The organism is Pseudomonas marginalis (assembly GCF_008692035.1).
In the GTDB taxonomy this organism is placed as follows: Bacteria; Pseudomonadota; Gammaproteobacteria; order Pseudomonadales; family Pseudomonadaceae; genus Aquipseudomonas; species Aquipseudomonas marginalis.
On record NZ_VTFG01000002.1, the window covers coordinates 1,422,736 to 1,478,993 of the forward strand.

The 56,258-nt window shown below is 61.3% G+C and carries 54 protein-coding genes, 5 tRNA genes and 1 pseudogene (2 of these 60 only partly in view); 19 read left to right on the forward strand and 41 right to left on the reverse strand.

Going from position 1 to position 56,258, the window contains the following annotated elements; translation table 11 throughout:
- The 4 genes in view from FX984_RS26760 to ptsP are tightly spaced (at most 44 nt apart) and all read right to left on the reverse strand, a layout consistent with a single transcriptional unit that may run on beyond the window.
- Positions 1–468, reverse strand: the 5' portion of a protein-coding gene (locus FX984_RS26760) for an alkaline phosphatase D family protein (protein WP_146478172.1). It extends 1,074 nt beyond the left edge of the window; only the first 468 of its 1,542 coding nucleotides appear in the window; its start codon is at positions 466–468; its stop codon lies off the left edge, out of view.
- Positions 469–512: 44 nt separating this feature from the next.
- The gene (locus FX984_RS26765; protein ID WP_027604871.1) at positions 513–2,228 is read right to left on the reverse strand and encodes a PTS fructose-like transporter subunit IIB; all 1,716 of its coding nucleotides are present in this window, start codon (positions 2,226–2,228) and stop codon (positions 513–515) included.
- Between the two features lie 11 nt (positions 2,229–2,239).
- Positions 2,240–3,160 carry a 1-phosphofructokinase gene (gene pfkB / locus FX984_RS26770; protein ID WP_027604872.1) on the reverse strand — a complete coding sequence of 307 codons (921 nt, stop codon included), beginning with the start codon at positions 3,158–3,160 and terminating at the stop codon, positions 2,240–2,242.
- Positions 3,161–6,019 carry a phosphoenolpyruvate--protein phosphotransferase gene (ptsP, locus tag FX984_RS26775; RefSeq protein WP_154905405.1) on the reverse strand — a complete coding sequence of 953 codons (2,859 nt, stop codon included), beginning with the start codon at positions 6,017–6,019 and terminating at the stop codon, positions 3,161–3,163.
- 294 nt (positions 6,020–6,313) lie between these two features.
- Here ptsP and cra point away from each other — a divergent pair, with 294 nt between their 5' ends.
- Both cra and FX984_RS26785 read left to right on the forward strand, forming a co-directional pair.
- Positions 6,314–7,309 (forward strand): catabolite repressor/activator, encoded by a 996-nt coding sequence (cra, locus tag FX984_RS26780; protein ID WP_146478169.1) that lies wholly within the window; start codon positions 6,314–6,316, stop codon positions 7,307–7,309.
- Between the two features lie 2 nt (positions 7,310–7,311).
- Positions 7,312–8,088, forward strand: a complete 777-nt coding sequence (locus FX984_RS26785) for a TatD family hydrolase (protein WP_146478167.1) — start codon at positions 7,312–7,314, stop codon at positions 8,086–8,088.
- On the opposite strand, the gene FX984_RS26790 is transcribed toward FX984_RS26785, so the two are convergent.
- The 6 genes and pseudogenes from FX984_RS26790 to FX984_RS26810 all read right to left on the reverse strand — a co-directional run bounded on the left by FX984_RS26790 (position 8,035) and on the right by FX984_RS26810 (position 14,428).
- Positions 8,035–8,466: a hypothetical protein gene (locus FX984_RS26790; RefSeq protein WP_092358798.1), complete on the reverse strand. Its 432-nt coding sequence runs from the start codon at positions 8,464–8,466 to the stop codon at positions 8,035–8,037. The two genes, FX984_RS26785 and FX984_RS26790, sit on opposite strands and share 54 nt — an antisense overlap.
- Before the next feature lie 126 nt (positions 8,467–8,592).
- The gene (locus FX984_RS33285; protein WP_370737678.1) at positions 8,593–9,333 is read right to left on the reverse strand and encodes a methyl-accepting chemotaxis protein; all 741 of its coding nucleotides are present in this window, start codon (positions 9,331–9,333) and stop codon (positions 8,593–8,595) included.
- 117 nt (positions 9,334–9,450) lie between these two features.
- Positions 9,451–10,590, reverse strand: a pseudogene (locus FX984_RS33290) (HAMP domain-containing protein); the annotation flags it as partial.
- Between the two features lie 229 nt (positions 10,591–10,819).
- The gene (ampE, locus tag FX984_RS26800; protein WP_027604878.1) at positions 10,820–11,656 is read right to left on the reverse strand and encodes a regulatory signaling modulator protein AmpE; all 837 of its coding nucleotides are present in this window, start codon (positions 11,654–11,656) and stop codon (positions 10,820–10,822) included.
- Positions 11,653–12,216: a 1,6-anhydro-N-acetylmuramyl-L-alanine amidase AmpD gene (gene ampD / locus FX984_RS26805; protein ID WP_027604879.1), complete on the reverse strand. Its 564-nt coding sequence runs from the start codon at positions 12,214–12,216 to the stop codon at positions 11,653–11,655. Before ampD ends, ampE begins: the two co-directional genes overlap by 4 nt.
- Before the next feature lie 61 nt (positions 12,217–12,277).
- Positions 12,278–14,428 (reverse strand): DUF1631 domain-containing protein, encoded by a 2,151-nt coding sequence (locus FX984_RS26810; RefSeq protein ID WP_092358804.1) that lies wholly within the window; start codon positions 14,426–14,428, stop codon positions 12,278–12,280.
- A 244-nt stretch (positions 14,429–14,672) separates the two neighbouring features.
- Between FX984_RS26810 and nadC the strand changes: the two genes are divergently transcribed.
- Positions 14,673–15,521, forward strand: a complete 849-nt coding sequence (nadC, locus tag FX984_RS26815; protein WP_146478164.1) for a carboxylating nicotinate-nucleotide diphosphorylase — start codon at positions 14,673–14,675, stop codon at positions 15,519–15,521.
- Positions 15,522–15,603: 82 nt separating this feature from the next.
- On the opposite strand, the gene FX984_RS26820 is transcribed toward nadC, so the two are convergent.
- From FX984_RS26820 to FX984_RS26835, 4 genes are all read right to left on the reverse strand, one after another.
- Positions 15,604–15,909 (reverse strand): DUF6388 family protein, encoded by a 306-nt coding sequence (locus FX984_RS26820; RefSeq protein ID WP_027604882.1) that lies wholly within the window; start codon positions 15,907–15,909, stop codon positions 15,604–15,606.
- Between the two features lie 150 nt (positions 15,910–16,059).
- Positions 16,060–16,132, reverse strand: a tRNA-Thr gene (locus FX984_RS26825).
- 48 nt (positions 16,133–16,180) lie between these two features.
- The gene (locus FX984_RS26830; RefSeq protein ID WP_027604883.1) at positions 16,181–17,581 is read right to left on the reverse strand and encodes an O-antigen ligase family protein; all 1,401 of its coding nucleotides are present in this window, start codon (positions 17,579–17,581) and stop codon (positions 16,181–16,183) included.
- A 35-nt stretch (positions 17,582–17,616) separates the two neighbouring features.
- Entirely contained in the window at positions 17,617–18,027 is a 411-nt protein-coding gene (locus FX984_RS26835; RefSeq protein WP_027604884.1) for a pilin, read from the reverse strand.
- A 202-nt stretch (positions 18,028–18,229) separates the two neighbouring features.
- Here FX984_RS26835 and FX984_RS26840 point away from each other — a divergent pair, with 202 nt between their 5' ends.
- Genes FX984_RS26840 through yacG form a run of 4 tightly spaced genes read left to right on the forward strand, consistent with a single transcriptional unit; the run spans position 18,230 to position 21,118 of the window.
- Positions 18,230–19,438 carry a type II secretion system F family protein gene (locus tag FX984_RS26840; RefSeq protein ID WP_027604885.1) on the forward strand — a complete coding sequence of 403 codons (1,209 nt, stop codon included), beginning with the start codon at positions 18,230–18,232 and terminating at the stop codon, positions 19,436–19,438.
- Complete coding sequence (locus FX984_RS26845; protein ID WP_092358808.1) at positions 19,435–20,301, forward strand: prepilin peptidase; 867 nt, start codon at positions 19,435–19,437, stop codon at positions 20,299–20,301. Before FX984_RS26840 ends, FX984_RS26845 begins: the two co-directional genes overlap by 4 nt.
- A complete protein-coding gene (gene coaE, locus FX984_RS26850; protein WP_027604887.1) occupies positions 20,298–20,921 on the forward strand; it encodes a dephospho-CoA kinase in 624 nt (207 codons plus the stop codon). The genes FX984_RS26845 and coaE overlap by 4 nt, the downstream gene beginning before the upstream one ends.
- On the forward strand, positions 20,918–21,118 hold the full coding sequence (gene yacG, locus FX984_RS26855) for a DNA gyrase inhibitor YacG (RefSeq protein WP_027604888.1): 201 nt from the start codon (positions 20,918–20,920) through the stop codon (positions 21,116–21,118). The genes coaE and yacG overlap by 4 nt, the downstream gene beginning before the upstream one ends.
- On the opposite strand, the gene FX984_RS26860 is transcribed toward yacG, so the two are convergent.
- The 3 genes from FX984_RS26860 to FX984_RS26870 form a co-directional block, all read right to left on the reverse strand.
- A complete protein-coding gene (locus tag FX984_RS26860; RefSeq protein WP_003171680.1) occupies positions 21,115–21,330 on the reverse strand; it encodes a hypothetical protein in 216 nt (71 codons plus the stop codon). The two genes, yacG and FX984_RS26860, sit on opposite strands and share 4 nt — an antisense overlap.
- A gap of 75 nt (positions 21,331–21,405) precedes the next feature.
- A complete protein-coding gene (locus tag FX984_RS26865) occupies positions 21,406–22,095 on the reverse strand; it encodes an energy-coupling factor ABC transporter permease (RefSeq protein ID WP_146478162.1) in 690 nt (229 codons plus the stop codon).
- The gene (locus FX984_RS26870; RefSeq protein ID WP_027604890.1) at positions 22,092–22,559 is read right to left on the reverse strand and encodes a hypothetical protein; all 468 of its coding nucleotides are present in this window, start codon (positions 22,557–22,559) and stop codon (positions 22,092–22,094) included. The genes FX984_RS26865 and FX984_RS26870 overlap by 4 nt, the downstream gene beginning before the upstream one ends.
- Positions 22,560–22,664: 105 nt before the next feature.
- On the opposite strand from FX984_RS26870, the gene FX984_RS26875 reads away from it, so the two are divergent.
- The 3 genes from FX984_RS26875 to FX984_RS26885 are packed head-to-tail and all read left to right on the forward strand — an operon-like array spanning position 22,665 to position 24,880.
- Complete coding sequence (locus FX984_RS26875; protein WP_027604891.1) at positions 22,665–23,294, forward strand: DUF1780 domain-containing protein; 630 nt, start codon at positions 22,665–22,667, stop codon at positions 23,292–23,294.
- Between the two features lie 53 nt (positions 23,295–23,347).
- Entirely contained in the window at positions 23,348–23,521 is a 174-nt protein-coding gene (locus tag FX984_RS26880) for a DUF3094 family protein (RefSeq protein ID WP_043293437.1), read from the forward strand.
- A gap of 60 nt (positions 23,522–23,581) precedes the next feature.
- Positions 23,582–24,880, forward strand: a complete 1,299-nt coding sequence (locus FX984_RS26885) for an NAD(P)/FAD-dependent oxidoreductase (protein WP_098480392.1) — start codon at positions 23,582–23,584, stop codon at positions 24,878–24,880.
- Between the two features lie 128 nt (positions 24,881–25,008).
- Here the strand turns inward: FX984_RS26885 and FX984_RS26890 are convergent.
- The 7 genes from FX984_RS26890 to rluD form a co-directional block, all read right to left on the reverse strand.
- A tRNA-Pro gene (locus tag FX984_RS26890) sits at positions 25,009–25,085 on the reverse strand.
- Positions 25,086–25,179: 94 nt separating this feature from the next.
- Positions 25,180–25,255 (reverse strand) — tRNA-Lys (locus tag FX984_RS26895).
- A 5-nt stretch (positions 25,256–25,260) separates the two neighbouring features.
- Positions 25,261–25,337 (reverse strand) — tRNA-Pro (locus FX984_RS26900).
- 9 nt (positions 25,338–25,346) lie between these two features.
- Positions 25,347–25,422, reverse strand: a tRNA-Asn gene (locus FX984_RS26905).
- Positions 25,423–25,725: 303 nt separating this feature from the next.
- On the reverse strand, positions 25,726–28,290 hold the full coding sequence (clpB, locus tag FX984_RS26910; RefSeq protein ID WP_027606841.1) for an ATP-dependent chaperone ClpB: 2,565 nt from the start codon (positions 28,288–28,290) through the stop codon (positions 25,726–25,728).
- Between the two features lie 146 nt (positions 28,291–28,436).
- Positions 28,437–29,162: a peptidoglycan editing factor PgeF gene (pgeF, locus tag FX984_RS26915; protein WP_146478161.1), complete on the reverse strand. Its 726-nt coding sequence runs from the start codon at positions 29,160–29,162 to the stop codon at positions 28,437–28,439.
- Positions 29,159–30,121 carry a 23S rRNA pseudouridine(1911/1915/1917) synthase RluD gene (gene rluD / locus FX984_RS26920; RefSeq protein WP_027606843.1) on the reverse strand — a complete coding sequence of 321 codons (963 nt, stop codon included), beginning with the start codon at positions 30,119–30,121 and terminating at the stop codon, positions 29,159–29,161. The genes pgeF and rluD overlap by 4 nt, the downstream gene beginning before the upstream one ends.
- A gap of 149 nt (positions 30,122–30,270) precedes the next feature.
- Between rluD and FX984_RS26925 the strand changes: the two genes are divergently transcribed.
- The gene (locus tag FX984_RS26925) at positions 30,271–31,296 is read left to right on the forward strand and encodes an outer membrane protein assembly factor BamD (RefSeq protein WP_027606844.1); all 1,026 of its coding nucleotides are present in this window, start codon (positions 30,271–30,273) and stop codon (positions 31,294–31,296) included.
- Positions 31,297–31,421: 125 nt separating this feature from the next.
- Entirely contained in the window at positions 31,422–31,655 is a 234-nt protein-coding gene (locus FX984_RS26930; RefSeq protein WP_146478159.1) for a PP0621 family protein, read from the forward strand.
- On the opposite strand, the gene thiO is transcribed toward FX984_RS26930, so the two are convergent.
- From thiO to pilV, 5 genes are all read right to left on the reverse strand, one after another.
- Positions 31,642–32,751: a glycine oxidase ThiO gene (gene thiO, locus FX984_RS26935; RefSeq protein WP_092358883.1), complete on the reverse strand. Its 1,110-nt coding sequence runs from the start codon at positions 32,749–32,751 to the stop codon at positions 31,642–31,644. The genes FX984_RS26930 and thiO overlap by 14 nt on opposite strands.
- 62 nt (positions 32,752–32,813) lie before the next feature.
- The gene (locus tag FX984_RS26940; protein ID WP_092358820.1) at positions 32,814–33,215 is read right to left on the reverse strand and encodes a type IV pilin protein; all 402 of its coding nucleotides are present in this window, start codon (positions 33,213–33,215) and stop codon (positions 32,814–32,816) included.
- Positions 33,216–33,226: 11 nt separating this feature from the next.
- The gene (locus FX984_RS26945) at positions 33,227–33,757 is read right to left on the reverse strand and encodes a PilX N-terminal domain-containing pilus assembly protein (RefSeq protein WP_092358885.1); all 531 of its coding nucleotides are present in this window, start codon (positions 33,755–33,757) and stop codon (positions 33,227–33,229) included.
- A gap of 7 nt (positions 33,758–33,764) precedes the next feature.
- Entirely contained in the window at positions 33,765–34,466 is a 702-nt protein-coding gene (locus tag FX984_RS26950) for a prepilin-type N-terminal cleavage/methylation domain-containing protein (RefSeq protein WP_027606849.1), read from the reverse strand.
- Positions 34,463–34,948, reverse strand: coding sequence for a type IV pilus modification protein PilV (pilV, locus tag FX984_RS26955; protein WP_092358824.1), 486 nt, complete (start codon positions 34,946–34,948; stop codon positions 34,463–34,465). Before pilV ends, FX984_RS26950 begins: the two co-directional genes overlap by 4 nt.
- Positions 34,949–35,151: 203 nt before the next feature.
- Between pilV and FX984_RS26960 the strand changes: the two genes are divergently transcribed.
- Entirely contained in the window at positions 35,152–35,733 is a 582-nt protein-coding gene (locus FX984_RS26960) for a GspH/FimT family pseudopilin (RefSeq protein ID WP_146478157.1), read from the forward strand.
- Here the strand turns inward: FX984_RS26960 and ispH are convergent.
- The 6 genes from ispH to murJ form a co-directional block, all read right to left on the reverse strand.
- On the reverse strand, positions 35,687–36,634 hold the full coding sequence (gene ispH / locus FX984_RS26965) for a 4-hydroxy-3-methylbut-2-enyl diphosphate reductase (protein ID WP_027606852.1): 948 nt from the start codon (positions 36,632–36,634) through the stop codon (positions 35,687–35,689). The two genes, FX984_RS26960 and ispH, sit on opposite strands and share 47 nt — an antisense overlap.
- 111 nt (positions 36,635–36,745) lie before the next feature.
- Positions 36,746–37,183 carry an FKBP-type peptidyl-prolyl cis-trans isomerase gene (gene fkpB, locus FX984_RS26970; RefSeq protein WP_175472328.1) on the reverse strand — a complete coding sequence of 146 codons (438 nt, stop codon included), beginning with the start codon at positions 37,181–37,183 and terminating at the stop codon, positions 36,746–36,748.
- Between the two features lie 7 nt (positions 37,184–37,190).
- Entirely contained in the window at positions 37,191–37,703 is a 513-nt protein-coding gene (lspA, locus tag FX984_RS26975; RefSeq protein WP_027606854.1) for a signal peptidase II, read from the reverse strand.
- Complete coding sequence (gene ileS / locus FX984_RS26980; RefSeq protein ID WP_027606855.1) at positions 37,696–40,527, reverse strand: isoleucine--tRNA ligase; 2,832 nt, start codon at positions 40,525–40,527, stop codon at positions 37,696–37,698. The genes lspA and ileS overlap by 8 nt, the downstream gene beginning before the upstream one ends.
- Positions 40,528–40,541: 14 nt before the next feature.
- The gene (gene ribF, locus FX984_RS26985; protein WP_186511920.1) at positions 40,542–41,480 is read right to left on the reverse strand and encodes a bifunctional riboflavin kinase/FAD synthetase; all 939 of its coding nucleotides are present in this window, start codon (positions 41,478–41,480) and stop codon (positions 40,542–40,544) included.
- A 119-nt stretch (positions 41,481–41,599) separates the two neighbouring features.
- Entirely contained in the window at positions 41,600–43,138 is a 1,539-nt protein-coding gene (murJ, locus tag FX984_RS26990; protein WP_092358832.1) for a murein biosynthesis integral membrane protein MurJ, read from the reverse strand.
- Positions 43,139–43,391: 253 nt separating this feature from the next.
- Here murJ and rpsT point away from each other — a divergent pair, with 253 nt between their 5' ends.
- A complete protein-coding gene (gene rpsT / locus FX984_RS26995; RefSeq protein ID WP_003188401.1) occupies positions 43,392–43,670 on the forward strand; it encodes a 30S ribosomal protein S20 in 279 nt (92 codons plus the stop codon).
- A 202-nt stretch (positions 43,671–43,872) separates the two neighbouring features.
- Here the strand turns inward: rpsT and FX984_RS27000 are convergent, their stop codons facing one another.
- On the reverse strand, positions 43,873–44,358 hold the full coding sequence (locus FX984_RS27000) for an FKBP-type peptidyl-prolyl cis-trans isomerase (protein WP_027606858.1): 486 nt from the start codon (positions 44,356–44,358) through the stop codon (positions 43,873–43,875).
- Here FX984_RS27000 and FX984_RS27005 point away from each other — a divergent pair.
- From FX984_RS27005 to yihG, 3 genes are all read left to right on the forward strand, one after another.
- Positions 44,357–44,647, forward strand: a complete 291-nt coding sequence (locus FX984_RS27005) for a DUF3565 domain-containing protein (RefSeq protein ID WP_065948463.1) — start codon at positions 44,357–44,359, stop codon at positions 44,645–44,647. The genes FX984_RS27000 and FX984_RS27005 overlap by 2 nt on opposite strands.
- Before the next feature lie 79 nt (positions 44,648–44,726).
- Positions 44,727–46,826, forward strand: coding sequence for a phosphate acetyltransferase (gene pta, locus FX984_RS27010; protein ID WP_027606860.1), 2,100 nt, complete (start codon positions 44,727–44,729; stop codon positions 46,824–46,826).
- Positions 46,827–47,726 carry a 1-acylglycerol-3-phosphate O-acyltransferase, YihG family gene (gene yihG, locus FX984_RS27015; protein ID WP_027606861.1) on the forward strand — a complete coding sequence of 300 codons (900 nt, stop codon included), beginning with the start codon at positions 46,827–46,829 and terminating at the stop codon, positions 47,724–47,726. It abuts the gene before it with no gap.
- A gap of 111 nt (positions 47,727–47,837) precedes the next feature.
- Here the strand turns inward: yihG and cysN are convergent, their stop codons facing one another.
- The 3 genes from cysN to FX984_RS27035 all read right to left on the reverse strand — a co-directional run bounded on the left by cysN (position 47,838) and on the right by FX984_RS27035 (position 51,558).
- On the reverse strand, positions 47,838–49,736 hold the full coding sequence (cysN, locus tag FX984_RS27020) for a sulfate adenylyltransferase subunit CysN (RefSeq protein ID WP_027606862.1): 1,899 nt from the start codon (positions 49,734–49,736) through the stop codon (positions 47,838–47,840).
- Between the two features lie 9 nt (positions 49,737–49,745).
- Positions 49,746–50,663 carry a sulfate adenylyltransferase subunit CysD gene (cysD, locus tag FX984_RS27025; protein ID WP_017137614.1) on the reverse strand — a complete coding sequence of 306 codons (918 nt, stop codon included), beginning with the start codon at positions 50,661–50,663 and terminating at the stop codon, positions 49,746–49,748.
- Between the two features lie 136 nt (positions 50,664–50,799).
- Positions 50,800–51,558: a Nif3-like dinuclear metal center hexameric protein gene (locus FX984_RS27035; RefSeq protein WP_146478153.1), complete on the reverse strand. Its 759-nt coding sequence runs from the start codon at positions 51,556–51,558 to the stop codon at positions 50,800–50,802.
- A 102-nt stretch (positions 51,559–51,660) separates the two neighbouring features.
- Here FX984_RS27035 and algW point away from each other — a divergent pair, with 102 nt between their 5' ends.
- Both algW and FX984_RS27045 read left to right on the forward strand, forming a co-directional pair.
- Positions 51,661–52,815 (forward strand): Do family serine endopeptidase AlgW, encoded by a 1,155-nt coding sequence (gene algW / locus FX984_RS27040; protein ID WP_027606864.1) that lies wholly within the window; start codon positions 51,661–51,663, stop codon positions 52,813–52,815.
- Positions 52,816–52,927: 112 nt separating this feature from the next.
- Positions 52,928–55,024 carry a TonB-dependent siderophore receptor gene (locus tag FX984_RS27045; RefSeq protein WP_146478152.1) on the forward strand — a complete coding sequence of 699 codons (2,097 nt, stop codon included), beginning with the start codon at positions 52,928–52,930 and terminating at the stop codon, positions 55,022–55,024.
- Positions 55,025–55,075: 51 nt separating this feature from the next.
- Here FX984_RS27045 and hemH read toward each other — a convergent pair whose 3' ends face one another.
- Together hemH and FX984_RS27055 are read right to left on the reverse strand one after the other, a co-directional pair.
- Complete coding sequence (gene hemH, locus FX984_RS27050; protein WP_092358840.1) at positions 55,076–56,101, reverse strand: ferrochelatase; 1,026 nt, start codon at positions 56,099–56,101, stop codon at positions 55,076–55,078.
- Positions 56,102–56,116: 15 nt separating this feature from the next.
- Positions 56,117–56,258: the final stretch of a TIGR01777 family oxidoreductase gene (locus FX984_RS27055; RefSeq protein ID WP_027606867.1), read on the reverse strand. 758 nt of this gene lie beyond the right edge of the window; the window shows 142 of its 900 coding nt (coding positions 759–900); the start codon falls outside the window, past its right edge; its stop codon occupies positions 56,117–56,119.

The window sequence follows — 56,258 nt, forward strand, 5'->3', positions numbered from 1 at the left end:
GTCAGGGTTGATGCCAAAGCCTTGGCCGACGGTGTCGCCGCTCCACACAAAACGGATGTCGCGGCGTTGGTACGGCACGCTGCGCAGGTGGCCGAACCACGGCTCGCTGGCGACGCCGGTCTGGGCGTCTTCAAAGTGCACGCGGTAGAAAATCGCCTGGTCGGCGGGCAGTCCGGTGAGTTCGACGCGGGCGGTAAAGTCGGTGCGGTTGTCGGCCAGGGGCGAAACAAATCGACGCGGGTTGCTGAATACGCTGCGGGTGTCCCACTCCACCACCATCTTCGCCGGGCGGTCGCTGCGGCTCCAGATCATCGCGCGATCACCGAGCAGGTCGCCGGACTGCACGCCGTCGGTGAGTTGCGGCCGGTCCTTGACCGACGCGATCACCGCCGGGGCCAGGCCCGGCAGCAACAGACCGGCGCCGACGACTTGCATCACGCGGCGACGGCCGAGATCGAAGTGACTCATGCAGGTGCCCTCTTGAGTATCAAAAGGGCCACTAAAGCATGCGCTTATGACACCGGTGCGACAGCCAGCTCCACCGCTTCCGGACGCTTGATCAGCGCATACACCAAACCGGTCAGCAGGCTGCCGGCAACGATTGCCAGCAGGTACAGCAGCGCATGGTTCATCGCATTCGGGATCACCAGCACAAACAGGCCGCCGTGGGGCGCCGCCAGTTTGCAGCCGAAGTACATCGACAGCGCCCCGGTCAATGCGCCACCGGCGATGCTGGCCGGGATCACGCGCAACGGGTCCTTGGCGGCAAACGGGATCGCGCCTTCGGAGATAAAGCACATGCCCAGAATCATCGCGGCCTTGCCGGCCTCGCGTTCGGTCTGGGCGAACTTGCGTCGCGCCAGAAACGTGGCGATGCCCATGCCGATTGGCGGCACCATGCCGGCGGCCATGGTCGCGGCCATCGGTGCACCGCTCTGTGCCGCCAGCAAGCCGACGGAAAACGCATACGCCGCCTTGTTGATCGGCCCGCCCAGGTCGACACACATCATGCCGCCCAACAGGATGCCCAGCAGCACCGCATTGGTGGTGCCCATGGTCGCGAGAAAATCGGTCAGGCCCGTGAGCATGCGCGCCACCGGCGGCCCCACCAGGTAGATCATCGCCAGGCCCGTGAACAGGCTCGCCAGCAACGGGATGATCAGGATCGGCTTGAGTGCTTCCAGGCTCTGCGGCAACTTCACCGCACGGGTGATCAGCTTGACGCAATAACCGGCGAGAAACCCGGCGAAAATCCCGCCGATAAAACCGGCTCCCAAAGTGCCCGCCAACAGGCCACCGATCATGCCGGGGGCAATGCCCGGGCGGTCGGCAATCGAGTAGGCGATGTAACCCGCCAGCAGCGGCACCATCAGCATAAAGGCGCGGTCGCCGACGGTTTTCAGCGCGGCCGCCAACGTGCCTTCCTGCTCAAACGCATGGATGCCGAACACGAATGACAAGGCGATCAGCAAACCGCCCGCCACCACCATCGGCAACATGAACGACACACCGGTCAGCAGGTGTTTGTAGACGCCGGTTTTTTCTTTCTTGGCCACAGTACCGCTGGCGGCACTTTCCACCGCGCCTTCGGCCAGGGCTTTGTTGAGGGTCGCCTCGGATTGCTTGAGCGCAATACCGGTGCCGCAACGGTAGATCTTCTTGCCGGCGAAACGCTCGGTGGCCACTTCAATGTCGGCCGCCAGCAGCACTACGTCGGCATTCGCGATGGCCTCGGGGCTCAACGGCGTACGGGCACCGACCGAGCCCTGGGTCTCGACCTGCAAGTCATAGCCCAGGCGCTTGGCCGTCTGCTGCAAGGCTTCGGCGGCCATGAAGGTATGCGCCACGCCGGTCGGGCAGGCGGTAATCGCGACGATACGCGGCGCATGCTTCGACGCAGCCGCTGCCTGGCTGACGACATACTCCTGGGCTTCTTCAGCGCCCCGGCGCAACACCGCCTCGACATCCGCCAGCGCCTGGGCCGGTGTGCTCTGGAACACCCGCTTGCCGACAAACCGCTGCATATCCACCGCCGCGCTGCTGACCAGCAACACCCATTCGGCGGCGTCGATGGTGGCCTGCGACAACTGGCGCTCCGGGCGCTGTACATCCACCACCTCGACGCTGGTGCTCCAGCCCTGGCGTTGCGCGGCGGCGTCCAACAAGCGGGCGCACAGCACACTGGTGACCATGCCGTTGGGGCAGGCAGTAACAATGGCTAACTTCATGACAATCCCTCTTATTGTTCTGTCAGCGGGCGTACAGCGACGCCGCTTTCAAGACGCGCCAGCTGCGCGGCGTCGCGGATGCCGAAACCGATCTGTGTCACCGCCATGGCGGCAATTGCCGTGGCGCGACGCAGGGTTTGTTCAGGCGCTTCAGACTCAAGCAAACCATGGAGCATCCCGGCCAGCAGCGAATCGCCGGCACCTACCGTACTGGCCACCGTCACCTTGGGCGGCGTGGCATGCAGGGTGGTGGCCCGGCTGTACCAGCTCACGCCCGCGGCACCGTCGGAGACGACCACATGCTCAACACCCTGCTGATGCAGTTGGCTGATGACGTTGGTGGCATCGCCCAGGGCATCGGCGAGCTCTTCGGTATTGGGTTTGATCAACCACGGGGCCGCCTTGAGACCGGCACGCAGCGCCTCGCCGCTGGTGTCCAGGGCGACTTTCAAGCCCAGACGCTTCAGGTGTTCCAACAGCCCCTGCAACCACTGCGGGCTGACGCCACACGGCAAGCTGCCGGCGACGACCACCGCATCATGGCCCGGCGCAATGCGCGTCAATTGGTCGAGCAACGCCTGCTGCGCCTGCTCACTGACCAACGGCCCCGGCGCATTGATATCGGTGACCCGGCCGTCCTGCTCGGCAATCTTGATATTGCTGCGGGTTTCGCCGGGCACGCGGATAAACGCGTCGGCAAAACCACGTTGTGCAATCAGCGCCTCGAAGGCTTGGGGGTTGTCCTCGCCGAGAAAACCGCCCACGGTCACTTGATGGCCCAGGTCGGCCAGGACTTGCGCCACATTCACGCCCTTGCCGGCGGCATGGGTGAGCAGGGTTTCGCTGCGGTTGACTTCACCCGGCTCCAGGTGCGCCAGGCGTACCGTCAGGTCCAACGCCGGGTTCAGCGTCAGGGTCAGAATCCTTGCCATCTACACGGCCTCCACAAGGGCACGCACCTCGGCGGGCGAACCCACCGCCAGTGCTTTTTGCGCCAGGCCCTGGGCCTCGCTCAGACTGAATTCACGCACCCGCGCCTTCACTTCGGGAATGCTGCGGGCCGACACGCTCAACTCATCCACACCCAGGCCGACCAGCACCGGCACCGCCAGCGGGTCCGCCGCCAGTTCGCCGCACACCCCGACCCATTTGCCATGGGCATGGGCCGCACGCACGGTGATGTCGATCAGTTGCAGCACCGCCGGGTGCAGGCCATCGGCCTGGGCCGACAAGGTCGGGTGGCCACGGTCGATGGCGAGGGTGTACTGGGTCAGGTCGTTCGTGCCGACACTGAAGAAGTCCACTTCCTTGGCCAGCACCGGCGCCAACAGCGCGGCGGACGGGATTTCGATCATGATCCCCAGTTGCAGGTCGGCCACCGGGATTTCCAGGCGCAGGCGTTCGGTCATGTCGCGGGCCGCACGCCATTCATCCACGCTGCCGACCATGGGGAACATGATGCGCAACGGGCGGTTATCCGCCGAGCGCAGCAGTGCGCGTAATTGCGCTTCCATGATCTGCGGGCGTTGCAGGGTCAGGCGAATACCGCGTACGCCGAGGAAGGGGTTTTCTTCCTCGGCAATCGGCCAATACGGCAGCGGTTTGTCGCCGCCCACATCGAGGGTGCGCACCACCAGCGGGCGGCCACCGAGGCCGTCGAGCACACGGCGGTACTCGGCTTCCTGGGTGGCTTCGTCCGGGGCTTGGGGGTGGGCCATGAAAATCAGTTCGGTGCGCAGCAAACCAATGCCTTCGGCGCCCTGCTCCACGGCGCTGGCCACACCGGCGCTTTCGCCGATATTGGCGAACACCTCCACGGCGTGACCATCGCGGGTCAGCGCCGGCTCGTGGCGCTGGGCCGAGGCGGCCTGCAAGCGTTGCTCACGGGTATCGCGCTCGACGGTGGCACGTTGCAGGGTGGCTGCATCGGGGTCTACATGCAGGCGACCGCGCTGGCCATCCAGCAACAACGGCGTGCCGGCGGCCAGCAGCAATACCGCCGGGCCGGCACCGACCAACGCGGGAATACCGAGGGCCCGCGCGACAATGGCGCTGTGGGCGGTTGCGCCGCCACGGGCGGTGAGGATGCCGGCGACACGGGCCGGGTCCAGGCGTGCGACGTCGGAAGGGCCGACTTCGTCCATTACCAGGATGTAGGGTTCGCTCGGCTCCTGGGCGGTTTCAACGCCGCACAATTGCGCCAGCACCCGGCGACCGATGTCGCGCAGGTCGGCGGCGCGCTCGGCAAGCAACGCGTCCTGCAACGATTCCTGCTGCCTGGCGGCGGCTTCGATCACGCTCATCCACGCCGCTTGTGCGCTTTCACCTTGCTTGAGACGGGTGTCGACTTCGTCGGTGAGTTCCGGGTCGTCGAGCATTTCCTGGTGGGTGATGAAAATCTCGCGGATGGCTTTGGCCTGGCTGCGTTCGATCAGGCCCTGGATATCCCGGCGCACATCGGCCAGGGCATCCTGCAGGCGCTGGCGCTCAATGGCCGAGGACTCACCGCGCAAGGGGTAATCGAACACCTGTTGAATCTGGATATGTGCAGGACCAATGGCAATGCCCGGCGCCGCAGCGATGGCCTGGAGCTGGCTGCCGGCCTGTGGCGCGCTGATCACTGGCGCAATATCAAGGGCTTCAGGCTGTGCGCTCACGGTCGGCAGTGGCTCGACCTCTTCGCCCAGGCCCTCTTCGACAGCGGCCAGCAGCGCGGGCAACGCATCGCTGGCAATCGTCGGTTCAGCAACAAATTCCAGCACCTGGCCACGCCGGGCGCCAAGGCTCAGCAGCTTGCTCAGGCTCTTCACCGACACGGCGCCTACCGGGCCGTCAACGATGCGCACGCGGATGTCGCCTTCAAAACTTTTGGCCAATTGCGCGAGGATCTTCGCCGGCCGTGCGTGCAGGCCGTGGGCGTTAGCCAGGGTGATGCGGGCGCTGGGCCAGTCAGCTGGCAGCTCGCCGCCGAGTACTTCGAGCACCGCGCGACTGCTGGTGGCGCGGCCCAATTCCTGGCCACGGCCTTCGATCAACAAGGCGCACAAGCGTTCAAGCAAGGCCTGATGGGCTTCACCCAGGCTGGCCAGGCAGAACAGACCGTTTAGGGGCTGGCCGAGATAGCGCATGGGCTTGTCGGGCGTAACAAACGCCAGGCCCGGGCGCTTGACCGTCTGCTCGCTGTGCAGCCACCACAGGCCATCACCCAGGGGCAGCGCATCGACCTGCTGCAGCACTGCGGCAAACCCATTGCTGACGCAATCGGCCTGGCGCAGCAGGCGTGCGCCTCTCCAGACAAGCTCTTCGAAGTCATCGGCAGACACGCCCAGGCTGATCATCTGCGCGTCCAGCGCCAGCTCCTGGGGTGCGCCCTGCAGCAGTTTCAGCAAGGCTTCAGCCGTGCCGGCGCGGCGCAACGCCTGGCCCAGGTCGGTTTCACCGAGGGCGCGGGTGAGCAGTTGCAGCAGGCGCAGGTGTTCGTCGGATTTGGCGGCAATACCAATGGCCAGGTACACAATCTGCCCATCGCCCCAGTCCACCCCTTCGGGGAACTGCAACAGGCGCACGCCGGTGGAAAACACCTGGTCGCGGGTTTCGGGGGTGCCATGGGGGATGGCAATACCTTGGCCAAGAAAGGTCGAGCCTTGGGCTTCACGGGCTTGCAAGCCGCTGAGATATCCCTCGGCGACCAGGCCATCGGCCACCAGTTTGTCAGCGAGCAGGTGCAGGGCAGCAGATTTATCCACAGCCACCTGGCCCATGGAAATCTGCTCTACAGTGAGCTCAAGCATGCCGTTCTCCTAGTTAGTGCGATGGACGCACTAGGTATTGTTTTGAATAAAACAGTGTAATGGTGTTCCGGGACAGCTGACCGAGTAGTCAATTGGCAGTAGGCACTCAGTGGCTAACGTCGTAAAAATACGCTGGCTGAAACGTTTAATCTAGAATTTATGGCAGGTTACGCGTTAATTGCGCATCCTTGAAGGACCACTCGGCACTTGAGCTGAGACATTAGTCGTGTGCAGGAATCGGTTACGATTGGACAAAATGTCGGGGCGAGCTCCAAAAAACAAGGAAATCCCGGTTTGAAACTCAGTGATATCGCACGTCTGGCCGGTGTGTCCGTGACCACCGCCAGCTATGTCATCAATGGCAAAGCCGCACAGCAACGCATCAGCAGCGCGACCGTCGAGCGCGTGCGTGCCGTGGTTGAAGCCCATGGCTTTACGCCCAACCCCCAGGCCGCCGGGCTGCGCAGCCGGCATACCCGTACCCTGGGGTTCATCCTCCCGGATCTGGAAAACCCCAGTTACGCACGTATCGCCAAGCTGCTGGAGCAAGGTGCACGGGCCCGCGGCTATCAGTTGCTGATCGCCAGCTCAGACGATGAAGCCGACAGCGAGCGCCAACTGCTGCAACTGTTCCGCGCCCGCCGTTGCGACGCGCTGTTCGTCGCCAGCTGCCTGCCGGCCAGCGATGACAGTTACCGCGAGCTGCAAGCCAAGGGTTTGCCGGTGATTGCCATCGACCGAGTGATGGGGGCGGACCACTTCTGCTCGGTGGTCAGCGACGACCGCCAGGCCTGCCAGCAATTGACCAGCAGCTTGCTGCAACCGCTGCCCAAGCAGATCGTGCTGATTGGCGCGCGGCCCGAGCTGAGCATCAGCCAGGAGCGTGCGGCCGGTTTCCGTGAAGCGCTCGGCGGTTTCACCGGCGAGGTCATCGTCGAACACGGCGAAGCCTTCAGCCGCGACTGTGGCCGACAGCTGATGGAGCAACTTCTGCATCAACTGGGGCACTTGCCTGACGCCTTGGTGACCACGTCCTACGTGCTGCTGCAAGGCGTGTTCGACGCACTGCATGACTTCCCGCTCAAGTCACGCCCGCTGCGCCTGGGCACGTTTGGTGACACCCAGTTGCTGGACTTCCTGCCGCTGCCGGTCAACGCCATGGCCCAGCAACATCAGCTGATTGCCGACACCGCCCTGCGCCTGGCCCTGGCCGCCATTGAAGAAGAACAATACCAACCGGGCGTGCACGCCATCGGCCGGACCTTCAAGCAGCGTATCCACGAGGCCTGAGCGTGGAGCTGATCGACACCCACACCCACCTGGACTTCCCGGACTTCGACAGCGATCGCCGGGAAGTCCTCGCCCACAGCCGTGAGTTGGGCGTGCGGCGCATGGTGGTGCTGGGGGTGTATCAGCAGAACTGGCAGCGGCTGTGGGATCTGGTGCAGGCGGATGCCGGTTTGTTCGCGGCCTTTGGCCTGCATCCGGTGTACCTCGATGAGCACAAGCCCGCCGACCTGACGGAGTTGGGCGACTGGTTGACCCGCCTGCACGGCCATCGACAGCTCTGCGCGGTAGGTGAGATCGGCCTGGATTACTTTGTTGAACAGCTGGATCGCGAGGGCCAGCAAGACCTGTTCGAAGCCCAGCTCAAACTGGCGGTGGACTTCCAGCTGCCGGCGCTGCTCCACGTACGCCGCAGCCACGCGGCCGTGATCGCCACGCTCAAGCGCATCCGCCTGCCACGGGGCGGCATCATCCACGCGTTTGCCGGCAGCCGGGAAGAAGCCCATGAATACATCAAGCTCGGGTTCAAGCTCGGCCTGGGCGGCGCAGCCACATGGCCCCAGGCCCTGCGCATGCATAAGGTGCTGGCACAGCTGCCGCTGAACGCGGTCGTACTGGAAACCGACGCCCCCGACATGGCGCCGGCCATGTACCCGGGCCAGCGCAACAGCCCGCAGCACCTGCCGGCGATCTGCACCGCCCTGGCCGAGCGTATGGGCACCAGCCCCCTAGCGCTGGCCGAGGCGAGCACACGCAATGCGTGCGAGCTGTTCAATTGGTAATACCGGGGTCACCGCTTGCAGGTTCAAGGTCATTCGCTGCCGATGACGGACATAGCGCAGCACCAGGAAGTGCACCAGCAGCACCATCAATGACACGTTGAGCTGCCCGACCACACTGATCAGGCCAATCCACTCCGTCACCAGCGCCACTATCAGCACCACGCACGTCAGCACGGCCATGCTCGGGCATACCAGCGCCCAATGGTCCAGCGCCTTGAAATGTCGCAACTGCCGGGGGCAGTTCAGCTCCAGGACGCGCTGGCAATACGGGCAATCAAAGGGTTCTTCAATGGCGATGGCGTTCAACTGCCAAGGCTTGAGTTCAAACGTGATGTCGCAATGGGCGCAGTGCCCCTTGACGCCGACTGCAGTGGTCATTGTCATGCCTCCCTTGGACCTTGATTGAGTGACACAAATCTTCACTCATTCACCCGCGCAAAAAAGGCACTCCAGGAAATCAGGACAGGCACTACACCAACCAAAGACCAATCCTACGCCACCGCCTTACACACGAAAGGCCCCGATCAGTTGCTTCAACTCGATCACCTGTATCGACAGCTGCCGGCTCGCCGCTTCAGTCTGATGCGCGCCTTGGGCTGCATGCTCGCCGGCACGATTGATTTCGACGATATTCTGGTCGATGTCATGGGCGACGGCGGTCTGCTGCTCCACCGCTGCGGCGATCTGCTGATTCTGATCGACGATCATGCCCACGGCACCGAGGATATTTTCCAGGGCTTGCTGGACCTTGTCCGACTGTTCCACGGTGCCGCTGGCCATTTCATGGCTGGTGCCCATGGCCTTCACGGCCGCTGCCACACCGCTGTGCAGGCGGCTGATCATTTGCTCGATTTCTTCGGTGGAATGCTGGGTACGCCGGGCCAGGGTTCGCACCTCGTCGGCCACCACGGCAAAGCCGCGTCCCTGCTCACCGGCCCGTGCGGCCTCGATGGCCGCATTGAGTGCCAGCAGGTTGGTTTGCTCGGCGATGCTCTTGATCACCTCCAGGACGCTGCTGATGGACTGGCTGTCGGTGGCCAACTGGTTGATCACCCTAACCGACTGGTCGATCTCCGAGGCCAGCCGCGCAATGCTGCCCTGCTGGGATTGCACCAGGCCGCGGCCATTGACGGTTTCATCGTTGACGCTGTGGGCACTGCTGACCGCCGCCGCGGCACTGCGCGCCACTTCCTGGGCGGTGGAAGACATTTGGTTCATGGCCGTCGCCACCTGCTCAATCTGCATGCGCTGGCCAGAGACCGCCTGATTGCTCCGGGCCGAGACCGTTTCCACTTGGCCGGCCTGCAACTCGACCTGGCTGACGGTATGCCCGACGCGCTCGATCAAATCATGGATTTTCGCCACGGTGCCGTTGAACACTTGGCCCAGGTCGCCCAACTCATCGCGGCTTTGGGCAACAAAGGTAACGGTCATGTCGCCGGCGGCCACCTTGTCCATCATCGCCCCCAGGCGCCGTAACGTGGTGCGCGTAGACGCGTAGAACCCTGCATACAGGTAGAAGATCAGCAAAAACACCGCCGTCAGCGCCGAGACCAGCACCACCATGTGCGTACGGTTCTGCGCCAGGCGCTGCTCCAGCTGCTGCCCGAGGAACGTCAGGGTGGCGTCATCGAGCTGATAGGTGTGCTCCATCAATTGGCTGACGCTGTCATAGAAACCCTGCCACGGCGCGTCAAGGGTTTCGGCCATCACCACCTGCTCTTCAAACAATTCACTGCCGTGCTTGAGGCTGGCATTGCTGGCCTTCGCCAGGCTGTCGAGCGCCGCGTGCGCGGCGTTGCTGGAGCCCAGGACGTCCTGCAATTTCAAGGCGTATTCGGCCTGGAGCTTTTCCAACTGTTGCAGCAGTTCGTCGAAGCGGGTACTGGAAGATGAGTTGAGAAAACCCTGGCCCAGGGAGTAGGCCCCCATCGCCCGGCCTTCTCCCAGGGTCTGGGTGACCTGCGGGGTGACACTGGTGATCAGCTCGCTGAGCTGGCGCAAGTCACTCTGGGGGTCGCGGCTCAAGCCGGACTGGCTGGCAATGATCTGGCTGAGCATCTGGGCCTTGTTGAGCAACTTGCCGATCAACGCACTTTTGCTCTGCAGCGAGCTTTCCTGTTGCTGGGCCTGGAAGGCGGTGATCAGTTCGTCACGCTTACCTTCAAAGGCGGCGATTTGCTCAGGTTCGGCAGCCATCGGGGTGAGGCCTTGCAGACGGGCGAGCACGCTCTGCTCCAGGGCGCTGATCTTGCCCTCAAGGTCAGCGGCCTTGCCGGACTGGCCAAGTATTGCGTTGATCTGCACCTGGTTATTGAGGGTTTCCAGGTCACGGCGCAGGACCAGGCTGCTGCCGAGCAAATCCAGGCTTTGCAGCTCGACACGGGTGCCCTGGAATTCGCGCCAGGAATCGCGCACCAGGTAATAGTTGGTGGCCAGCATCGGCAGCAGGAACAGCACGCTGATCAGGCTGAACTTCATGCCGAAGCTAAGACGGTTCATCAGCGCGACGGCGGGATAGAGCAAGCTCTTCACAGGTGACCTCCCCTTTGTTTTATTTTTATTCAGGCGCAGGGCGGCGGCAGAAAGCCACTATTTGGCGCTCTGTCTGTATAGCTCAATTTGAAAGGGAGTTTTGTAACGTAAAGTTAACGGACGAGGATTGCAGCGGGCTGCTGCGCAGCCCGGCGCGGGCGGTGCGACGATTCGACAAGCCCGCTCAGCAGAGGAGTCAGGGCAACACGGTCCAAATGGCGAAACCGGCATACCACAGCACCGCCGCACGCAGCAGCAGTTCCCACAGGCGATCCAGGCTGTTGATGCCATCGGCACCCACGGCCGGAGGCGGGATTTCAGCCGCGACCAGGCCAACTTTTTCCACCAGTTGCGCCGCGCTGATGTCCCAGCTCAACAACTCGTGAAGCATGACACGGCTGACCGCGACGAAGTTGCCCACCAGGGCAAAACTGGCCGCCAGCAGGCGCACCGGCAGCCAGTCGAACGCGTGACGCAATTGCCCGGCGCGCTCGGCCACCAGAGGGTTCTGGCTGTGCTCACTGGCGAGCGCCAGCAGTCGATAGGCCAGCGCGGCGACCGGCCCCAACAGGAAGTACCAGAAAATCACGGCAAAGAAGCTCTGGTAGGCCTGCCACAACAGATGGCCCTGGACGCGCTCCAGCAGTTGCTCGCCGCTGTCGGCGCCCAGCTTCAGGTCGCGCTCGGCCACATGTTCGGCCGCCTGCAGGTCACCACGGCGCCAGGCATCGCGAAATGGCCCCAGCCCAGCCAATAGATCGCCACGGCCCAGGCTGTAGATCACCACCAGCAAGTGCACCGGCAGCGCCAACAAACCATAGGCCACCGGCTCCAGCACCAGCAACAACAACGCCAGCAACGCCACCGGCAGCAACACCAGCAGGAGCAGAATCAGCCACGGCTGCTTGCCCATGCGCGGGCTCGACTCCAACTTGGCCAATTCGCGCAACCAGCCGCCATCACGCTGCAACCGCTGGCGCAGGGCCGAGAACTTCTCGATCCACACGGCCAGCACCAACACCAGAAAACTCATCGTGCGTGTCCTCCATCCTGCAGGGCGCTGCGAAAGCGCACCCAATCAAAAGCGGGGCCGGGATCGGTCTTGCGCCCCGGAGCGATATCGCTATGGCCGCAGATACGCTGCGGCGTAATACCTGGATAGGCTGCCAGCAACTGCCGTGTCAGGTCGACCAGCGACACATACTGGGGGTTGGTGAACGGCAAATCATCCGTACCTTCAAGCTCTATGCCCAGGGAAAAGTCATTGCACGTCTCACGCCCTTCGAAACACGAGACCCCGGCATGCCAGGCCCGGTCTATGCAGGATACAAACTGCGTCACGGTGCCATCGCGCTCAATCAGAAAATGCGCAGACACCCGTAGGTCGGCAATCCCTTCAAAGTAGGGATGTTCCGTGACGTCCAGGCGATTCTGGAAAAACTCCTGCACTTTGCCGGTAGCGAACTGCGCGGGTGGCAGGCTGATGTTATGCACCACCAACAGTGAGATTTCGCCTGCCGGGCGCTCGTTGAAGTTGGGTGAAGGGCAATGGCGAATGCCCTGGCACCAGCCGCTGGCGGGGTCCAACTGCATACAGGATCCTTGAACGTGACTAAGTGTGACCAGTATGCCGCGTTCGACCCCGTGGTTGCGATCACTTGCCGCGATTGAGTTGACGCAGCTTGCCCACCACCGCCGCCAACGCCCGCTCGAACAGCGGCTCATCGTCGAGGTTATGCAGCGCGCCACGCTTGAATGCCATCGCCAGTTGGCCGGCACTCTTCTCCAGGACCTTGAGCCCGGTACGGCCGACGAAAATATAGGTGTTGGCCGGCGCCATGATCGCCGTCAGCTTGCACCGCAGGGTGCCTGCCGGGCCCTGCTGGAACACGATCCAGTCACCGACGCGCAATTGGTGCACCTTGGCCAGGTCCGGATCATCCTCCGGCAGGCCCTCGACGGGATCGAGCGGCAGTACGCTGAACACAAAGGGTTCACGCACTTCGAGCCATCCATCGCCACCCTCGGGCGGCCGGACATGCAGGGTCTGCAAGCGCACAAAAAAATCACGGGTGCTGAAGGGGTCGAATGCAGCGCTGGTCAACCCGTCGCGCAGTGCCTTGAGCAACCCGGGCAACTGCTCCAGCAAGTGCACCCCGGCTTCAGTGTCTGCCGGCAGGCTGACACTCCAGATCAGCTCATCCATGGTGCGCAGCCCTGCTTGCCATTGCACCGACTGCTCGCCGTGCTTGAGGCTGGCCAGCAACAGCACCTGGCTCCAGGCCTGTTGCAGGAACTGCACCACCGCCTGCGGCAAAACCTTGCCCAGCATCCGTCGATTCAGTACCTCGGCCACCCGTGCCCGCGCCGCTTCTGTACGCACGCGCCCTTCTTCAGCATGGCGGGTGTGCTGTTCAAGCAATTCGCTGCGACGACGCTCATCGGCAGTGAACGCAGTGAATTCAGTCAGCAATTGGGAAAAAATCGCCGGGTCTTCAACAAACTCATTGAGTAAACGCTGAACCACCTGCTCTATGCGCAGGTACAGGCTGTCGCGCTGGAAGTCATCGACCGGGCTCCAGCCCATGGCGGTGGTAGCGATTTCATTCAACAGGCGCCGAGCCGGATGACCGGGGCGACTGAAAAAGCTCTTGTCCAGCACCGCCACTTTCAGCATCGGGATCTGCAGGCGGCCGATCAAGGCCTTGAAGGCGTCCGGCACTGCGCGGTCATTGAGGATGAATTCGAACAGCAGGGCGATCAGGTTGATCACATCTTCATCCGCATCCTCCACCACCCGCGACTTGCCACTCTTGACGCTGACGCGGGTAAGCAACTGCTCGAGCTGGTTACGCAGGTCGAAATCATCCTCGGCTTCCGGCTCCGGGACGTACTGCTGCAAATGGGATAACAGCCGCAACAGGTCGCGGGTGGCGATGGGCTGGGGTTCGGCACTGGCTTCAAGGGTAGGCGACACGCTACCGCGCACTACGGTCAACAACGCCTGCAAGGCGCTGAAGGCTTGCTGGCCATTTTCGTCGACGTGTTGGTCGGTGCTCGGCAATACCTCTTCACGCTGATGATCACGGGCGGCACGGCCACAGGGGCGGCGGGACGGCGCGGCCTTGAGTTCCGGCAACACGCCGGTCGCGACCAGCAGCTGATTGGCTTCACCGTACAGTTGGTCAGCATCACTGAGTACGTACTTTTCAAACAGCTTGAGCATGATCAGCTTGACGCGGATCTCCACGCCCAGGCTACGCCCGGCACGCAGGAAAAACTCGCACAGCAGCGCCGGACCCAGGGGGTTCTCACTGTCGTCCAGGCGATTGCCGAGCAAGGCACTCAAGCGTGCCGTGAGTTGCGACAGCGCCAGGCCGTCGCGGTGGCGCACCCGGCCCAGCATGGCCTCAAGCGCGACGGCTTTTTCCAGGTCATCCTTGGACGTGCCTGAGGCCGCGTCATAGGACACCACCGGCACCAACTGAAGTTCACCACGGCCCGCCAGCCCCAGGTTGCCAAAGGCTTCGAACAGCCGCTCCATGAACACGCGCTCGAAATTCTTGCGCTTGAGGCGCAGGTCGCGCATGGCTTCAAAGAAGATATGGTGGTCCACGTTGTTGCGGGCCTTGTCGGCCATTTCGAACAAGGTGTCGTCGGCGTTATCGAACAGTTCCTGTAAACCCTGCTGTAACTGCTGCGCCGCCTTATCGCGAACCTGCAGCAGCACCACCGGCAGGCGCGCGAGCGGCGATGGCGTGGCTTGTGCCTTGTTGATTGGCACCACCTTTCCGTCATTGTGCATCCTGGCCTCCTGAAACGGCGGTAAAGCGTTGGGGAAAGATCGGGTACAGGCCCAATAAGGCTGTGGATAACCGGTTATCACCAGGACGTCAAAGCTATGACGCCAATTGCAAGGCGCGAGATTATCTTGCAAATGAGTGCCGTTGCGCCAGCAAACTCTGACATTGCGCTGTAAATGAGTGGTGAGCCTGGGTTCAAACGCACGCTGCCCCTATAATCGGGACACTTTGTTTGTGGAGCCTGTTATGCCGAACCTCCGTCTTGCCGACCTCACCGCCGAAATCGAAGCCAACGTGCGCCGCGCGCTCCTGGAAGACATCGGCAGCGGCGACATCACCGCACAGTTGATTCCGGCCGAACGGCTGGCCACGGCCACCATCATTACCCGCGATGCCGCCGTCATCGCCGGCACTGCGTGGGTGGATGCCGTATTCCGCCAACTGGACCCACGGGTCGCCGTGCACTGGCAGGTGGCCGACGGCGAACGTGTCAGCCCCAACCAGGCACTGTTCCACCTGGAGGGGCCGGCGCGCTCGCTGCTCAGTGGCGAGCGCTCTGCCCTGAATTTCCTGCAGTTGCTGTCCGGAGTCGCCACCCGCGCCCGGTTCCTGGCGGATTTTGTCGCCAGCACCCAGGTCAAGCTGCTGGACACTCGAAAAACCCTGCCCGGCCTGCGCCTCGCGCAGAAGTACGCAGTGACCTGCGGTGGCTGCCACAACCACCGTATCGGTTTGTATGACGCGTTCCTGATCAAGGAAAACCACATCGCTGCCAGCGGCGGGATTGCCCAAGCCATCAGCGCCGCCCGCAAGATCGCACCCGGCAAGCCGGTGGAAATCGAAGTGGAGAGCCTGGACGAACTGCGCGAAGCGCTGGCAGCGGGCGCCGACATCGTCATGCTCGACGAATTGAGCCTGGAAGATATGCGTGAAGCCGTGCGCCTGAACGGCGGCAAGGCCAAGCTGGAAGCCAGCGGCGGGATCAATGAAAGCACCCTGCTGCCTATCGCGGAGACGGGGGTGGACTACATCTCCATTGGTGCGATGACCAAGGATGTGAAGGCGGTGGATTTGTCGATGCGCCTCAGTATCTGAGGAGAGGGCAAGCGGTGAGCTTCAAGCTGCAAGAGGGCTGCGTTCCAACTTGCAGCTTGCAGCTTGAAACTTGCAGCAGCGTCTAAACGACCAGGTCATTCATCTCGCAATACTCTTCCCATTCGACACCCAGCACCTCGGCCGCCTCTTTGTGCAAGGCCAGCCGTGCCGCTTCGAACTCTTCCGGCGTCGAGGTGTACTTGAGGGTCAGTTCCCAAGGCTGGAAGCCCTGGCTCTCGGCCTCGTCCTCAAACGCCCACTGGATCTGGTCGCGCTGATCATCGGCGCTCAGGTCCTTGATCTCTTCTTTAAGCTGCGGCGACTCCTCAAGGTATTTTTCGAGGGCTGCTTGATGCCGAACTTCCTGGGTCATTTCAGTCGTGGTCATGTCGTTCTCTTAGATCGAGGAATGGGGATGCATCTGGGTCATCAAGGTTGCGCAGATACAAAAGAGCCGGCACACGTGCCAACTCGTCTGGCCTTCAGAACCATTCTGGGATCATCTGAAAACATTGCCTTTGAAGCAGTATTGCCTTTTTGCCCGAGACAGGAATCGAACCTGCGACCTTCGCGTTACGAGTGCGCTGCTCTACTAACTGAGCTACACGGGCGGTGGGCTAAAGCTAGCACCGCATCGGGCGTCCGGCAACTTACGCCCTTCAACGGGCAATGACCCCCTGAGCCCAGAAGCGTGGTTGCAGGTAGTTACCTTTGCGGTCCTGGTACTGCTGCTGGGCTTGTTGGAGGTGAGGCACATCGCGCACCGCGATAAATACCAACAGACCAACGGCCAACACACCCAAGGCTTTCCATAGGTTCCGCGCCAACGGCAGCACAGCGCTTGCTGGCACGCGCAACTCATGCAGCGCCATCAGCCAGCCCACCACCAGCGCCAACCAGACCTGGGAGTTGGGCATCACGATCACGCCATCGACCATGGACTGCACCAGCGTCCCCACCAACGCCGCAAACAGGCACAAGCGCAGCAGGTCAACCCGCGCGGCGGACAGCGCTCGCTCGCGCAGCACAGCCAAGGTGGTCCAGCCGCCTCGCCATGCCAACACCGCCACGCACAGCGCCGAGGGCACACCCCATTCGCTGGCCCATTGCAGAATCGCCTGATGGGGATGAGCGGCAATCCTGTTGGCAATATCGGCAAAATGCATCGGCCCAAAACCAAGCCACGGGCGCTCGACAAGCATATGCCACGCCTGCCACCAGATCGGGCCCCGTCCCGACAGCGAGGTGGTGAGGCGATCTGCGGCATCACTGGTGAGTTCAATCCCCAGGTAACCCGCCAGCCCCGTGAATATCAGCCAATACAGCAACAGCCCAACCGACACCGCGACCAATTGCCAGCCCAGCCAGCGACGCCCCCATGGCCCAAGCAGCGCCAACACCACGCCCGCCACGCCCATGCCAAGCCAGGTACCCCGCGTACCGCCGCTGATTGCTATCAGCCACCAGACACACAGCAACGCAAACACCATCCCCCGCAAGGCGCGGGAGACATTGGGCATCAGCAAAGGCAGCGCCAGCAATGGCAAGGTAAATGTCTGAAACTGTCCGTAGAAACGCTTGTTGGAAAAGCCGGAGAGCAGTCGGTCAGGATCCAGCATGCGCTCGCCGCTGGTGAACGCCAGCGTACCGGCATACAGATACTGGAGCGACTTGATCAGGCACAGCAACACCACAACCAGGATCAGCACGCGATCCAGAGGCTCGCCGCCGTGACGACGAAGCAGGGCAAAGGCGACGGCAATCGCCGCGCAGCTGACAAACAGCGCCACTTCGGTGAGTGCCCACAGCGGCTGATGGGCCAGCGCCGAGGACAGCAGGCCCAGCACCACAACCAGCACAACGCCCCAGGCAGTGGGCCTGTCTACCCAAGGTTCAGTGGAGGTAACCGATAACCCATACAGCACCGCGCAAAACCCGATGGCAATTTGCATGACACGCTGTAGATCATGCCCGCCGAACGGTGCACAGATGCCGACACTCAACAGGCACACCGCTGCTACCAGGAAAACACCGCCTCGCTGCTGTACGGATAACACCATCGGCCACCTCTACTTCCCTGTGGATGGTTTAGCAGTTATGCGCCGTCGGCGCCGCAGCCCTTGCTGGCATATTTCGCTTCAGCGGTCGTCGCGCACTTCCAGCCGGCGGCGCTGCGGACCAGGGTGATGGTCTTGCCCAGCACCGGTGCCGGTGCGTCGAGTATTTCGCAGCTGATGGAGCCCGCCCCCGTGGCCACATCGCCTGCCACATCGATCTTGCAGTTGGCCGTAGGGCTGGTGCCGCCGATCAAGGCCACGGTAGGTACGGTGCCCTGGTTGATGGTGTCTTCGTAACCGGCCTTCAACGCGGCAATTTCAGCCAGGCCGGCAGTGAACTTGGCCTTCGCCTGGTGGGTGGTGTACATGGGCAGGCCGATGGTGGCCAAAATGCCGATGATTGCCACGACGATCAACAACTCGATCAAGGTAAAGCCTTTCTGACGTATCACATTCACTCTCCCGAATAGAACTCATGACAAGGCGCGTCCCGCACCCCGTTTTTGCAACGGCGCCAGTGTACTCACCCGCAAGCGGCCAATCGCGCTCAAGACGCACATTCTGACATTTTTATCCTGCGCCATCGGCATGCCCGAATCCGTCACCTGACTAAGCTATAAATCTTCGACAGCCTGTATGCGGAACCGCGACATGGACAACGCTTCAACGACTTACGCCTGGGAAGGCATCAACCGCAAAGGGCGCAGGGTGTCCGGGCAAACCAAGGGGCACAACGCAGCCCTGGTCAAGGCACAACTGCGCCAGCAAGGGATCAGCCCCGGTCGTGTGCGCAAGCAATCCCCGCTGCTGCCAAGCCTCACCCCATCAGTCAAAGCGGCTGACATCACGCTGTTCACGCGCCAACTGGCGACGCTGCTGAAGGCTGGGGTTCCACTCCTGCAAGCCTTCGACATCATCAGCGAAGGCGTCGACAATCGCGCTGTGCGTGAGCAGGTGCTGGGACTTAAACAGGCGATCGCCGCCGGCAGCAGCCTGGCTGAGGCATTTCGCAAACAACCGCGTTATTTCGATGCGCTGTACTGCAACCTGGTGGCCGCCGGCGAACAGGCCGGGGCGCTTGAGACACTGCTGGAAAGGGTGGCGATCCACCGGGAAAAGAGTGAACAGCTCAAGGCCAGGATCAAAAAGGCCATGACCTACCCCATTGCTGTCCTGGTGGTTGCCAGCCTGGTCACCGGCATACTGCTGGTCCACGTGGTACCGCAGTTCCAGGCCCTGTTCGCCGGAGTCGACGGCAAACTGCCCGCATTTACCTTGCACGTGATCGCCCTGTCGGCGTTCATGCAGCACGCATGGTGGATGCTGGTATTGGGCATAGTCGCGGGAGCCGCTGGGCTGCGCCAGGCCTATCGGGCTTCGTCGGGCTTTCGCTACTGGCTGGACACAGGTTTGTTGAAAGCGCCCCTGGCAGGCAAACTGCTGACAAAATCCGCCGTGGCCCGCTACGCCCGCACGCTCTCCACGACCTTCGCCGCCGGTGTTCCACTGGTCCAGGCATTGGATTCAGTCGCCGGCGCCGTGGGAAACGACCCGTTCAAACAGGCAATCGAACATATGCGTCACGATGTATCCAACGGCATGCAACTGAATCAATCCATGCTCAACAGCGGCCTGTTTCCCGGCATGGCGATCCAACTGACGGCGATCGGCGAAGAGTCGGGCACCCTGGAACACATGCTGGAAAAGGTCGCCAGCCACTATGAGACTGACGTGGACAACCAGGTCGACAACCTCACCAGCCTGATGGAGCCATTGATCATGGTGGTGCTGGGGGGCATCGTCGGTGCGCTGGTCATCGCCATGTACCTGCCGGTCTTCCAGCTGGGGAGTGCATTTTGAGCCTGCTGCTGAACGAGCACCCATTGGCCTTTGTCACCATCGCGCTGTTACTGGGGCTGATCGTCGGCAGTTTCCTCAACGTGCTGGTCTGGCGCCTGCCAAAAATGCTCGAACGGGAATGGCGTGCCCAGGCCCATGAAGTGCTCGGCTTGCCTGCCGAACCTGGCGGGCCGACCTACAACCTGATGCACCCCAACTCATGCTGCCCACACTGTGACCATCCCATCCGGCCGTGGGAAAATATCCCACTGCTCAGCTACCTGATGCTCAGGGGGCGCTGCGCCCATTGCCAGGGAGCCATCAGCCCCCGCTACCCTTTCACGGAACTCGCCTGTGGGTTGATCTCGGCCTGGGTTGCCTGGCATTTCGGCTTTGGCTGGCAGGCCGCAGCGGTGCTGGTGTTGAGTTGGGGGTTGCTGGCAATGAGCCTGATCGACGCAGACCACCAGTTGCTGCCTGATGTGCTGGTGCTGCCATTGCTGTGGCTGGGGCTGATCGTCAACAGCTTTGGATTACTGACGACATTACCCGACGCACTATGGGGCACCGTGATCGGCTACATGAGCCTGTGGAGCGTGTTCTGGCTGTTCAAGCTGGTCACCGGCAAAGACGGCATGGGCCACGGTGATTTCAAGTTACTGGCCTTGCTCGGCGCCTGGGGCGGCTGGCAGATATTGCCGATGACACTGTTGATGTCGTCGCTGGTGGGGGTGTTTGTCGGGTTGATCCTGATGCGCCTGCGCAAGACCCCGGCGTCCACGCCGATGCCGTTTGGTCCGTATCTGGCAATTGCCGGCTGGATTGCATTGCTCTGGGGTGGTCAAATAACCGACTTCTATTTGCAGTCTGTCGGTTTCAGATGACCACTCCTGTTGCAACACCTTGGATTCTCGGCCTCACCGGTGGCATCGGCAGCGGTAAAAGTGCGGCAGCCCAGCACTTTATCGACCTGGGCATTGACCTGGTGGACGCCGATCACGCCGCGCGCTGGGTGGTCGAACCCGGCCGGCCGGCGCTGGCCCGCATCGCCGAGCATTTTGGTGCCGGCGTATTGCAGCCTGACGGCCAGTTGGACCGCGCCGCGTTGCGCAAGCTGATCTTTGAGGTGCCCGAAGAGCGCCGCTGGCTGGAAGCCTTGCTGCACCCGTTGATTGGCGAGGAGATTCGCAGTCACCTGGCTCGCGCCCGCTCGCCTTACGCGATCCTGGTGTCCCCGCTGCTGATCGAATCCGGCCAGTACAGCATGACCCAGCGCATCCTGGTGATCGACGTGCCGCAATCGCTGCAGATTCAGCGTACCCTGCAGCGCGACGGCATCAGCGAACAACAGGTTCAGGCAATTCTCAAGGCACAGTCCAGCCGTGAAGACCGCCTGAACCATGCCGATGACGTGCTGGTCAATGACCAGGATCTCGCCTGGCTGCACAGCGAGGTCGAGCGACTGCACCACTTTTACCTTACTTTGCGTGGAGGCCGATCATGAGCCAACCCTTGACCGTCGACTGCCCAACCTGCGGTGCACCCGTGGAATGGAATGCAGCCAACCCCAACCGGCCGTTCTGCTCGGACCGTTGCAAGCTCATCGACCTGGGCGCGTGGGCCGCCGAGGAACACAAGATCCCCGTGGCGCCGGATGCCGAAGACGAGCTGTTTTCCGAAGACTTGCCGCCGCGCCACTAAGGCCGCATAAAGGCGTATTCCTGCTGGTCGTCGAGGTTTTCTGCGAGGTATTGCAGCTCGTCGGCCAGGTCTTCGAAGCTGCGTACGCCCTTGCTCTGCTGCACCACCGCGCTGAGCATGGCGCGCAGGGTCAAGCCCGGGTCGAAACCGATTTCCTGTGCCGCATCCTGGCTCCTGCGCAACTCCTGCCGTGCCCACTCGTACACACTCATGATTCGTGCTCCCGCCTTGCCTAGGAAAATTTCGCAGAGCATGGGCCTGCTCGGCTGCGCGGGATTTGATCTGGGTCAACGCTGCGATTCGTCATCCTTCCAGGGCGCCGAGAGGTAGCGTGTGCGGTTGAATGTCTCCAGCCATTCCGGACAAAACACCACCAGGGCGCTGATCACCATGCCGTTGATAAAGGCTTCGGGGAAGATGATCAGCCACAGGTAGCCGACGAAATCCTCCAGCCATTCAGGCATGGCAAAACGACCGTCGAACCACAGCAACCCCAGCCCCAGCAGCAGGCAAAACAAGGCCGACAACGCGGCAGCAAAAAAACCGGAGCAAAAGATATACACGAAGGGATTGCGCGGCTGCGCTCGCTCGACCACAAGCGCACAGCCTTCGGTGACCAGCACCGGCAGCACGATCAGCAGCAGGCCGTTGACGCCAAGGGCTGCCAGGTCCTGGCGCCCAAGCAGCATTAACCCGAACTGGGCGGCAAAACCACCGACTATGGCCAGGGGCCAATCCAACAGCAGGGTTACGGCGGTCATACCGATAAAGTGGTAGGACACACCGGTGTCGAAATCCCGTCTTACCAGCCACAACATGAACAGCGCGAACACCGTACCGAACAGCAAATGCTGGCGCCGCCGGTCGGCAAACAACTCGACCCAGGGCGAACGCAGGATCGCCCACAGCAGTACCGGTGCATACGACAGCCAGCCGATGCCGAGGGTTGTGGGCGCCAGCACTGCGGCACTGATCACGGCTTCACCTGCTCCAGGGCCTGGCGCAATTCGACAGCGGTGCCGTATTCATGTTGGGAAACCAACTTACCGTTATCCAACTGCAGCCACAGCACTTTATCCGCCGCCGCGGGATAACGCGGGGCGATACGTGCGTCACGGTCCAGCATGACGCGGTAGTTGTAGGATTGCATGGCCGGTACCGCGAACAGTTTGGCGATCAGTCGAGGCATGCGCTGGATGTCAGCGACGAACACCGCATGCCGCGCTTCGAGGTAGCCTGCAGGTTGGCCTTGCAGCGCCGCGTCGACCAGCTTGGCCGCGTCCATGCTGCGCGCCACCAACAGAATCCGTGCCTGGTTATCGAGGGTATAGGCTTGGTCGAATTGATCGAGCAAGGTCCAGGGAGCGAGGCGTTCGCCCACTTCAACAGCCTGTGCCCATACCGGCAAAAGACTCAGCAACATCACCACCAGACACTTCACCGCACGCTCCTCATAAGGGGGTAATTACGCTTGAAAGGCCAGTCTACACCCTGGCTTTTGCAGCAGGACTTCCTGCGGTCATCATTTGGACGCTAAGCTGCAGGCATGGATGACTCAGATTATTTGCGCCTGCTCACCGTAGCAGCCGAACAAGCCAATGCGTTCCTGTCCAATGCCCGCAAATGGGAGCGTGAGCGTTGGGTCTGCCAGCGCCTGTTGCAAGGCTTGAATGTGCCCTACCGCGCCGAAGAGTTTCACCCCGCCGGGCAAGAACCACCCGACGTGCTGTTTCGCGATGCCAGTTTCGAGGTGTTTTTCGTACTCGATGAAGGGCGCCGCCTGAACGACGAATGGCGTGACGAGCTGTTGCGTCGACGCAGTGCATTCTCCCTGAGCCAGCTGGTGCGGCGCGAAGCCAAGCCGCGGCGCATCCCCGCCCATGAATTCCTGCTGCGCCTGGCGCCCACGTTGCGCAAGAAGGCCCACAACTACAAAGAGCGCGGGATGGACCTGGGCGAATTGGATATCGTCGCGTTCACCAGCCTCAAGCGCGAAGTGCTCGACCTCAACAGCCACTTCCCCCCACCCACCGAATACTTGCGCCAGGGCTGGCGCTCGCTGTCGCTGGTGGGGCCGACGTTTGCCCGGGTGCTGTTCGCCCACCCGGACGCGCCGGATTTCTTGCGCAACAACCTGGGGCGCAGCATAGTGTTCGATGTGGGCATCAGCCTCTGATCCCCCACTGTAACGTGGCGCCCTTTTGCAACGTCTACCTGACGAGGCCTTATATGACCAGCCGCCTGAACCCCGACGACCAACAGCATGTCGAAGAGTACCTGCAACTCTCCCAGAACCGAGTCGAGCGCAGGCCTTTCCGGCCGTGGCTGCTCCTTGGTGTGGTGCTGGTGGTGGTGATCGGGCTCGGCCTGCTCAGCCGCCTTTTGAGTTACCTGACGCTATGAGCTGCCTTGCGCTCGCGAGGGTAACTGCTCCGATTTCCTTTAGCCTTGCGAGATACCCCCATGACCCATCGTATTATTATCGTCGGCGGCGGCGCCGGCGGCCTGGAGTTGGCTACCCGCCTGGGTAAGACTCTGGGCAAGCGCGGCACCGCCAGCATCACGCTGGTGGACGCCAACCTCACCCATATCTGGAAGCCTCTGCTGCACGAAGTCGCAGCCGGCTCACTCAACTCTTCGGAAGACGAACTCAATTACGTCGCCCAGGCCAAATGGAACCACTTCGAGTTCCAACTGGGGCGCATGAGCGGGCTCGACCGTGAGCAGAAGAAAATCCAGCTGGCCGCCACCCTCGACGAAGAAGGCCGCGAGCTGGTGCCCGCGCGCGTGCTGGGCTATGACAGCCTGGTGATTGCGGTGGGCAGCACCACCAATGATTTCGGCACCGAGGGCGCGGCGCAGCACTGCCTGTTCCTCGATACCCGCAAGCAGGCCGAGCGTTTCCACCAACAGCTGCTCAACCACTATCTGCGCGCCCATGCCGGGCAGACCGATGTGGTGGAAAAGATCAGCGTCGCCATCGTCGGTGCGGGTGCAACGGGCGTCGAGCTGGCCGCAGAACTGCATAATGCGGCCCACGAGCTGGCTGCGTACGGCCTGGACCGCATCAAGCCGGAAAACATGCACATTACCCTGATCGAAGCCGGCCCTCGTGTACTGCCTGCCTTGCCGGAGCGGATTGGCGGGCCTGTGCATAAAACCCTGGAGAAGCTCGGGGTGACGGTGCTGACTAACTCAGCGGTCAGCGAAGTGACCGCCGACGCATTGATCACCAGCAGTGGCCAGATGATCCCTGCCAGCCTCAAGGTATGGGCCGCCGGGATTCGTGCCCCGGCTTTCCTCAAGGACATCGATGGCCTGGAAACCAACCGCATCAATCAACTGCAAGTGCTGCCGACGCTGCAAACCACCCGCGATGAAAACATCTTCGCCTTTGGCGACTGCGCCGCCTGCCCGCAACCGGGCACCGACCGCAATGTGCCGCCACGGGCCCAGGCCGCGCACCAACAGGCCTCGTTGCTGGCCAAGTCATTGAGACTGCGTATCGAGGGCAAAGACCTGCCGGCGTACAAGTACACCGACTATGGGTCGCTGATCTCGCTGTCGCGGTTCTCGGCGGTGGGTAACCTGATGGGCAACCTGACCGGCAGCGTGATGCTGGAGGGTTGGCTGGCGCGGATGTTCTATGTGTCGCTGTACCGCATGCACCAGATGGCGCTGTATGGCTTCTTCCGCACGGCGATGCTGATGCTGGGCAGCAAGATTGGACGCGGGACTGAACCGCGCCTGAAGCTTCACTAACAACAGGGTCCCTTGCGGGACTGGCCAATGTGGGAGGCTTGCTCCCTCCCACATTGGTTGTGTGTTGGACTTGAGATAATTCCAGGCAAAAAAAATCCCCGTATCTTTCGATACGAGGATTTTTAATATGGTCGGGGTAAGGGGATTCGAACTCCTGACATCCTGCTCCCAAAGCAGGCGCGCTACCGGACTGCGCTATACCCCGGTAAAAAAAAGGCGACCTTTCAGTCGCCTTCTTCGATCAGCGCTTTTGGCCTCTGATCTTAAGATTCGATTCCAGCGTTAACTGGTCTCAAAAATGGTGGGTCGTGTGGGATTCGAACCTACGACCAATTGGTTAAAAGCCAACTGCTCTACCAACTGAGCTAACGACCCAAATATGGTCGGGGTAGGGGGATTCGAACTCCCGACATCCTGCTCCCAAAGCAGGCGCGCTACCGGACTGCGCTATACCCCGGTTTGAAATTGGCTCCGTGACCAGGACTCGAACCTGGGACCCAATGATTAACAGTCATTTGCTCTACCGACTGAGCTATCACGGAACTACATATTTCAAAGTACAACTTTTACTGCTGTGTAACCTTCTCTTCGACCCTGTCCGTATCGCTACGTTAGCGTCTCTGAGGCGCGCTATTCTACAATCTTAAAAACCCCTGTCAACCCTTTAAATTGCTTTTAAGACAATGATTTGCGCTTCTTTCTGATTTCTTCTTGGGGAGAAGAAACCCGTGGGCTGACGTTGCTGCGGGGCGCACTTTACAAGCCTTTGCCTTACAGTTCAACGCCCTATCGAAAAAAAAGGCCCTGGGATGCAGGGCCTTCTCTTATTGCAGTGCAATCCGGGCTCAGTGGAAGACGATTTCGTCGTTCTCCACAGTCGCCTCGACGCTGGTGCCCGGCATAAAGCTGCCCGACAGGATCAACTGCGCCAGCGGGTTCTCGATCCAGCGCTGGATCGCACGTTTCAAAGGCCGTGCACCATACACCGGGTCGTAACCGACCGCGATCAGCTTGTCCAACGCCTCGCGGCTCAGTTCCAGCGACAACTCGCGTTCCGCCAGGCGACCGCGCAGACGCCCCAGCTGGATCTCGGTGATGCCCGCGATCTGATCCCGCGCCAATGGCTCGAAGATCACCACTTCGTCGACCCGGTTGATGAATTCCGGACGGAAGTGCGTGGTCAACGCATCCATTACAGCAGCGCGCTGGGCCTCACGATCACCTACCAGTTCCTGGATCTGCGCCGAGCCCAGGTTGGAGGTCATGACGATCACCGTGTTGCGGAAGTCCACAGTGCGCCCGTGGCTGTCCGTGAGTCGTCCATCTTCCAACACTTGCAGCAAGATATTGAACACGTCCGGGTGAGCCTTCTCCACCTCATCCAGCAGGATCACCGAGTAAGGCTTACGCCGCACGGCCTCGGTCAGGTAACCGCCCTCCTCGTAGCCCACATAGCCTGGTGGAGCCCCGATCAGGCGAGCCACCGAATGTTTCTCCATGAACTCGGACATGTCGATCCGTACCATGGCCTCTTCAGTATCAAAGAGGAACTCGGCCAGGGCCTTGCACAGCTCGGTCTTACCCACACCGGTCGGGCCGAGGAACATGAACGAGCCGCTCGGACGGTTCGGGTCGGACAAGCCGGCGCGGGAACGCCGTACCGCGTTGGACACCGCCACGACGGCCTCTTCCTGGCCGATCACGCGCTGGTGCAACAGGTGCTCCATCTTCAGCAGCTTGTCACGCTCGCCTTCAAGCATTTTCGACACCGGGATGCCGGTCCACTTGGACACGACTTCGGCGATTTCTTCCTCGGTCACCTTGCTGCGCAACAGCTGATTTTCAGCCTTACCGTGCTGGTCGACCATTTGCAGGCTGCGTTCCAGGTCCGGGATCACCCCGTACTGCAACTCGGCCATGCGGTTCAGGTCGCCTTTACGACGTGCGGCTTCCAGCTCCTGGCGCGACTGCTCGATCTTTTGCTGGATCTGCGCAGAGCCCTGTACTTCGGCTTTTTCCGAGGTCCAGATTTCTTCGAGGTCAGAATACTCGCGCTCCAGGCGGACGATTTCTTCCTGAAGTTTCTCCAGGCGTTTCTTGGCCGCGTCGTCCTCTTCTTTCTTAAGTGCCTGGGATTCGACTTTCAGTTGAATCAGGCGACGATCCAGGCGGTCGAGCACTTCCGGCTTGGAGTCGATCTCCATGCGAATGCGGCTGGCCGCTTCGTCGATCAAGTCGATGGCCTTGTCCGGCAATTGACGGTCGGTAATGTAGCGATGGCTCAACTTGGCCGCCGCAATGATCGCACCGTCGGTGATCGCCACTTTATGGTGGACCTCGTAGCGCTCTTTCAGGCCCCGCAGGATCGCGATGGTGTCCTCTTCGCTCGGTTCTTCCACCAGGACTTTCTGGAAACGCCGCTCAAGGGCCGCATCTTTCTCAATGTACTGGCGATATTCGTTAAGCGTAGTAGCACCGACACAATGCAACTCACCCCGCGCCAAGGCGGGCTTGAGCATGTTGCCAGCATCCATGGAGCCCTCGCCTTTACCGGCGCCGACCATGGTGTGCAGTTCGTCGATAAACAGAATGATCTGCCCTTCCTGCTTCGACAGTTCATTAAGCAGGGATTTCAGGCGCTCTTCGAATTCACCGCGGAACTTGGCACCGGCGATCAATGACCCCATATCCAGGGACAGCAGGCGCTTGCCTTTAAGGCCGTCCGGCACTTCACCATTGATGATGCGTTGGGCCAGGCCTTCGGCAATCGCGGTTTTACCCACGCCAGGTTCACCGATCAACACCGGGTTGTTCTTGGTGCGACGCTGCAGAACCTGGATGGTGCGACGAATTTCATCGTCACGGCCGATCACCGGGTCAAGCTTGCCCTCTTCGGCACGCTTGGTCAGGTCGACGGTGTACTTGTCCAGGGCCTGGCGCGACTCCTCGTGGTTAGGGTCATTAACCGCATCACCGCCACGCAGGTTGTTGATGGCGTTTTCCAGGGCTTTCTTGCTGACACCCTGGCCAAGCAACAACTTGCCAAGCTTGCTGTTCTCGTCCATGGCGGCGAGCAGCACCAGTTCGCTGGAGATGAACTGGTCACCCTTCTGCTGGGCCAGGCGGTCGGCCTGGTTAAGCAGGCGCGCCAGATCCTGCGACATATTCACGTCGCCGGTAGGGTTTTGGATTTTCGGCAGTTGGTCGAGCTCTTTGCTCAACTCCTTGCGCAGGCTGTTGACATCAAAGCCCACCTGCATCAGCAAGGGCTTGATAGAACCACCTTGCTGTTCCAGGAGTGCCTGCATCAAGTGCGCAGGCTCGATGGCCGGGTGGTCAAGACCCACCGCCAAGGATTGGGAGTCCGATAAGGCCAACTGCAATTTGCTGGTTAAACGATCAATACGCATTAGTCACCTTCCTTTTGAGCAGGCCGGAGCTATAAAACATCCTGAATGAAGAAACCTGCCAGATACCCTTATAGATGGGGTGGATTCTGGAAGATTCAAGCGAGCGGCGGTTGATATGGATCAGCGTTGACCCAGATCAGCAGAGTCTAGCGCTCAAGCCAGATAAGGGAGGCAAAACGTCCGGTGCGGGGGCTGCGCCGGTACGAAAAGAAGCGCGGGTCGGTCACGGTGCAGAAGCCACCACCATAAACCGCGGTGACGCCCCGCGCAGCAAGGCGCAGGCGGGCCAACAGATAGATGTCGGCCATGAATTTGCCGGGATTGCGGCTTGGTACAAAGGCTTCGGCAGTTGTCGGCAGGTGCTGCATGAAGGCTTCACGCACTTCAGGGCCAACCTCAAAGGCTTGCGGGCCAATCGCCGGGCCCAGCCATACCAGGATGTCCGAAGGCTCTGCATCGAGGCTTTCGAAGGCCGCTTCCAGCACACCCGCCGCCAGCCCACGCCAACCGGCATGGGCCGCAGCCACACGAGTGCCGGCACGGTTGCAGAACAACGCAGGCAGGCAATCGGCGGTCATCGCGGTGCAGGCGATGCCGGGGGTGCTGCTCCAACTGCCGTCGGCTTCGGCGGTGCGGCCAGGGTCGGCCTCGACCACATCCACGCCATGGACCTGGCGCAGCCAGGCCGGCTGAATATCAAAGGCTTCGGTAAGGCGACGGCGATTCTCAAGGACGGCCTCAAGACTGTCCTCAACGTGATCGCCCAGGTTAAGGCTGTCGAACGGCGCCTGGCTGACGCCGCCCGCTCGGGTAGTCACACAGGCTTTCACCCCGACAGGCGCGGGCCAGTCAGGAATCAGCCAGTCATTCATCCGACAAACGCCTCGCGATCCTGCTTGAGCAGCGACAGCAACCAGACAAAATCGTCTGGAAGTGGCGATTCCCAGCTCATGCGCTTACCGCTCGTCGGATGGTCCAGCTCCAGGAAACGTGCATGCAAGGCCTGGCGCGGGAATGTCTTGAGCGATTCGACCATGGTCTGGCTCGCCGCAGGCGGAATGCGGAAGCGGCCGCCATAGGCCGGATCGCCCACCAACGGGAAGTTGATGTGGGCCATATGCACGCGAATCTGGTGGGTACGACCAGTTTCCAGCTTGACCCGCACATGGGTGTGGGAACGGAAACGCTCCAGCACGCGGTAGTGGCTCACCGCCTGCTTGCCGCCTTCCATCACCGCCATACGCTGGCGCTGCTGGCCGTGGCGACCGATCGGGGCGTTGATCTTGCCACCCGCCACGACCACGCCGATCACGATGCACTCGTAGATACGGCTGACGCTACGGCTCTGCAATTGCGTAACCAGTTGCGTCTGCGCCTGAATGGTCTTGGCCACCACCATCAAGCCAGTGGTGTCCTTGTCCAGACGGTGCACGATGCCGCAACGCGGCACGTTGACGATGTCGGGGATGTGGTGCAACAGGGCATTGAGCAAGGTGCCATCAGCGTGCCCGGCCGCCGGGTGAACCACCAGGCCTGCGGGTTTGTTGATGACCAGGATGTCGTCGTCTTCATAGACGATATCCAGCTCGATGTCCTGGGCGACCCATTCTCCCTGGGCTTCCTGCTCGGCAGTCAGCTCAAGAATCGCACCGCCATGGACTATGTCTCGCGGGCGGATAACCGCTCCATCCACAGTCAGGCGGCCGTCTTTGATCCAGGCGGAAAGGCGCGAGCGCGAGTGCTCAGCGAATAATTGTGCGGCGACTTGATCGAGGCGTTGGCCGCCCAATTCGGACGGCACCTCTGCGCGAAGTTCAATTTTATCGGACATGCTCAGACTAGGCGTGGCACAGCCTTTGGTTTCGGCTGCGCGCTTGTGGTTAAATACGGCGTCTTTTGCCCCGAGGCTTTCAACGGGGCGCTCATCATAACAGGACGGCCCCGCCCAAGACAGCGGCCGTCATAGGGACGCAAGCCGCCATGCAAGTGAAACACCTGCTGCTGATCGCCATCCTCGCCATGACTGCTGCTTGCTCGTCAACAAAGGAAGTCGTCGACGAAAACCTGAGCGAAGTCGAGCTGTACCAACTGGCACAGAAAGACTTGGACAATAATAGCTACACCAGCGCCACAGCGAAGCTGAAGGCCCTGGAGTCGCGCTATCCGTTCGGGCGCTACGCCGACCAGGCCCAGCTTGAGCTGATCTACGCCAACTACAAGAACGCCGAGCCGGAGGCTGCCAAGTCCGCCGCCGAGCGCTTCATCCGCCTGCACCCGCAACACCCGAACGTGGACTACGCCTACTACATGAAGGGCCTGACCTCGTTCGACCAGGATGTTGGCCTGCTGGCGCGCTTCCTGCCGCTGGACATGACCAAGCGAGACCCAGGCGCCGCTCGCGACTCCTACAACGAGTTCGCCCAGTTGACCAGCCGCTACCCAAACAGCCGCTACGCGCCGGACGCCAAGCAGCGCATGATCTACCTGCGTAACCTGCTGGCTTCCTACGAAATCCATGTAGCCCACTACTACCTGACCCGCCAGGCGTATGTAGCTGCCGCCAACCGTGGTCGTTATGTGGTGGAAAACTTCCAGGAAACCCCTTCCGTGGGTGACGGCCTGGCGGTGATGACCGAGGCTTACCAACGTCTGCACCTGGACGACCTGGCCAGCACCAGCCTGGAAACCCTGAAGCTCAACTACCCTGATCACCCGAGCCTGAAAGACGGCCAGTTCGTGCCTCAGGTTGCCGAAGCGGACAACCGCTCGTGGCTGAGCAAGTACACCCTGGGCCTGATCGAGTCGCGGCCGCCGTTGCCGCCGGGCGAAACTCGCGCCAACCAGGACGTGATCAAGCAGTTCCAGGATGCCAAGGAAGCCATTCCTTCGGACCTCAAGCCGCACGATGAGAACGGCGACGTGATCGAAGAAGAAGAGCCGCAGGCCCTGGGCAACAACCAGGACCGCTCGTGGTTCAGCTACATGACCTTCGGTGTGTTCGACTGAGCCTGTCGACGCAACGCAAAAAGGAGCCTTTCGGGGCTCCTTTTTTATGGGCAAGGATTATTGCGCTGTGCGCCTGCCACGTCCTTGGCTAAACTGGCGCATTCCTTATCGAGAAACCGCCCATCATGCTTCGTCTTCTGTTCTGGATTGCCGTTATTGCTGCCGCGGTATGGTTCTGGCGCAAATTCAAAAGCCCGACCGCCAGGCAGCAACGCACCAGCGAGCCCGGCGCTGCGTTGATGGTGCGCTGCGCACACTGCGGCGTGCACTTGCCACAGGATCGCGCCCTGAGTTCGCACCAGGAGTGGTATTGCACCCAGGCGCATCTGGAGCAAGGACCGAAGTCTATCCAGCGTTGATCCGACCTTCGGGGGCATAGGGTGCCGGATCGATGATCGGCGCACGCTCCAGTAGCAAATCGACAAATAACTGGCACGATGCCGGCGCCAGGACCAACCCGTTGCGGTAATGCCCGCAGTTGAGCCACAGCCCGTTGAAGCCGGGTACCCGACCGATATAGGGGATCCCCTCCGGCGAGCCGGGCCGCAAGCCGGCCCAATGCCCCACCACTTCGGCGTCGGCCAGGGCGGGAATCAGTTCCACAGCCGAAGCCTTGAGGCTTTCCAGCGCGGTGTCGGTTGGCGTCTTGTCGAACCCCTCATGTTCCAGCGTGCTGCCGATGAGGATGTGCCCATCGCGCCGAGGGATCGCATAACGCCCTTTGGCCAGGACCATGCTCGACAGGAAGTCCGACGCGCATTTGTACAAAATCATCTGCCCCTTGACCGGCTCTACCGGCAGCGCCAAGCCCAGTGTGCCGAGCAACTCGCCGCTCCACGCCCCCGCGGCAAGCACCACCTGATCCCCCAGAATCGGCCCCTCTGCCGTATCCACGCCCACTACGTTGCCGCCATCCAGAACAAAACCGGTCACTGCGCACTGTTCGTGAACGGTCACGGCAGGCAGGGCCAATAGCGCGGCCTTCAGGGATTTGACCAGGCGCGGGTTGCGCACGTTGGCCACGTTGGCCATATAGATCGCCTGGGAATACCCGCCACCCAAGACAGGAACCGCATCATGGGCGGCAGACACATCGACCTTGCTCAAAGGCCGCCCTTCACGAGCAGCCCAGTCCAGCGCCTCGGCTTCATCGTCCAGGTCCAGCCAGTACAACCCCGTGGTATGGACCTCCGGATCGACACCGGTAGCGGCAAACAGCCGCTCAGCCAGTTGCGGATAAAAATCCTGGGACCAATGGGCCAACGCTGTGACCGCCGGGCTATAGCGCCACGGATACAGTGGCGAAACAATGCCTCCGCCCGCCCATGACGACTCCTGCCCCACACCGGCACGCTCCAGCAGGATCACAGCCTGCCCCTGGGTTGCCAGATTGAACGCCGTCAACAAGCCGATGACTCCGCCACCGACAATCACCACTTGCTGTTGCTTAGCCATCATTTGATCCAGTCGATAAATAGGAATAAACGCGCCCGGCGCCCAATCATCCAGCACCCTCATCATTGCCCCCAGCATGTCTGGCGCGACATTTCAGGTGCCGCCCCCGGATTGCCACGCGCACCGCTGCTGTCCAGGCTGAAGTCACCGCAAGGGTCGCCGGCCATCAACGAATCGGCGCCCGGTGTAGCAACCAGGTAGAAATCCTGAGGGTTCAACGCTGCGGTGATTCTATAGCGATCATTGCCCGTACTGACGCCGCTTGCGTCAATAAAAGTGCCGTTCCTCATATGAAACCGCTCCAGGTGCTGAGCCTGCTCGGTCAACAGCGCGACGATTTCCGCGCGATAGACCTTTTTCACATGGCCGGTGTACCCGGGGTAAGCGATTCCGGCCAGAAACGCGATGATCGCCACGGCGATCAATAGCTCGATCAGGGTAAAACCCTGGCTGTCCATGCCCATTCCATTGCTCCTTATTGAAGTTGCCGCCACGAAACCCGCCGAAACCGCGAGCCGCTCTCGTCCTCCACCCGCGCATATACGCTCTCCAATACGGTGCGCGATTGACCACTGAGCCCGACCGCTGTTACCCGGTACAACGTCGCCAGGGCTTGCGGCGGCACATGCGGCAGCCCTGCACCAGGCCCCAGGGACTGAATACCGTACAGCCCACCCTTGATGGCAACCCAGTTAACCGATGACACAGGATGGGGACCGGCACCCACCACCGAAAACGCTTCATCCGGTGGCCCGCAGGCAGCGATCGACTGGCACTGCGGCAAGGCCGCGCCCTTTCGCCTCACACCTTGCTCGCCCAGCCTCAAACCACTTTCTGCGGTTTGCAGCGACTGGTTGCGGTGCCACAGGCTACCGGTGATCTTTTGCTGGGTGACCGCCCCCTGTATCGAAGACAGGCCGATCAACGACAACAGCAGCAAAAATACCAGGCTTATCAGCAGAACCATCCCCCCCTGCCGCGAAGAAACACCCCCAGCAAACACCATGGTCGCCCTAGCCCACACGGTTTCGCAGCGCCGCCACGACGCTGTAGGTTTGATCTTTTACCCGCCCCGTCGGGTCTTGCAGCGTCATGCGGATGCGCACACTGCGGATCAAGGATTCATCGGTCGGGATAGCGTCATAACGCACAACCCGAACTGACGCCGGGCTGGCAGCCACGCCGAAACTGACATCGAAAGCCCGTACGTTATCCACCAACACAGCCCTGGCCGGCGAGGAAAGCGTGCTGACCTTCAACTGGCCCACCTCGAAGGTGTAGGTCAGTTGCCGAATCGCAAAACGAATCTGCCCGGGAGCAGGCGCAGGTGAGCTGCCTGAATAGGCTTGGGCGCCAGCAGTGCAGTCGGAGAGCACCGTCCAGTCAGGCCTGCCGCCGCCCACATCGGCAGTGACCAGCGTCAGCGACTTTGAACTGCCCCCGGCATTCCAGCTGACCGGCCTTTCAAAGGCTGGCGGGGCATTCTCGATAAAGGCCGGCGCCAAACAGCCAAACATGCCCGCCTGGCGAATGTCCCGGATCATCTTGCCGAGCACAAACCGCGCATCATCCTGCAGCAACATGGCCGCCTGCTGGCTGGCGTGGGTCGCTCGGGAATTGATCAGCACCTGGCTCCCGCCAAGCACCAGCACCAAACCGACGGCCAGGGCCAGCAACAATTCCACCAGGCTGAAACCTCTAACCCGATGCCTCATTGCATCACCCCCGGCTCATTGTCGATGCGACTGGTCAGGGTGAAGGTTTCCCGCGCGCCAGGCGTGTTTGCACCCCGGCTGTCATCCCAACTGATACTGACAGTCACTTCATCTGCACTGACCGCCACGGAGCCTTTGCCGCTCTCCCCGGCAAAACCGCGAATATTGGCCTCGAAATCATGCAGGTCCACGTCACGCACGCTGGTGGTCGCGGTACTGGCCGGCGCTCGAGCGCCACGACGCAACGAATAGTCGGCACCGGAATTGGCACGGATTCGGTCGAGCATATCGTAGGCGATGAAACTGGCCTGGCTGGTCATCCTCGAACTGTCGGTGTACTTGAGGGCGTTGAGCTGCAGCATCACTGCACCTAACAGCCCGACGGCGAGAATCAGCACCGCCACCAGCACTTCAATCAATGTCATGCCGATTTGGCACCGAGGAAAAGTCAGGAAGAAACAGGTTTTCAGGCAGGCAGGCATTACCGTCGTCATCCGTGTCGAGGGCCGAAAAAAGCAGGAAAACCCTGCTGTGCCCCCCAAGACTAGCGTCGGTTTTTCGCCGGCGCTGGCTACGGAACAAAGGGAAATACTTTGGACATAAAGGCCATCATTCGACACTCCGAGCCGGACGCTATACCTATGTCTCAACCCTGTATGTACACACGCCCACGGAGGGACGGCCTATGGAGCAACGAGGTTTCACCCTGATCGAACTGCTGCTCGGACTGATCGTGAGCGGCATCCTGGCGCATCTGGCTACGCCCAGTTTCACCAGCCTGCTGGAATCACAGCAGCGACAAAGCGCGGCGCAATCACTGACAAACGGATTTCGCTTCGCACGCACTGAAGCCATCACGCGTAACCGCGCGGTGGTCATCCACGCACTGGACGATGACTGGAGCCGGGGTTGGCGGGTCGTGCTGGATGTAAGCGGGCGTGGCCATCTGGACGACGACAACCCGGTGTTACTGGAGCGCCAGGGCAGTGGACGGGGGCCGATCGTCGGGAATGGACCGGTCAAAAGCCAGGTACGCTTCAGCGGATTGGGCGAGCCGGTATTTGCTGGGGGAGGTTTTCGTGCCGGCACTGTACATACATGCGCCACGGACTCGGTACAGAGCCTGTACCAGGTAGTGCTGGCGCCCAGTGGGCGCATCAGCCTGCGCAGCGATAGAGCCGAACAGGCGTTGTGCCGAAGTTACTCCGGCACCCTGGCATTCAGAGCAGCGAGCGAACCCGCAGCTCCTTGGGCATGGAGAAAGTGATGTTCTCTTCACGACCGGCCAACTCATCGGCGCCCGTAGCCCCCCATGCATGCAACTGCTGGATGACGCCGCGCACCAGGACTTCCGGGGCCGAAGCGCCCGCCGTGATGCCAATACGCTCGACACCATCGAACCAGCTGCGCTGCATATCTTCAGCACCGTCGATCAGGTACGCCGGTGTCGCCATGCGTTCGGCCAATTCGCGCAGGCGGTTGGAATTGGAGCTGTTAGGGCTGCCGACCACCAGCACTACATCGCATTCATCGGCCAACTGTTTGACTGCATCCTGGCGGTTTTGGGTGGCGTAGCAGATGTCGTCCTTGCGTGGCCCACCAATGGCCGGGAAGCGGCTGCGCAGCGCGTCGATGACGCGGCTGGTGTCGTCCATGGACAAGGTGGTCTGGGTCACGAACGCCAAACGCTCAGGGTTGTGAACCTGCAAGCTGGCGACGTCTTTTTCGTCTTCCACAAGGTAGATGGCGCCACCATTGCTGCCGTCGTATTGGCCCATGGTGCCTTCGACTTCCGGGTGGCCGGCATGGCCAATCAGGATGCATTCGCGACCATCACGGCTGTAGCGCGCGACTTCGATATGTACCTTGGTGACCAGCGGACAGGTGGCGTCGAATACTTTCAGGCCACGGCCAGCCGCTTCGGTACGCACTGCCTGGGAAACACCGTGGGCGCTGAAGATAACGATAACGTCGTCCGGCACCTGCTCCAGTTCTTCGACAAAGATGGCTCCACGTGCGCGCAGGTCTTCGACCACGAACTTGTTATGGACGACCTCATGGCGCACATAGATCGGCGGCCCGAAGACTTCCAGGGCGCGGTTGACGATTTCGATCGCCCGGTCCACGCCGGCGCAGAAGCCACGGGGGTTGGCGAGTTTGATTTGCATGCTGTGCCTCGTGTCTGGCGCTTGGGCCAGAGTTGATGCTACTGAACTGACAATGGCGACCAAAGGCGGGAGCGGGCTTGCCCCCTCCCACATTTTAGCTCGGGGCGTTGATCAAAGAGCTTTAACGTCGATGATTTCAACGTCGAACGTCAAGGTTTTACCGGCCAACGGGTGGTTGAAGTCGATAGTTACCTGCGCGTCATCGAAGGTTTTGACCACACCGGGCAGCTCGGTATTCGCCGCATCGTTGAAGATCACCAGCAAGCCTTCCGACAGATCCATGTCCTGGAACTGCGAACGCGGGATGATCTGCAGGTTTTGCGGGTTGGGCTGGCCAAAGGCGTTTTCCGGCAGGATCTGCAGGGTGCGCTTGTCGCCGGCCTTGAAACCGAACAGGGCCGCTTCAAAACCCGGTAACAGGTTGCCGTCGCCGACCTTGAAGGTCGCCGGGGCTTTGTCGAACGTGCTGTCGACCGTGTCGCCATTCTCCAGGCGCAGTGCGAAATGCAAGGTGACTTCCGTGTTCTGGCCGATGCGTTGCTCAGCCAATACCTGATCAGTCATTGACGGTCTCTCCGGTTTTCTTACTTTTGAACATGTCCAGCGCCAGCATGATTGCACCGACGGTGATGGCGCTGTCGGCAAAATTGAACGCCGGGAAGTAATGGCGGTTCTGCCAATGCACCAGGATGAAGTCGATCACATGGCCCAGGGCTATACGGTCGTACAGGTTGCCCAGGGCGCCGCCCAACACCAGGGCCAAGGCGATGGCCAGCCAGGTGTCATCGCGACCCAGGCGCTTGAGCCAGACCACGAGCACCGCACTGACCACCACCGCGATCAGGGCGAACAGCCAGCGCTGCCAGCCGCCACCGTCAGCCAGGAAGCTGAAAGCGGCGCCAGTGTTGTAGGCCAGGGTCCAGCTGAAGTAATCCGGGATCACCACGATTTGCTGGAACATTTCCAGGGAGCCCTCGAAATGAGCCTTGCTGACCTGGTCGATGACCAGGACCAGCACACTCAGTACGAGCCAGCCCAGGCGTCCGAAACGACTGGCTGCATTAGGCATAGTGGCGAACCTCGCCTTCACCGGAAATGTTGTCGACGCAACGACCGCAGATTTCCGGATGCTCAGGGTTCACCCCGACGTCTTCACGGCAGTGCCAGCAACGGGCGCACTTAGGGAAGGCTGACTTGACAACCTTGAGCTTGAGGCCCGGCACTTCGGTGGCCACGGCGTCCGCCGGTGCCAGGGCAAACGGTGCCAGGCTCGCAGTGGAAGTGATCAACACGAAGCGCAGTTCGTTACTCAGCTTGGCCAGGTCGGCAGTCAGGCCTTCCTCGGCAAACAAGGTGACTTCGGCCTGGAGGTTGCCACCGACGGCCTTGGCCGCACGCTGAACCTCCAGCTCCTTGTTCACCGCAACCTTGACGGCCATTACGCCTTCCCAGTAGTCGCGGCCCAGTTCGAAGTCGGCCGGCAGTTCGGTCAAGCCTTCATACCAGGTGTTGAGCATGACGGACTCGTTACGCTCGCCCGGCAGGTATTCCCACAGTTCGTCGGCGGTGAAGGCCAGGATCGGTGCGATCCAGCGCACCAGCGCTTCGGAGATGTGGTACAGCGCGGTCTGCGCCGAACGGCGGGCCTTGCTGTTGGCACCGGTGGTGTACTGGCGGTCCTTGATGATGTCGAGGTAGAAACCACCCAGCTCCTGCACGCAGAAGTTGTGGATCTTCGAGTACACGTTCCAGAAGCGGTATTCGCCGTAGTGCTCCTGCAACTCGCGCTGCAGCAACAGGGTACGGTCCACGGCCCAACGGTCCAGGGCGAGCATGTCCTCGGCCGGCAGGATGTCGGTGGCCGGGTTGAAACCGGTCAGGTTCGACAGCAGGAAGCGCGCGGTATTACGGATACGGCGGTAGGCATCGGCGCTGCGGGCCAGGATCTGGTCCGACACGGCGATCTCGCCGGAGTAATCGGTCGACGCCACCCACAGGCGCATGATGTCGGCGCCCAAGGTGTCGTTGATCTTTTTCGGCTCGATCACGTTCTTCAGCGACTTGGACATCTTGCGGCCCGTCTCGTCGACGGTGAACCCGTGGGTCAGCAGCTCGCGGTATGGCGCGTGGTTGTCGATGGCGCAACCGGTCAGCAGCGACGAGTGGAACCAGCCCCGGTGTTGGTCGGAGCCCTCCAGGTACAGGTCGGCACGCGGGCCGGTCTCGTGACCCATCGGGTGCGAGCCGCGCAGCACGTGCCAGTGGGTGGTACCGGAGTCGAACCATACGTCGAGGGTGTCGCTGATCTTGTCGTACAGCGGCGCTTCGTCACCCAGCAACTCGGCGGCGTCCAGCTTGAACCAGGCTTCGATGCCTTCCTGTTCGACACGCTGGGCCACCACTTCCATCAGTTCGACGGTGCGTGGGTGCAGCTCGCCGCTTTCCTTGTTGAGGAAGAACGGGATCGGCACGCCCCAGTTACGCTGACGGGAGATGCACCAGTCCGGACGGTTGGCGATCATCGAGTGCAGGCGCGCCTGGCCCCAGGCCGGGACGAACTTGGTGTCTTCGATAGCCTTGAGCGAGCGCACACGCAGGGTGTCGCCGCTGGTCGGCTCTTTGTCCATGCCGATAAACCATTGCGCGGTGGCGCGGTAGATCAGCGGGGTCTTGTGGCGCCAGCAGTGCATGTAGCTGTGCTTGATGGTGTCGGTTTGCATCAGCGCACCGACTTCACGCAGCTTGTCGATGATCGGCTGGTCGGCCTTGAAGATGAACTGGCCGCCGAAGAACTCCAGCGAAGGCACATAAACACCGTTGCTTTGCACCGGGTTGATGATCTCATCGTTGACCATGCCGTACTTCTTGCAGATCACGAAGTCGTCCACGCCATAGGCAGGCGAGCAGTGAACAATGCCCGTACCCGAACCCAGCTCGACGTAGTCAGCCAGGTACACCGGCGACAGACGGTCATAGAACGGGTGACGGAAGTTGATCAGCTCCAGCGCGGAACCGGTAGTGGTGGCAATCACCGAACCTTGCAGCTCGTAGCGAGCCAGGCACGCTTCGACCATTTCCTCGGCCAGCACCAGCAGGCGATCACCGACGTCCACCAAGGCGTAGGTGAATTCCGGGTGCACGTTCAGCGCCTGGTTGGCGGGAATGGTCCACGGGGTGGTGGTCCAGATCACGATGGCAGCCGGTTTGCTCAGGCTTGCCAGGCCAAAGGCCTCGGCCAGCTTGGCGTCGTCGGCGATCGGGAAGGCCACGTCGATGGTCGAGGACTTCTTGTCTTCGTATTCGACTTCCGCTTCAGCCAGGGCCGAGCCGCAATCGAAGCACCAGTTCACGGGCTTGAGGCCCTTGAACACGAAACCGCCCTTGACGATTTCGGCCAAGGCACGGATTTCACCGGCCTCGTTCTTGAAGTTCATGGTTTTGTACGGGTTGTCCCACTCGCCCAGCACACCCAGGCGGATGAACTCGGACTTCTGCCCTTCGATCTGCTCGGCAGCGTAGGCACGGCACAGTTCGCGGGTTTTATCCGCGCCCAGGTTCTTGCCGTGGGTCACTTCGACCTTGTGTTCGATCGGCAGGCCGTGGCAGTCCCAACCCGGGACATACGGCGCGTCAAAACCCGCCAGGGTTTTCGAGCGCAGGATCATGTCCTTGAGAATCTTGTTCAGCGCATGACCGATGTGAATCGTGCCGTTGGCATAAGGAGGGCCGTCGTGCAGGACGAATTTCGGACGATCCTTGCCAATTTCGCGCAACTTTCCGTACAGGCCAATACTGTCCCAGCGCTGCAGGATCTGCGGTTCGCGCTGTGGCAGGCCGGCCTTCATTGGGAAGGCGGTGTCCGGAAGGTTTAACGTGGCTTTATAGTCGGTCATTTAAGGCTCTTCGGTTAGCGATGGGCGCTAGGTGCGGCTAGTGCACGGGCGGCGGCGACATCCGCATTGATCGCCGTTTTCAACGCCTCAAGCGAGGCGAAACGCTGCTCTTCACGCAGCTTCTGGTGGAAAACCACCGTCAAACGCCGGTCATACAGATCACCGGCAAAATCCAAAAGGTGAACTTCCAGGTGGGCCTTGCCATCACCTGCAACCGTGGGCCTGACGCCTATGTTGGCGACTCCCGGCCACGGCTGGCCGTCGATGTCGACGCTGACCAGGTAAACCCCGGTGAGCGGCACACGGCGGCGCTTGAGTTGCACGTTGGCGGTTGGCGTGCCCAGTTGGCGCGCCAGCTTCTGGCCGTGCAGTACCCGCCCGGCAATGCGGAACGGGCGACCGAGCAAACGCTCGGCGAAGGCGAAGTCGGCAGCGGCCAGGGCGTTCCGCACCTGGGTGCTGCTCACGCGCAGGCCGTCCAGTTCGACGGTTTGCGCGGCTTCGACGGTAAAGCCCTGGGTGATACCGGCGTGTTGCAGGAACTCGAAATCCCCGACCCGGTCGCAGCCAAAACGGAAGTCGTCGCCGACCTCCAAATGTTGTACGCCCAGGCCGTCTACCAGTATGCGGTCGACGAACTCGGCAGCGCTGAGACTTTGCAAACGCTGGTTGAAAGCCAGGCAGAGGACGCGGTCCACGCCTTCTTCGGCCAGCAGTTGCAGCTTGTCCCGCAGACGGGCCAGACGTGCCGGTGCCGTTTCCGGGGTGAAATATTCCCGCGGCTGCGGCTCGAAAATCACCACGCAGCTGGGTACGCCCAACTCGACCGCACGCTCGCGCAGCCGGGCCAGGATAGCCTGGTGGCCACGGTGAACACCGTCAAAGTTGCCAATAGTGGCGACGCAGCCCCGATGCTCAGGGCGCAGGTTGTGGAGACCTCGAACCAGCTGCATAACGCGCTTCTTGCTCATAAAGTGGTCGATTATAACCACACCCGGCCCCGGACGACAGGCAACAGCGCAGGGCAAATGGATCGAATCGATAAAACAACCGTTTTATCGCGGCAAACTCTCTAGCTCAACGACTTGCGATTGAAATCCCGCAGGCGGAAGCCTTGCAGCAGCAACATCCCGAAGTACACCACCACGCCGGCCACGACCAGCACGCCCAGGCGCATGAAGCGCTCCAGCATATGCCCCTCATCCCAGGCCGGCATGAAGTGCATCAGGCCGAGCAATACCGCCGACATCATCGCAACGGCCACCAACAACTTGAGGGCGAACATGCCCCAGCCAGGCTGAGGCTGGAACATCTGTTGTTTGCGCAGCTGATAAAACAGCAGGCCGGCATTGATGCACGCACCGGCACTGATGGCCAGGGCCAGGCCGGCGTGGGCCAGCGGACCGATAAACACCAGGTTGAGCAGTTGCGTGACGATCAGGGTGAAGATCGCAATCTTTACCGGCGTGCGGATGTTCTGCTGGGCATAGAAGCCAGGCGCCAGCACCTTGATCACGATGATGCCGAGCAGCCCGACGGAATAAGCCACCAGCGCATGCTGGGTCATCAACGCGTCATGGGCATCGAATTGCCCGTATTGGAACAGCGACACCGTCAGCGGCTCGGCCAGGATCCCCAACGCCAGTGCGCACGGCAGCACCAGCACGAAACACAGGCGCAGTCCCCAATCGAGGATGCGCGAGTATTCCTGGCGATCCTTGCTGGCATAGGTGCGTGCCAGCGTCGGCAGCAAAATGGTGCCGAGGGCTACGCCCAGCACGCCGGACGGCAGTTCCATGAGGCGGTCGGCGTAATACATCCATGACACCGAGCCGGATACCAGCAGCGAGGCGAACGCGGTGTTGATGATCAGGGAAATCTGGCTCACCGACACCCCAAGGATCGCCGGCAACATATTGCGCATCACGCGCCAGACGCCGGTGTCCTTGAGGTTCAGTCGCGGTAATACGAGCATGCCGATCTTTTTCAGGTGCGGCAGCTGGTAGAGCAACTGCGCCAGGCCACCGGCCAGCACGGCCCAGCCAAGGGCCATGACCGGCGGATCGAAGTAAGGTGTCAGGAACAGCGCAAAGATAATCATGCTGACGTTAAGCAGCGTCGGCACGAACGCCGGTACCGAGAAACGGTTCCAGGTGTTGAGGATCGCACCGGCCAGGGATGACAGTGAGATCAGCAATATATAAGGAAAGGTCACCCGCAACAGATCAGTGGTCAGCGCGAATTTTTCCGGCGTATTGGCAAAACCCGGCGCCGTGGCCCAGATCACCCAGGGCGCGGCGAGCATGCCGACGAGGGTCACCAGCATCAACACCAGGGTCAGCAGGCCCGAAACGTAGGCGATAAAGGTCCGGGTCGCCTCCTCACCCTGTTGAGTCTTGTATTCGGCCAGAATCGGCACGAACGCCTGGGAAAACGCGCCCTCGGCAAAGATCCGTCGCAGCAGGTTGGGCAGTTTGAAGGCAATAAAGAACGCATCCGTGGCCATGCTGGCGCCGAAGATACGCGCCAGCAGGGTGTCACGCACAAACCCCAAAACCCGGGAGATCATCGTGATAGAGCTGACGGCGGCCAACGATTTGAGCAGATTCATTGAAAGAGTTTGCGCCTATAGATAAAGAGCAGGCGAACTAAGCGCCTACTTATGCGATACTGCGCGCCTGCAACAGCACAGCGCCAAAGCTCGCGAGTTTACAGGTCAAGCGCCGGAAATAAATCACCCGCCTCTTCAGATCGACCACTCAGCAGTTCGCATCAGCCGGCCTTGACAACACATCAAGTCATCGGCATGATTCGCGGCCTATTTTGTTTGCTATTTCCTAAAAAGTCTTTCGAGGAGCTCGACGGTGGCCAACACACCTTCCGCCAAAAAACGTGCAAAACAGGCTGAGAAGCGTCGCAGCCACAACGCCAGCCTGCGTTCCATGGTTCGTACCTACATCAAGAATGTAGTTAAAGCCATCGACACCAAAGACGCTGAAAAAGCTCAAGCAGCTTACGTTCTGGCTGTGCCAGTTATCGACCGTATGGCCGATAAAGGCATCATCCACAAGAACAAGGCCGCTCGTCATAAGAGCCGCCTGAATGGCCACATCAAGGCTCTGAGCGTTCCTGCTGCAGCCTAAGTGGTAGCAACTGCAACGCAACCCCGGTTGCGAAACAGTTAAGAAATGCCCCGTACCGAAAGGTCTGGGGCATTTTTGTTTGTGCCTGAAAATACACCACGATCAAAATGTGGCGGGGGTATCCGGTAGAGATTTTCAAGCGCACAAAAAAACGCCCCGAACCAGTCGGGGCGTTTTTGCTACCACTTGATCAAAACATCAATCAATGGTGATGACCGCCTTCACCGTGGACGTGACCGTGGGCCACTTCTTCCTGGGAAGCGTCGCGGATGGCAACGATCTTCACTTGGAAGTTCAGGCGCTGGCCAGCCAGAGGATGGTTGCCGTCGACGGTGACGTCGTCGCCGTCCAGGTCACGAATGGTGACGATCTGCATTTGACCGTCCGGCGCGGAAGCGTGGAACTGCATGCCCACTTCCAACTCATCAACACCTTCGAACATGCTGCGGCTCAGGGTGCTGACCAGTTCGGCGGAGTATTCGCCGTAGGCATCTTCAGGTTCTACGGCAACGGTCAGCTCATCACCGACGCTCTTGCCTTCCAGAGCCTTTTCCAGGCCTGGGATGATGTTACCTGCGCCTTGCAGGTAGACCAGCGGCGCGCCGCCGGCTGAGCTGTCGATGACCTCACCAGCGTCGTTGGTCAGGGTATAGTCGATGGAGACAGCCTTGTTAGCGGCGATCGTCATGGGGCGAGACCTTTTGCATAAGAATGAAGAACGGACAAGTCTAAACAAGGATTTGCCCGAAAGCGAACAGAACCCGGACGGACGGGGCCGATCAACGGCATCCTTGATCATCGGCTTCCACCAGGACGAGGAGGGTCACTGGGTTGCCGAGCTGTCCTGCGGCCACACCCAGCACCTGCGCCACCAGCCGCCATGGCAGTCTCGCGCCTGGGTACTCGACGCCACACAGCGCCTGGAAAAAATAGGCCAGCCCTTTGCCTGCGGCTGGTGTGCGCAAGCGCCCGAATAACGATAACCTTGGCGCCTGATTCCCGGTAGGCACTCAACCATAGGGCGCCACCGAAGCCATGCACCTCCAGAGAATTCGCATGCAGACTTTTTTTATCGCGCCCACCGATTTTGGTGTGGGTCTGACCTCCATCAGCCTTGGGCTGGTGCGCACCCTTGAGCGAGCCGGCCTGAAAGTCGGTTTTTTCAAGCCGATTGCCCAGCCACATCCCGGCGATACCGGCCCCGAACGCTCCACCGAGCTGGTGGCTCGCACCCATGGCCTCAAGCCGCCACAACCGCTAGGCCTGGCTCACGTGGAACGCATGCTCGGCGACGGCCAGCTCGACGAGCTGCTCGAAGAAATCATCACCCTTTATCAGCAGGCCGCCGTGGGCAAGGACGTGCTGATCGTCGAAGGCATGGTACCGACCCGCAGCGCCAGCTATGCGGCCCGGGTCAACCTGCACCTGGCCAAGAGCCTGGATGCGGAAGTGATCCTGGTCTCGGCCCCGGAAAACGAAGTGCTCACCGAACTCTCCGGCCGCGTGGAACTGCAGGCCCAGTTGTTCGGCGGCCCGAAAGACCCGAAAGTGCTCGGCGTGATCCTGAACAAGGTGCGCACCGACGAAAGCATGGAAGCCTTCTCGGCGCGCCTCAAGGAGCATTCGCCCTTGCTGCGCAGCGGTGATTTCCGCCTGCTCGGCTGCATTCCTTACCAGCCGGAACTCAACGCGCCGCGCACCCGCGACGTGGCCGACCTGATGGGCGCGCAGATCCTCAACGCCGGCGACTACGAAACCCGACGCATGACCAAGATCATCATCTGCGCCCGCACCATGCGTAACACCGTGGAGCTGCTCAAGCCCGGCGTGCTGGTGGTGACCCCCGGCGACCGTGACGACATCATCCTCGCCGTCAGCCTGGCCGCGATCAACGGCGTGCCCCTGGCCGGCCTGCTGCTGACCAGCGACACCCTGCCCGACCCGCGCATCATGGAGCTGTGCCGCGGCGCCTTCCAGGCCGGGTTGCCGGTGCTGTCGGTGAGTACCGGTTCCTACGAGACCGCCAACCTGCTCAACAACCTCAACAAGGAAATCCCCATCGATGACCGCGAGCGCGCGGAGATCATCACCGATTTCGTCGCCAGCCACCTCGATGCGCGCTGGCTGCACCAGCGTTGCGGCACGCCACGGGAGATGCGCCTGTCGCCGGCGGTGTTCCGCTACCAGCTGATCCAGCGCGCCCAGGCGGCCAACAAACGCATCGTGCTGCCCGAGGGCAGCGAACCGCTGACCGTGCAAGCCGCCGCCATCTGCCAGGCCCGGGGCATCGCGCGCTGCGTGCTGCTGGCCAAGCCGGCTGACGTAGAAGCGGTCGCGCGCGCCCAAGGCATCGAATTGCCCGAAGGCCTGGAGATTCTCGACCCGGACCTGATTCGCCAGCGCTACGTGGAGCCCATGGTTGCCCTGCGCAAGAGCAAGAGCTTGAATGCGCCGATGGCCGAGCAGCAACTGGAAGACACCGTGGTGATTGCCACCATGATGCTCGCACTGGATGAAGTGGACGGCCTGGTTTCCGGGGTTATCCACTCCACCGCCAACACCATTCGCCCGGCCCTGCAGTTGATCAAGACCGCACCGGGCTGCACCCTGGTGTCGTCGGTGTTCTTCATGCTGTTTCCCGAGCAGGTGCTGGTCTACGGCGACTGCGTAATGAATCCGCACCCAAGCGCCGCCGAACTGGCGGAAATCGCCTTGCAAAGCGCCGACTCGGCCGCTGCCTTCGGTATCACCCCGCGTGTGGCGATGATCAGCTACTCCAGCGGCGACTCGGCCAGCGGTGAGGAAGTGGAGAAAGTCCGCGAAGCCACCCTGCTCGCCCATGAACAGCAAAGCTCACTGCTGATCGACGGCCCGCTGCAATACGACGCCGCCGCCAACGAAACCGTCGCTCGCCAACTGGCCCCGGACAGCCTGGTCGCCGGCAAAGCCACCGTGTTCGTGTTTCCGGACCTGAACACCGGCAACACCACCCACAAGGCCGTGCAACGCAGTGCCGATTGCGTCAGCCTGGGGCCGATGCTCCAAGGCCTGCGCAAACCGGTCAACGACCTGCCACGGGGTGCCCAGGTCGACGACATCGTGTACACCATCGCGCTGACTGCGATCCAAGCCGCCAACCGACCTATGGATATCTAAATGCTGGATTTTCTACCTGCCGCCGTACGCGGGGTGATCGCGTCCTTGTTGCTGGCGCTGAACACGATCCTGCTGTGCTCATTCCTGTTCATCGTGGCGCTGTTCAAGGCGCTGCCCTTCGCCAAGGGCTTCAGCGAATGGCTGATGAACCACACCCATGAAGCCTGGGTCACCAACAACAAAGGTTGGATGAACCTGGTGTGCAGCACCCGTTGGCACCTTAAAGGCCTTGAAGGCCTGGACTACCAGCACTCGTACCTGGTGACCAGCAACCATCAGAGCTGGGTCGACATCATGGTCCTGCAATATGTGCTCAATCGTCGGATTCGCCCGCTGAAGTTCTTCCTCAAGCAGGAGTTGATCTGGGTGCCGGTGATTGGCCTGGCGTGGTGGGCACTGGGCTTTCCCTTCATGAAGCGCTACACCAAGGCCTACCTGGAAAAACACCCGGAGAAGAAAGGCAAGGACCTGGAAACCACTCGCAAGACCTGTGCGAAGTTTCGCGACAACCCGGTGGGTATTTTCAACTTTGCCGAAGGCACGCGTTTTACACCGGGCAAGCATGCGCAGCAGAAGTCGCCGTTTCGCTACCTGCTCAAGCCCAAGGCGGGTGGTATCGCGTTTGTGCTGGATGCCATGGGAGAACAGCTGAAATCACTGGTCAATGTGACCATTCACTACCCTGGCGGGCGCCCGGGGTATTGGGACTTGCTGTGCGGGAATGTGAAGGACGTTGTGGTGCAGTTTGAAGAGGTGCAGATTCCGGCCGAGTTTATCGGCAGGAATTATGAGCAGGATGGGGAGTATCGGTTGGCGTTCCAGGGGTGGATCAACCAACTGTGGGAAGAGAAGGATGCGTTACTGGACACGCTGCATAAAGACTTCCCAGACAAACGATGATCAAAATGTGGGAGAGGGCTTGCCCTCGATAGCAGTGTGTCAGTCAGTACATCTGTCACTGATCCACCGCTATCGGGGGCAAGCCCCCTCCCACATTTGACTGCGCGAGGCTTAGATCGCGCCGCGCTGACGCAACAGCTCCAGCACTTGCTTGACGCTGTCTTCCAGCGACAAGGCCTGGGTGTCGATTACCAGGTCGGCATTCAACGGCACGTCGTACGGGAAGGATTCGCCAGGGATGTTATCCCCACCCGCCGCGTACAAGCCCTGCGGATCACGCTCGGCGCACACCTGCGGGGAGGCCTGCACGTACACGGTCAACAGGCGGTCGCTGCCAATCAGCGCCTTGGCCTGTTCACGGCCTTCGGCATCCGGGGCAACGAACGCGGCCAGGGTCAGCAGGCCGGCTTCGTTGAACTGACGCGCCACGTGAGCGGCACGGCGCCAGTTTTCGGTACGCCCGGCACGGTCCTGGGGCAAGCCCTTGTTCAGGTCGTGACGCAGGTTCTGGCCATCCAGCACGAACACCGCACGGCCCATGTCGAACAGCTTGCGCTCGACCGCATAGGCCAGGGTGCTCTTGCCCGCGCCTGACAGACCGCTGAACAACACGGTAGCCGGTTGCTGGCCGAAACGCTGGGCGCGCTCCTCGGTGGCGACATGGGCCAACTTGCCGTGATGCGCCGCACTGCCGTGGGTGACCGGCGGTGCGATGATCATGCCGGCGCCCACGGTGCCGTTGGTCAGGCGGTCGATGACGATAAACGCACCGGTGGTGCGGTTGCTGTCATAGCCATCCAACGCGATGGCGGCGTCGAGGCTGACCTTGACCCGGCCGATTTCGTTCAGTTGCAGCGAACTCGCCGGGCCTTCGGCCAGGGTGTTCACGTCCACACGGTGCACGATGCTGGTGATGGAACCCGGCACGTAGCTGGTGGCGCGCTTGATGTCGTATTTCTTGCCCGGCAGCATCGGTTCTTCGGCCATCCACACCAGCATGGCGTCGAAGGCGTCGGTCACTTGCGGCACGTTGTCGGCATGCACCAGCAGGTCGCCACGGGAGATGTCGATCTCGTCTTCCATGGTCAGGGTCACGGCCTGGCCTGGGCCGGCGTGTTCCAGCTCACCTTCGAAGGTGACGATGGATTTGACGCGGCTGCTCTTGCCCGACGGCAGCACCACGACTTCGTCGCCCTTGTGCACGATGCCGCTGGCCAGGGTGCCGGCGAACCCACGGAAGTTCAGGTTCGGACGGTTGACGTACTGCACCGGGAAACGCAGGTCGGTGTAGTTGCGGTCGTTGGCGATCTCGACGGTCTCGAGGATCTCCATCAGCGACTGGCCGGTGTACCAGGGCGAGTGCTCGCTCTTGTTCACCACGTTGTCGCCCTTGAGCGCCGACATCGGCACGAATGCCATGGTGCTCGGCTTGAAGGCGATGCCCTCGGCGAACTTCAGGTAATCGGCCTTGATCGACTCGAACACGCCTTGGTCAAAGCCATTGATGTCCATCTTGTTGACGGCGATCACGATGTGCTTGATGCCCAGCAGCGAAGCGATATAGCTGTGGCGACGGGTCTGGGTCTGCACGCCGTAGCGCGCGTCGATCAGGATGATCGCCAGGTCACAGGTGGATGCGCCGGTGGCCATGTTGCGGGTGTACTGCTCATGGCCGGGGGTGTCGGCGATGATGAATTTGCGCTTGGCGGTAGAGAAGTAGCGGTAGGCGACATCGATGGTGATGCCCTGCTCACGCTCGGCCTGCAGGCCGTCGACCAGCAACGCCAGGTCGATGTCGTCACCGGTGGTGCCGGACTTTTTCGAGTCACGGGTGATGGCTTCCAGGTGATCTTCGTAGATCATCTTGGAGTCGTGCAGCAGGCGCCCGATCAGGGTGCTCTTGCCGTCGTCGACGTTGCCACAGGTCAGGAAGCGCAACATTTCCTTGCGCTCGTGCTGGCCCAGGTAGGCGAGGATGTCCTCGCTGATCAAATCAGATTGATGCGACATGACAGCCCCTTAGAAATAGCCTTGACGTTTTTTATCTTCCATCGAGCCTGCACCATCGTGGTCGATGACACGGCCCTGGCGCTCGGAAGTTCGCGTCAGGAGCATTTCCTGAATGATGTCCGTCAGCGTCTCGGCTTCGGACTCCACCGCGCCCGTCAACGGGTAGCAGCCAAGGGTACGGAAACGTACTTTCTTTTTGACGATTCGGGCTTTGTCTTCGTCGGACAGGTGCTCGAGGATGCGGTCGTCGTCGATCATGATCAACGTGCCGTTCTTCTCGATGACATCGCGTTCGGCGGCGAAGTACAGCGGCACGATCGGGATGCCTTCCAGGTAGATGTACTGCCAGATATCCAGCTCGGTCCAGTTGGACAGCGGGAACACACGGATCGACTCACCCTTGTTGACGTTGCCGTTGTAGACGTTCCACAGCTCCGGGCGCTGGTTCTTCGGGTCCCACCGGTGCTTGCTGTCGCGGAATGAGTACACGCGCTCTTTGGCGCGGGATTTCTCTTCATCGCGACGGGCACCGCCGAAGGCCGCGTCGAAACCATGCTTGTCCAAGGCCTGCTTGAGGCCTTCGGTCTTCATGATGTCGGTGTGCTTGGCGCTGCCGTGGGTGAACGGGTTGATGCCCTGCGCCACGCCATCCGGGTTGACATGGGTGATCAGGTCCAGGCCCAGTTCCTCGACCATTTTGTCGCGGAACTTGTACATCTCCTGGAATTTCCAGCGGGTGTCGACGTGCATCACCGGGAACGGCAGCTTGCCCGGGAAGAAGGCCTTGCGCGCCAGGTGCAGCATCACGGCGGAGTCTTTACCGATCGAGTAGAGCATCACCGGGTTATCGAACTCGGCGGCGACCTCGCGGATGATGTGGATGCTTTCCGCCTCCAGCTGTTTCAGATGCGTCAGTTTGTCGACCATGGTTACTCACGGAAAAACGATCTTATGGACGGCCAGCGGGCCGTGTTCGAGCGGGGCATGCTAGCACAGCACCTTCTTCTATTCAGGGCGCCAGCTAGATCGAAACGGTATATCAATATGCCCCAAGGTTTGGCCGTCAAATCGGGTTGGGGCAATCGATGAACAGATGCTCCAGGGCGAAGCGCCGCGCCAGGTAATCGCCCAGCGCCTGTACGCCATAACGCTCGGTGGCGTGGTGGCCGGCGGCGATAAAGCTGATGTCGTTTTCCCGGGCACTGTGGAAGGTTTGCTCGGAAGCTTCGCCGCTCAGGAACAGATCGACGCCCGCGGCGATGGCGTTGTCGATGTAACCCTGGCCGCCACCGGTGCACCAGCCGACGCGGCGGATCATCTGGCTGCCTTCGATCAGCAGCGGCTCGCGGCCCATCACGTCCTGCACACGCCGGGCGAAGTCGCGGGGCGACAGCGGTTCGGCGAGCGAGCCGACCAGGCCGACGATCCTGGGGTTGCTCGGGTCCAGTGGGCCTTCGACGGTGATATCCAACTGGCGGGCGAGTTGCACGTTATTGCCAACGTCGGGGTGCAGGTCCAGCGGCAGGTGGTAGGCCAGCAGGCTGATGTCGTGTTTGAGCAGGGTTTTCAGGCGGCGTTGCTTCATGCCGGTGATACAGGGGGTTTCGCCTTTCCAGAAATAACCGTGGTGCACCAGGATCAAATCGGCCTGGGCTTCGACGGCCGCGTCCAGCAGGGCCTGGCTGGCGGTCACGCCGCTGACGATGCGCATCACTTGCGGCCGCCCCTCGACCTGCAGGCCATTGGGGCAGTAATCGGCAATCTTTGCGCTGCCGAGGTAGCGGTCCGCTTCCTCGACGAGGGTGGTAAGGGGGACGGCCATAAAAGACTCCTAAATATCCCGTTCCGAGGCGCTCGCAGCCTCGTATAATGCGCGACATTATGGGCGCTCTCCCGCCCCCTGCAACCTGTCAGGACTTACTTGATGCTCAAGGCACTGCGTTTTTTTGGATGGCCATTGCTGGCTGGCGTGCTGATCGCGATGCTGATTATTCAGCGTTATCCCCAGTGGGTGGGCTTGCCCAGCCTTGATGTCAACCTGCAACAGGCGCCCCAGACCAGCTCGGTGGTGCAAGGCCCGGTGACTTACGCGGACGCGGTGGTCATCGCCGCTCCTGCGGTGGTCAACCTGTACACCACCAAGGTCATCAACAAGCCGGCCCATCCGTTGTTTGAAGACCCGCAGTTCCGCCGCTACTTCGGTGACAACGGGCCCAAGCAGCGCCGCATGGAGTCCAGCCTGGGTTCCGGGGTGATCATGAGCCCCGAAGGCTACATCCTCACCAATAACCACGTGACCACCGGCGCCGACCAGATTGTGGTGGCCCTGCGTGACGGCCGTGAAACCCTGGCCCGCGTGGTGGGCAGCGACCCGGAAACCGACCTCGCGGTCCTGAAGATCGATCTGAAAAGCCTGCCGTCCATCACCCTCGGCCGCTCCGATGGGCTGCGGGTGGGTGATGTGGCACTGGCTATCGGCAACCCGTTCGGAGTGGGCCAGACGGTGACCATGGGCATCATCAGCGCCACCGGGCGAAACCAGCTGGGGCTGAACAGCTACGAGGACTTTATCCAGACCGACGCGGCGATCAACCCGGGCAACTCCGGCGGCGCACTGGTGGATGCCAATGGCAACCTGACCGGCATCAACACGGCGATTTTCTCCAAGTCCGGCGGCTCCCAGGGCATCGGCTTTGCGATCCCGGTAAAGCTGGCGATGGAAGTGATGAAGTCGATCATCGAGCACGGCCAGGTGATTCGCGGCTGGCTGGGGATCGAAGTACAGCCGCTGACCAAGGAGCTGGCCGAGTCGTTCGGCCTGACCGGGCGCCCAGGCATCGTGGTTGCCGGGATTTTCCGCGATGGCCCGGCGCAGAAAGCCGGCCTGCAGCTGGGGGATGTGATCCTCAGCATCAACGGCGAACCGGCCGGTGATGGGCGCAAGTCGATGAACCAGGTCGCGCGGATCAAGCCGACCGACAAGGTGGCGATCCAGGTTATGCGCAACGGTAAAGAGATCAAGCTGCTGGCGGAAATCGGCCTGCGCCCACCGCCTGCGCCGGTCAAAGAAGAGGAATAAACCGCCTCCACAGGTACCCGTTCGCGGGTACCTGTAAGCATATATTTCAAAGCAAAAGCATTCTCACTAGACATGTTATATTGTTTCAATATCGCTATTGGAACGCTCTATCATGCCGTCTCGAAAGTTTGCCCCCCTGGCTGGCCTGGCCTTGGGTCTGCTGCTGGATCCCGCGTTTGCCGAAGAAAACACCGTTGAGCTGGATACCATCAGCGTCACTACCGACGCCTATGAATCCGCCACCGGCCCGGTCAAAGGCTACCGTGCCACCCGCTCTGCCAGCGCGACTAAAACCGACACCGCCCTGCGCGACATCCCACAGTCCATCAGCGTGATTCCCGCCTCGGTACTCACGGACCTGGGCAGCACTAACGTGGAACGCGCCCTGGAGTTTGCCGGCGGGGTGTCCAAGCAGAACAACTTTGGCGGCCTCACGCTCTACGAATACAGCGTGCGCGGCTTCACCACCTCGGAGTTCTACCAGGACGGTTTCAGCGCCAACCGCGGCTACCCGAGCACACCGGACGCGGCCAATATCGAACGCATCGAAGTGCTCAAGGGCCCCGCAGCCAGCCTGTATGGCCGCGGTGATCCCGGTGGCACGGTGAATATCGTCACCAAAAAACCCCAGCCCGAAGCCTTCACCACCATGCAAACCAGCGCGGGCAGTTGGGACCGTTATCGCACTGCCGTCGATATCAATACGCCGCTGGACAGCGAGGGCGACCTGCTGTCGCGGGTCAACCTGGCGGTGGAGGACAACAACAGCTTCCGCGATCACGTCGAGAGCAAGCGCGTATTCGTCGCGCCCTCATTCAGCTGGCAGCTGGACCCGGACACCCACCTGCTGGTGGAAAGCGAATTCGTACGCCACAGCTCCACCTTCGACCGGGGCATCGTCGATGCCCCAGGCGTATCGCGCTCCACCTTCCTCGGCGAACCCAACGACGGCACTATCGACAACCACAACAACCGCATCCAGGCGACCCTCGAGCATCATCTCAACGACGCCTGGAAACTGCGCCTGGCCAGCCATTACAAACAAGGCAGCCTGTGGGGCGACGCCTCGGAAAACCGCGCGCTGAACACCGACGGCCATACCCTTAACCGCCGTTACCGCGAACGCTCCACGGGCTGGCACGACAGCATCACCCAACTGGAACTGCGCGGCCTGTTCGACCTTGGCAGTTGGCAGCATGAATTGCTGGTCGGCACCGAATACGAGGACTACCGCAAGAAGGAGCGCGTCACCGCCATAGCCGGCAGCCCCTACGCCATCGACCTCTACAACCCGGTCTACGGCCAGCCCAAACCCAATGGCGCACGCTCCGGCACCGACTTCTTCGAACAGACCAAAAGCCAGGCACTGAACCTGCAAGACCAGATCATCTTCACCGACCGCTTGCGCGGCATGGTCGGCGCTCGCTTCGAGCATTTCGAACAAAGCACCGACGACTTCACCCGCAACCACGCCAAGAGTCGGCAAACCCACGACGCACTTACCCAGCGCGCCGGCCTGCTGTATCAACTGACGCCAGAGGTCGGCGTATTCGCCAACGCTTCCACCTCGTTCAAGCCCAACAGCGGCCTGGACGCCAGCGGTAAGACCTTCAAGCCCGAAGAAGGCGTGGGCTATGAGGTGGGGATCAAGAGCGAGCTGTTCGACGACCGCCTCAGCGCCACCCTCGCCGCCTTCCATATCGAAAAGGAAAACGTGCTGGCCCTGGACCCGGCCACCAATACCAACCGCGCCATGGGCAAGGCACGCAGCCAGGGCTTCGACCTGCAACTGACAGGACAACTGACTGATGCGGTACGCGTGATCGGCGCCTTTGCCTACATCGACGCCGAAGTGACCAAGGGTGATAAAGCCATTCCTGCGGGCAGCCGCATCCTCGGCGTAGCCAAGCGCAGTGGCAGCCTGTTGGGGGTGTATGAATTCCAGGACGGCGCGCTGCGCGGTTCAGACCTGGGCGCGGCGTTCACCTATGTGGGGGATCGCTCGGGTGAAGCGCGCAGCCGCTTTGAACTGCCCGCCTACCACACCGTCGACTTGCTGGCCCATTACAAGGCCACGCAGAGCGTCACCGTGGGCCTGAACCTCAACAACTTGTTCGATGAAAAGTACTACGAGCGGTCCTACAGCAATTACTGGGTCAATCCCGGCGAGCCGCGCAATCTCACCGTCAGCCTGACCCTCAACCTGTAACACAATCAAAAACGTGAGAGGGGTTAAGCCCCTCACATTTGGATGACGTGATTACAGCGAAAGCGGGGCTCTTTCACACAAGGTATTGAGCGCCGCCGCCCACTGCGGATCGTCATTCAAACACGGCACCAGCACCAACTCCTCACCGCCCGCCTCGCGGAATTGCTCCCGACCACGATCACCGATCTCTTCCAGGGTCTCGATGCAGTCGGCAACAAACGCGGGGCACATCACCAGCAGCTTTTTCACCCCTTGCCGGGCCAGCGCTTCCAGGCGTGCCTCGGTGTAGGGTTCGATCCACTTCGCACGGCCCAGGCGCGACTGGAACGCCACCGACCATTTGTCGTCGGGCAAGCCCAGGCGCGCGGCGAAGTCGCGGGCAACGCTGAAGCATTGCGCGCGGTAGCAGGTCGCGAGCACCTCAGGCGAGGCGTTCCTGCAGCAGTCCGCATCCTTGAAGCAATGCTGGCCGGTCGGGTCGAGCTTTTTCAGATGGCGCTCGGGCAAGCCGTGGAAGCTCAGCAGCAAGTGGTCGTAATGCGCGTCTATATAAGGTCGGGCGCTGGCTGCCAACGCGTCGAGGTATTCCGCCTGATCGTAGAATGGCTGCAGGATCGAGAACTGTACGTTGAGCTTTTTGTCACGCACTACCCGCTTGGCTTCTTCAATCACTGTGGTCACGGTGCTGTCGGCAAATTGCGGGTACAAGGGCGCCAAGGTGACTTTTTGAATACCTTGGGCGGCCAACCGCGTGAGCGTCGTTTCCAGGGAAGGCTCGCCATAACGCATCGCCAACTCCACTGGCCCCTGGGTCCACTGCGCGGTCATCTGCTGTTGCAGGCGACGGCTGAGCACCACCAGCGGCGAGCCCTCGTCCCACCAGATCGAGGCGTAGGCATGGGCCGATTGCTCGGGGCGCTTGATCAGGATCAGCGACACCAGCAAGCGCCGCACCGGCCACGGCAGATCGATGACATAAGGGTCCATCAGGAACTGATTGAGGTAGCTGCGCACATCGGCCACCGAAGTGGACGCCGGTGAACCCAGGTTGACCAGTAACAACGCGTGATCCGTCATGCAACATCCTATCTCTTAGCGGCGGCTGGAAACGTCGTCCAAGGCCGCACGCAACTCAGTGAACTGGAAAGTGAAACCGGCCGCCAGCAGGCGTTCGGGCAATGCTTTCTGGCCGCCCAGCAACAAGCCGGACAACTCGCCCAAACCCACCTTCAAC

Excerpts from the sequence above, each read along its gene's own strand:
- FX984_RS26765 (WP_027604871.1), bottom strand. The coding sequence starts at position 2,228 with ATGAAGTTAGCCATTGTTACTGCCTGCCCCAACGGCATGGTCACCAGT.
- pfkB (WP_027604872.1), bottom strand. The coding sequence starts at position 3,160 with ATGGCAAGGATTCTGACCCTGACGCTGAACCCGGCGTTGGACCTGACG.
- ptsP (WP_154905405.1), bottom strand. The coding sequence starts at position 6,019 with ATGCTTGAGCTCACTGTAGAGCAGATTTCCATGGGCCAGGTGGCTGTG.
- FX984_RS26790 (WP_092358798.1), bottom strand. The coding sequence starts at position 8,466 with ATGACCACTGCAGTCGGCGTCAAGGGGCACTGCGCCCATTGCGACATC.
- FX984_RS33285 (WP_370737678.1), bottom strand. The coding sequence starts at position 9,333 with ATGCAGATTGAGCAGGTGGCGACGGCCATGAACCAAATGTCTTCCACC.
- ampE (WP_027604878.1), bottom strand. The coding sequence starts at position 11,656 with ATGAGTTTTCTGGTGTTGGTGCTGGCCGTGTGGATCGAGAAGTTCTCG.
- ampD (WP_027604879.1), bottom strand. The coding sequence starts at position 12,216 with ATGCAGTTGGACCCCGCCAGCGGCTGGTGCCAGGGCATTCGCCATTGC.
- FX984_RS26810 (WP_092358804.1), bottom strand. The coding sequence starts at position 14,428 with ATGCACAATGACGGAAAGGTGGTGCCAATCAACAAGGCACAAGCCACG.
- nadC (WP_146478164.1), top strand. The coding sequence starts at position 14,673 with ATGCCGAACCTCCGTCTTGCCGACCTCACCGCCGAAATCGAAGCCAAC.
- FX984_RS26820 (WP_027604882.1), bottom strand. The coding sequence starts at position 15,909 with ATGACCACGACTGAAATGACCCAGGAAGTTCGGCATCAAGCAGCCCTC.
- FX984_RS26830 (WP_027604883.1), bottom strand. The coding sequence starts at position 17,581 with ATGGTGTTATCCGTACAGCAGCGAGGCGGTGTTTTCCTGGTAGCAGCG.
- FX984_RS26840 (WP_027604885.1), top strand. The coding sequence starts at position 18,230 with ATGGACAACGCTTCAACGACTTACGCCTGGGAAGGCATCAACCGCAAA.
- coaE (WP_027604887.1), top strand. The coding sequence starts at position 20,298 with ATGACCACTCCTGTTGCAACACCTTGGATTCTCGGCCTCACCGGTGGC.
- yacG (WP_027604888.1), top strand. The coding sequence starts at position 20,918 with ATGAGCCAACCCTTGACCGTCGACTGCCCAACCTGCGGTGCACCCGTG.
- FX984_RS26860 (WP_003171680.1), bottom strand. The coding sequence starts at position 21,330 with ATGAGTGTGTACGAGTGGGCACGGCAGGAGTTGCGCAGGAGCCAGGAT.
- FX984_RS26875 (WP_027604891.1), top strand. The coding sequence starts at position 22,665 with ATGGATGACTCAGATTATTTGCGCCTGCTCACCGTAGCAGCCGAACAA.
- FX984_RS26880 (WP_043293437.1), top strand. The coding sequence starts at position 23,348 with ATGACCAGCCGCCTGAACCCCGACGACCAACAGCATGTCGAAGAGTAC.
- FX984_RS26885 (WP_098480392.1), top strand. The coding sequence starts at position 23,582 with ATGACCCATCGTATTATTATCGTCGGCGGCGGCGCCGGCGGCCTGGAG.
- clpB (WP_027606841.1), bottom strand. The coding sequence starts at position 28,290 with ATGCGTATTGATCGTTTAACCAGCAAATTGCAGTTGGCCTTATCGGAC.
- pgeF (WP_146478161.1), bottom strand. The coding sequence starts at position 29,162 with ATGAATGACTGGCTGATTCCTGACTGGCCCGCGCCTGTCGGGGTGAAA.
- rluD (WP_027606843.1), bottom strand. The coding sequence starts at position 30,121 with ATGTCCGATAAAATTGAACTTCGCGCAGAGGTGCCGTCCGAATTGGGC.
- FX984_RS26925 (WP_027606844.1), top strand. The coding sequence starts at position 30,271 with ATGCAAGTGAAACACCTGCTGCTGATCGCCATCCTCGCCATGACTGCT.
- FX984_RS26930 (WP_146478159.1), top strand. The coding sequence starts at position 31,422 with ATGCTTCGTCTTCTGTTCTGGATTGCCGTTATTGCTGCCGCGGTATGG.
- thiO (WP_092358883.1), bottom strand. The coding sequence starts at position 32,751 with ATGGCTAAGCAACAGCAAGTGGTGATTGTCGGTGGCGGAGTCATCGGC.
- FX984_RS26940 (WP_092358820.1), bottom strand. The coding sequence starts at position 33,215 with ATGGGCATGGACAGCCAGGGTTTTACCCTGATCGAGCTATTGATCGCC.
- FX984_RS26945 (WP_092358885.1), bottom strand. The coding sequence starts at position 33,757 with ATGGTGTTTGCTGGGGGTGTTTCTTCGCGGCAGGGGGGGATGGTTCTG.
- FX984_RS26950 (WP_027606849.1), bottom strand. The coding sequence starts at position 34,466 with ATGAGGCATCGGGTTAGAGGTTTCAGCCTGGTGGAATTGTTGCTGGCC.
- pilV (WP_092358824.1), bottom strand. The coding sequence starts at position 34,948 with ATGCCTGCCTGCCTGAAAACCTGTTTCTTCCTGACTTTTCCTCGGTGC.
- FX984_RS26960 (WP_146478157.1), top strand. The coding sequence starts at position 35,152 with ATGGAGCAACGAGGTTTCACCCTGATCGAACTGCTGCTCGGACTGATC.
- ispH (WP_027606852.1), bottom strand. The coding sequence starts at position 36,634 with ATGCAAATCAAACTCGCCAACCCCCGTGGCTTCTGCGCCGGCGTGGAC.
- lspA (WP_027606854.1), bottom strand. The coding sequence starts at position 37,703 with ATGCCTAATGCAGCCAGTCGTTTCGGACGCCTGGGCTGGCTCGTACTG.
- ileS (WP_027606855.1), bottom strand. The coding sequence starts at position 40,527 with ATGACCGACTATAAAGCCACGTTAAACCTTCCGGACACCGCCTTCCCA.
- ribF (WP_186511920.1), bottom strand. The coding sequence starts at position 41,480 with ATGCAGCTGGTTCGAGGTCTCCACAACCTGCGCCCTGAGCATCGGGGC.
- murJ (WP_092358832.1), bottom strand. The coding sequence starts at position 43,138 with ATGAATCTGCTCAAATCGTTGGCCGCCGTCAGCTCTATCACGATGATC.
- FX984_RS27005 (WP_065948463.1), top strand. The coding sequence starts at position 44,357 with ATGGGGCGAGACCTTTTGCATAAGAATGAAGAACGGACAAGTCTAAAC.
- FX984_RS27000 (WP_027606858.1), bottom strand. The coding sequence starts at position 44,358 with ATGACGATCGCCGCTAACAAGGCTGTCTCCATCGACTATACCCTGACC.
- pta (WP_027606860.1), top strand. The coding sequence starts at position 44,727 with ATGCAGACTTTTTTTATCGCGCCCACCGATTTTGGTGTGGGTCTGACC.
- yihG (WP_027606861.1), top strand. The coding sequence starts at position 46,827 with ATGCTGGATTTTCTACCTGCCGCCGTACGCGGGGTGATCGCGTCCTTG.
- cysN (WP_027606862.1), bottom strand. The coding sequence starts at position 49,736 with ATGTCGCATCAATCTGATTTGATCAGCGAGGACATCCTCGCCTACCTG.
- cysD (WP_017137614.1), bottom strand. The coding sequence starts at position 50,663 with ATGGTCGACAAACTGACGCATCTGAAACAGCTGGAGGCGGAAAGCATC.
- FX984_RS27035 (WP_146478153.1), bottom strand. The coding sequence starts at position 51,558 with ATGGCCGTCCCCCTTACCACCCTCGTCGAGGAAGCGGACCGCTACCTC.
- algW (WP_027606864.1), top strand. The coding sequence starts at position 51,661 with ATGCTCAAGGCACTGCGTTTTTTTGGATGGCCATTGCTGGCTGGCGTG.
- FX984_RS27045 (WP_146478152.1), top strand. The coding sequence starts at position 52,928 with ATGCCGTCTCGAAAGTTTGCCCCCCTGGCTGGCCTGGCCTTGGGTCTG.
- hemH (WP_092358840.1), bottom strand. The coding sequence starts at position 56,101 with ATGACGGATCACGCGTTGTTACTGGTCAACCTGGGTTCACCGGCGTCC.